The sequence below is a fragment of the Paenibacillus sp. J31R122 genome, assembly GCF_056269185.1.
In genome coordinates this window covers 1-57,671 of the sequence record NZ_JBWDNM010000012.1, presented here as the reverse complement: position 1 = coordinate 57,671, position 57,671 = coordinate 1, and the positions used below count along the sequence as shown (strand labels likewise).

Annotated in this window: 44 protein-coding genes (1 of these 44 running past the window's edge); 7 read left to right on the top strand and 37 right to left on the bottom strand. The window is 41.9% G+C overall.

What is annotated here, in order from left to right; genetic code table 11:
• The 5 genes from AC0YN7_RS19600 to AC0YN7_RS19580 all read right to left on the bottom strand — a co-directional run.
• Positions 1 to 685, bottom strand: partial view of an ABC transporter substrate-binding protein gene (locus AC0YN7_RS19600; RefSeq protein WP_475811719.1) — the 5' portion only. 857 nt of this gene lie to the left of the window's left edge; 685 of the gene's 1,542 nt are visible here — the first part of the coding sequence; its start codon is at positions 683 to 685; its stop codon lies beyond the left edge, outside the window.
• Between the two features lie 65 nt (positions 686 to 750).
• Complete coding sequence (locus tag AC0YN7_RS19595) at positions 751 to 1,626, bottom strand: carbohydrate ABC transporter permease (protein WP_475811718.1); 876 nt, start codon at positions 1,624 to 1,626, stop codon at positions 751 to 753.
• A 14-nt stretch (positions 1,627 to 1,640) separates the two neighbouring features.
• On the bottom strand, positions 1,641 to 2,549 hold the full coding sequence (locus AC0YN7_RS19590; protein WP_475811717.1) for an ABC transporter permease: 909 nt from the start codon (positions 2,547 to 2,549) through the stop codon (positions 1,641 to 1,643).
• Positions 2,550 to 2,761: 212 nt separating this feature from the next.
• Positions 2,762 to 5,104 carry a helix-turn-helix domain-containing protein gene (locus AC0YN7_RS19585; protein WP_475811716.1) on the bottom strand — a complete coding sequence of 781 codons (2,343 nt, stop codon included), beginning with the start codon at positions 5,102 to 5,104 and terminating at the stop codon, positions 2,762 to 2,764.
• A 377-nt stretch (positions 5,105 to 5,481) separates the two neighbouring features.
• Entirely contained in the window at positions 5,482 to 6,237 is a 756-nt protein-coding gene (locus AC0YN7_RS19580) for a class I SAM-dependent methyltransferase (protein WP_475811715.1), read from the bottom strand.
• Between the two features lie 317 nt (positions 6,238 to 6,554).
• On the opposite strand from AC0YN7_RS19580, the gene AC0YN7_RS19575 reads away from it, so the two are divergent.
• The 3 genes from AC0YN7_RS19575 (at position 6,555) to AC0YN7_RS19565 (ending at position 10,221) form a co-directional block, all read left to right on the top strand.
• A complete protein-coding gene (locus AC0YN7_RS19575; RefSeq protein ID WP_475811714.1) occupies positions 6,555 to 7,142 on the top strand; it encodes a TetR/AcrR family transcriptional regulator in 588 nt (195 codons plus the stop codon).
• A complete protein-coding gene (locus AC0YN7_RS19570; RefSeq protein WP_475811713.1) occupies positions 7,139 to 8,218 on the top strand; it encodes a DUF418 domain-containing protein in 1,080 nt (359 codons plus the stop codon). The genes AC0YN7_RS19575 and AC0YN7_RS19570 overlap by 4 nt, the downstream gene beginning before the upstream one ends.
• A gap of 233 nt (positions 8,219 to 8,451) precedes the next feature.
• Entirely contained in the window at positions 8,452 to 10,221 is a 1,770-nt protein-coding gene (locus tag AC0YN7_RS19565; RefSeq protein ID WP_475811712.1) for a glycoside hydrolase family 2 protein, read from the top strand.
• Between the two features lie 74 nt (positions 10,222 to 10,295).
• On the opposite strand, the gene AC0YN7_RS19560 is transcribed toward AC0YN7_RS19565, so the two are convergent.
• The 23 genes from AC0YN7_RS19560 to AC0YN7_RS19450 all read right to left on the bottom strand — a co-directional run bounded on the left by AC0YN7_RS19560 (position 10,296) and on the right by AC0YN7_RS19450 (position 40,063).
• Positions 10,296 to 10,922 carry a glycerol-3-phosphate acyltransferase gene (locus tag AC0YN7_RS19560; RefSeq protein WP_475811711.1) on the bottom strand — a complete coding sequence of 209 codons (627 nt, stop codon included), beginning with the start codon at positions 10,920 to 10,922 and terminating at the stop codon, positions 10,296 to 10,298.
• Positions 10,923 to 11,177: 255 nt separating this feature from the next.
• Positions 11,178 to 12,272 (bottom strand): glycosyltransferase family 2 protein, encoded by a 1,095-nt coding sequence (locus AC0YN7_RS19555; protein ID WP_475811710.1) that lies wholly within the window; start codon positions 12,270 to 12,272, stop codon positions 11,178 to 11,180.
• A gap of 474 nt (positions 12,273 to 12,746) precedes the next feature.
• Positions 12,747 to 13,613: a malonyl-ACP O-methyltransferase BioC gene (gene bioC, locus AC0YN7_RS19550; RefSeq protein ID WP_475811709.1), complete on the bottom strand. Its 867-nt coding sequence runs from the start codon at positions 13,611 to 13,613 to the stop codon at positions 12,747 to 12,749.
• Positions 13,594 to 14,394: an alpha/beta hydrolase gene (locus AC0YN7_RS19545; RefSeq protein WP_475811708.1), complete on the bottom strand. Its 801-nt coding sequence runs from the start codon at positions 14,392 to 14,394 to the stop codon at positions 13,594 to 13,596. The genes bioC and AC0YN7_RS19545 overlap by 20 nt, the downstream gene beginning before the upstream one ends.
• The gene (gene bioF, locus AC0YN7_RS19540) at positions 14,391 to 15,569 is read right to left on the bottom strand and encodes an 8-amino-7-oxononanoate synthase (protein WP_475811707.1); all 1,179 of its coding nucleotides are present in this window, start codon (positions 15,567 to 15,569) and stop codon (positions 14,391 to 14,393) included. The genes AC0YN7_RS19545 and bioF overlap by 4 nt, the downstream gene beginning before the upstream one ends.
• A 34-nt stretch (positions 15,570 to 15,603) precedes the next feature.
• Positions 15,604 to 16,602: a biotin synthase BioB gene (gene bioB / locus AC0YN7_RS19535; RefSeq protein ID WP_475811706.1), complete on the bottom strand. Its 999-nt coding sequence runs from the start codon at positions 16,600 to 16,602 to the stop codon at positions 15,604 to 15,606.
• A gap of 11 nt (positions 16,603 to 16,613) precedes the next feature.
• The gene (gene bioD, locus AC0YN7_RS19530; protein ID WP_475811705.1) at positions 16,614 to 17,339 is read right to left on the bottom strand and encodes a dethiobiotin synthase; all 726 of its coding nucleotides are present in this window, start codon (positions 17,337 to 17,339) and stop codon (positions 16,614 to 16,616) included.
• Positions 17,336 to 18,697 (bottom strand): adenosylmethionine--8-amino-7-oxononanoate transaminase, encoded by a 1,362-nt coding sequence (gene bioA, locus AC0YN7_RS19525; protein ID WP_475811704.1) that lies wholly within the window; start codon positions 18,695 to 18,697, stop codon positions 17,336 to 17,338. The genes bioD and bioA overlap by 4 nt, the downstream gene beginning before the upstream one ends.
• Positions 18,698 to 18,907: 210 nt before the next feature.
• A complete protein-coding gene (locus tag AC0YN7_RS19520) occupies positions 18,908 to 19,657 on the bottom strand; it encodes an ATP-binding cassette domain-containing protein (RefSeq protein WP_475811703.1) in 750 nt (249 codons plus the stop codon).
• Between the two features lie 2 nt (positions 19,658 to 19,659).
• Positions 19,660 to 20,466 (bottom strand): hypothetical protein, encoded by an 807-nt coding sequence (locus AC0YN7_RS19515; protein WP_475811702.1) that lies wholly within the window; start codon positions 20,464 to 20,466, stop codon positions 19,660 to 19,662.
• Complete coding sequence (locus AC0YN7_RS19510; protein ID WP_475811701.1) at positions 20,459 to 21,010, bottom strand: RNA polymerase sigma factor; 552 nt, start codon at positions 21,008 to 21,010, stop codon at positions 20,459 to 20,461. The genes AC0YN7_RS19515 and AC0YN7_RS19510 overlap by 8 nt, the downstream gene beginning before the upstream one ends.
• A gap of 24 nt (positions 21,011 to 21,034) precedes the next feature.
• Positions 21,035 to 21,646 (bottom strand): hypothetical protein, encoded by a 612-nt coding sequence (locus tag AC0YN7_RS19505; RefSeq protein WP_475811700.1) that lies wholly within the window; start codon positions 21,644 to 21,646, stop codon positions 21,035 to 21,037.
• Positions 21,643 to 23,775 carry a hypothetical protein gene (locus AC0YN7_RS19500; RefSeq protein ID WP_475811699.1) on the bottom strand — a complete coding sequence of 711 codons (2,133 nt, stop codon included), beginning with the start codon at positions 23,773 to 23,775 and terminating at the stop codon, positions 21,643 to 21,645. Before AC0YN7_RS19500 ends, AC0YN7_RS19505 begins: the two co-directional genes overlap by 4 nt.
• On the bottom strand, positions 23,772 to 24,647 hold the full coding sequence (locus AC0YN7_RS19495) for an ABC transporter ATP-binding protein (RefSeq protein ID WP_475811698.1): 876 nt from the start codon (positions 24,645 to 24,647) through the stop codon (positions 23,772 to 23,774). The genes AC0YN7_RS19500 and AC0YN7_RS19495 overlap by 4 nt, the downstream gene beginning before the upstream one ends.
• Positions 24,648 to 25,448: 801 nt before the next feature.
• On the bottom strand, positions 25,449 to 26,219 hold the full coding sequence (locus tag AC0YN7_RS19490) for a GNAT family N-acetyltransferase (protein WP_475811697.1): 771 nt from the start codon (positions 26,217 to 26,219) through the stop codon (positions 25,449 to 25,451).
• 17 nt (positions 26,220 to 26,236) lie between these two features.
• The gene (locus AC0YN7_RS19485) at positions 26,237 to 26,887 is read right to left on the bottom strand and encodes a Vat family streptogramin A O-acetyltransferase (RefSeq protein ID WP_475811856.1); all 651 of its coding nucleotides are present in this window, start codon (positions 26,885 to 26,887) and stop codon (positions 26,237 to 26,239) included.
• 126 nt (positions 26,888 to 27,013) lie between these two features.
• Positions 27,014 to 28,030: a hypothetical protein gene (locus AC0YN7_RS19480; RefSeq protein ID WP_475811696.1), complete on the bottom strand. Its 1,017-nt coding sequence runs from the start codon at positions 28,028 to 28,030 to the stop codon at positions 27,014 to 27,016.
• Positions 28,031 to 28,294: 264 nt separating this feature from the next.
• Positions 28,295 to 30,355, bottom strand: a complete 2,061-nt coding sequence (locus tag AC0YN7_RS19475) for a hypothetical protein (RefSeq protein WP_475811695.1) — start codon at positions 30,353 to 30,355, stop codon at positions 28,295 to 28,297.
• A 333-nt stretch (positions 30,356 to 30,688) separates the two neighbouring features.
• Positions 30,689 to 34,537, bottom strand: coding sequence for a right-handed parallel beta-helix repeat-containing protein (locus tag AC0YN7_RS19470; protein ID WP_475811694.1), 3,849 nt, complete (start codon positions 34,535 to 34,537; stop codon positions 30,689 to 30,691).
• A gap of 184 nt (positions 34,538 to 34,721) precedes the next feature.
• Entirely contained in the window at positions 34,722 to 36,569 is a 1,848-nt protein-coding gene (locus tag AC0YN7_RS19465) for a heparinase II/III family protein (protein ID WP_475811693.1), read from the bottom strand.
• A 73-nt stretch (positions 36,570 to 36,642) separates the two neighbouring features.
• Positions 36,643 to 38,142, bottom strand: coding sequence for an ABC transporter substrate-binding protein (locus AC0YN7_RS19460; RefSeq protein ID WP_475811692.1), 1,500 nt, complete (start codon positions 38,140 to 38,142; stop codon positions 36,643 to 36,645).
• A 73-nt stretch (positions 38,143 to 38,215) separates the two neighbouring features.
• Positions 38,216 to 39,109 carry a carbohydrate ABC transporter permease gene (locus AC0YN7_RS19455; RefSeq protein WP_475811691.1) on the bottom strand — a complete coding sequence of 298 codons (894 nt, stop codon included), beginning with the start codon at positions 39,107 to 39,109 and terminating at the stop codon, positions 38,216 to 38,218.
• Between the two features lie 21 nt (positions 39,110 to 39,130).
• Entirely contained in the window at positions 39,131 to 40,063 is a 933-nt protein-coding gene (locus AC0YN7_RS19450) for an ABC transporter permease (protein ID WP_475811690.1), read from the bottom strand.
• A 209-nt stretch (positions 40,064 to 40,272) separates the two neighbouring features.
• On the opposite strand from AC0YN7_RS19450, the gene AC0YN7_RS19445 reads away from it, so the two are divergent.
• Positions 40,273 to 42,651 carry an AraC family transcriptional regulator gene (locus AC0YN7_RS19445; protein WP_475811689.1) on the top strand — a complete coding sequence of 793 codons (2,379 nt, stop codon included), beginning with the start codon at positions 40,273 to 40,275 and terminating at the stop codon, positions 42,649 to 42,651.
• A 65-nt stretch (positions 42,652 to 42,716) separates the two neighbouring features.
• On the opposite strand, the gene AC0YN7_RS19440 is transcribed toward AC0YN7_RS19445, so the two are convergent.
• The 8 genes from AC0YN7_RS19440 to AC0YN7_RS19405 are packed head-to-tail and all read right to left on the bottom strand — an operon-like array spanning position 42,717 to position 51,017.
• The gene (locus tag AC0YN7_RS19440) at positions 42,717 to 43,388 is read right to left on the bottom strand and encodes a hypothetical protein (protein ID WP_475811688.1); all 672 of its coding nucleotides are present in this window, start codon (positions 43,386 to 43,388) and stop codon (positions 42,717 to 42,719) included.
• Positions 43,385 to 44,260 carry an amidohydrolase family protein gene (locus tag AC0YN7_RS19435; protein WP_475811687.1) on the bottom strand — a complete coding sequence of 292 codons (876 nt, stop codon included), beginning with the start codon at positions 44,258 to 44,260 and terminating at the stop codon, positions 43,385 to 43,387. The genes AC0YN7_RS19440 and AC0YN7_RS19435 overlap by 4 nt, the downstream gene beginning before the upstream one ends.
• A gap of 27 nt (positions 44,261 to 44,287) precedes the next feature.
• Entirely contained in the window at positions 44,288 to 46,222 is a 1,935-nt protein-coding gene (locus AC0YN7_RS19430) for a DUF8034 domain-containing protein (RefSeq protein WP_475811686.1), read from the bottom strand.
• 12 nt (positions 46,223 to 46,234) lie between these two features.
• The gene (locus AC0YN7_RS19425; protein WP_475811685.1) at positions 46,235 to 47,380 is read right to left on the bottom strand and encodes a glycoside hydrolase family 88 protein; all 1,146 of its coding nucleotides are present in this window, start codon (positions 47,378 to 47,380) and stop codon (positions 46,235 to 46,237) included.
• Positions 47,381 to 47,395: 15 nt separating this feature from the next.
• Positions 47,396 to 47,527, bottom strand: a complete 132-nt coding sequence (locus AC0YN7_RS19420; RefSeq protein ID WP_475811684.1) for a hypothetical protein — start codon at positions 47,525 to 47,527, stop codon at positions 47,396 to 47,398.
• Entirely contained in the window at positions 47,524 to 49,956 is a 2,433-nt protein-coding gene (locus AC0YN7_RS19415; protein WP_475811683.1) for a right-handed parallel beta-helix repeat-containing protein, read from the bottom strand. The genes AC0YN7_RS19420 and AC0YN7_RS19415 overlap by 4 nt, the downstream gene beginning before the upstream one ends.
• Entirely contained in the window at positions 49,932 to 50,096 is a 165-nt protein-coding gene (locus tag AC0YN7_RS19410) for a hypothetical protein (RefSeq protein WP_475811682.1), read from the bottom strand. The genes AC0YN7_RS19415 and AC0YN7_RS19410 overlap by 25 nt, the downstream gene beginning before the upstream one ends.
• Positions 50,097 to 50,111: 15 nt before the next feature.
• Positions 50,112 to 51,017 (bottom strand): aldo/keto reductase, encoded by a 906-nt coding sequence (locus AC0YN7_RS19405; RefSeq protein WP_475811681.1) that lies wholly within the window; start codon positions 51,015 to 51,017, stop codon positions 50,112 to 50,114.
• Positions 51,018 to 51,332: 315 nt separating this feature from the next.
• On the opposite strand from AC0YN7_RS19405, the gene AC0YN7_RS19400 reads away from it, so the two are divergent.
• On the top strand, positions 51,333 to 52,208 hold the full coding sequence (locus AC0YN7_RS19400) for a helix-turn-helix domain-containing protein (protein WP_475811680.1): 876 nt from the start codon (positions 51,333 to 51,335) through the stop codon (positions 52,206 to 52,208).
• Between the two features lie 86 nt (positions 52,209 to 52,294).
• Complete coding sequence (locus tag AC0YN7_RS19395; RefSeq protein ID WP_475811679.1) at positions 52,295 to 52,558, top strand: hypothetical protein; 264 nt, start codon at positions 52,295 to 52,297, stop codon at positions 52,556 to 52,558.
• Between the two features lie 205 nt (positions 52,559 to 52,763).
• Here AC0YN7_RS19395 and AC0YN7_RS19390 read toward each other — a convergent pair whose 3' ends face one another.
• Positions 52,764 to 56,435 carry an InlB B-repeat-containing protein gene (locus AC0YN7_RS19390; protein ID WP_475811678.1) on the bottom strand — a complete coding sequence of 1,224 codons (3,672 nt, stop codon included), beginning with the start codon at positions 56,433 to 56,435 and terminating at the stop codon, positions 52,764 to 52,766.
• Between the two features lie 605 nt (positions 56,436 to 57,040).
• Between AC0YN7_RS19390 and AC0YN7_RS19385 the strand changes: the two genes are divergently transcribed.
• Positions 57,041 to 57,346 (top strand): cyclic-phosphate processing receiver domain-containing protein, encoded by a 306-nt coding sequence (locus AC0YN7_RS19385; RefSeq protein ID WP_475811677.1) that lies wholly within the window; start codon positions 57,041 to 57,043, stop codon positions 57,344 to 57,346.
• Positions 57,347 to 57,671: the final 325 nt, after the last annotated feature.

Below are 57,671 nucleotides of genomic sequence, written 5' to 3'. Positions count from 1 at the left end.
GGAAGCTTGTCATTGCAGGCAGGTACCCTGTCATACCAGGTTCGCCGCTTTTTACTTTCTCAAAGAATGGAGTCAGATCGCTTGGTTTTTTTACGCTAGTCACATCAAAACCATACTTATCAACAAGTTCTTTGTTAAAAGCAAGACCTCTAGCGATAAAATACGTTTGATAATTCAATGAGCCATAGATTTTACCATCTACTTTGGTAGCGTCCCAATACTTTGCTGGAACCTGCTCTAAAATATTTTTACCGTATTGCTGCAGCAAATCATCCAGCGGCACATAGGCACCACCCAAAACATTAGACGCATAGTTATTCGCCCATGAGGATGTAAACGCCAGATCGTAATTTTCGTTCGTCGAAGTGATTACTTTCATTTTTTCATCGAAAGCACCCCAATCGATGACGTTTAACTTCAGTGTCGCGTTGATCTTTGCTTTCAAAATTTTGTTCACTTCATCCATTACAGCCTGGTGATCTGGTTGCACCGTACCTACTGTGTACCATGTTAATTCAACCGGCTCCAGCTCCGGCGTTTCCTTTGATCCCGTGTCCGTTCCCGTTGCATTTGATGATGGGCTTACAGTTTCTTTCGGTGTAGTCGTCTTTGATCCACATGCGCTGATGAGCATAGATACGGCAAGGATCATGGTCATGCAGATTAATAACTGTTTTCTTAACATTTGTGTACCCCCTGTAGTTAATATCTATTGAAACTGCATTCGCAGTAACAATCAAGATCCGATGACTACCCTTTTACTGAGCCGACTGTAATCCCTTTTTCGAAATACTTCTGAAAGAATGGAAAGACAAACATCATAGGGCCTGCAGCCAGTACGGCAAGCGCCATTCTCACCGATAAATCAGGCAACGATACTTGGTTAACCATCCAAGGCGGAACAAAAGCACTCTTAAGGAAGTCCATATTCGATTGGATTTTGAACAGCATATATTGCAAGGAAATAATCTCGGTATTGTTCTGAATAAACATTAAGCTTAGGTAGTAATCGTTCCAATAGGTGAGCAAGTAGAACAAACCTACAGTAGCAAGACCAGGTTTGGCGATTGGAAGCACGATTTTGGCATAAACCACAAGCTCGCTTGCCCCATCGATTTTCGCAGATTCAATAATCGCCGGTGAAATATTTGCAAAAAATCCTTTCATCAGCATGACAAACCACGCACTTACCAGATAGGGAACGATTAAAGCGAATATCGTATCCTTCAGATGCAGTTGGTTAACTACCAATATGTACCATGGGATTAATCCACCGCTAATGAGCATCGAGAAAAACACAAAGAAAGTCGTTTTTGTCGCATAAGCATAGTCTTTTCTAGATATGGCATACGCTAGCATAGATGTAATCAATAATCCGACGACCGTACCTACAATCGAAACGATGATCGTTACTAAGTAAGAGGTGAAGAGCTGCGTCGGATTATTGAATATAAACCGATACGCTGCCAGGTCAAAGTGTTCTGGTATAAATGAATAACCATTTTTGAGGATATCCGCGTCGCTAGTTACAGAAACAGACAATACAAGCAACATCGGAACCACGCACAATAACGAAACGATGATCATCACGCTATGAATGGTTATGTTGAATAGCTTCTGCCGCATTTTATCTCACATCCTTAAAATAGTGCATTTTCTCTGTCATATCTTCTTATGATCCAATTAGTAACAATGACAAGGATAAAACCGACAACAGATTGGTAAGCGCCTGCAGCGGAAGACATCCCTAAATCTCCTACGCCTTTAAGTGATCGATAGACATAGGTATCAATAACGTCTGTCGTAGAGTACAACAGCGATGAATCCCGCGTCAAATTGTAAAAAAGATCAAAATTTCCATAAAATATTTTCCCGATTTGGAGCAACAGCAATAACGTGATTAACGGCTTTAACATCGGAAGGGAGATATTTTTGATCTTATGCCATTTATTGGCGCCATCAATATCAGCCGCATCGAACAATTCACTATCTATTCCCAATAAGCCAGTATAGTAAATGATCGTATAGTAACCGACGTTTTTCCACGTATTTGCACTAACAAGAAGCGACGGCCAATAGGAGGCTTCGTTATACCATAGAATCGGTTCCATATGAAGCTTCTGAAGCAGCATGTTTACTAATCCATGATCCATATCCAGTAAGGCTAGAAACACATAACTGACGACAACCCAGGATAGGAAGAAAGGAAAAAACATGACCGTCTGGTACAGCTTCACAAATTTACGTGACATCTCGTACAGGATCAATGCAAAAAAAATGGAGAATAGAAGTAATACTACGATGAAAAGCGCATTCAGTACAATCGTATTTCTGGTTATCCGTAATGCATCATCACTTGTGAAAAGGAATTTGAAATTTTCAAATCCCACCCACGGGCTTTTCCAAAAACCCAGATCGAATTGATAATCCTTAAAGGGCAGTACCAGTCCATAGAGTGGGATGTAATTGAAAATAAAAATAAATAACACGCCTGGAATCGTCAAAAGAAACAATTCCTTATTTTTGCGGAAAGTACGCAAAGCCTTCAATCTCTTCACCTGCCTATAATTTTTGTGTGATCACCTACCTGGCTACTGAACTAAATATATCGGATCACCTATAGCTTAGAAACTGACAAAAGTGCAGTTTACCCCGCTGTTATGCGAATTATAGGACTATCAATTTATCGAAAAACTGCCAAAACACAAAAAAAGCGAACAACCTGCGCTCATCGCACTCGGTTATCCACTTTTTTACACCCTTATTTTTCTTGAATGGATTTGATAAAAGCATATTCTTTAGGAGAGCAACCGAATTTCTTCTTGAACAATCGGTAGAAGCTAGTTTCGTTTGCAATACCGACCTTATCCATAATTTGAACAACACTTAAATTAGAAGTTTCCAGCCACTCTTGGGCACGAAGAATTCGCACTTCGTTAATATAGGACGCGACTGACATTCCCATCTGCCCTTTGAAAATTTGCCCAAGATACGTCGGTGACATCTTAAACAGTGTACCTAGCTTCTGTAGCGATAGATCAAGATCCGAGTAATTTTTCTGAATGCTATCCTTTATCGTCTCCACAATGACGTTATGTTTTTCATGAACTTGATATTTCTCCGCGCTAATCATCCGTCGCAGCAGACTCTTCATCTCGTCATAGATTTCGTCTATCGTTTCCAAATCGATAAATTTGCTATACACCGTGTTGAAGTCGATTATGGATTGATTGTATTTGAAATCATTCATTTCGTATACGGTCGTCATAATGGTTCTGATCAATAGCATGACCGAAAATGTTATGTGACTGCCCGCTTGTCCGGAAATTTCCTGCAGAATGGTAAACATCGTATTCTCGGCAGCATCAAGATGGTGTGATTTCATTTCTTCGATAAGCTTCTTCTCCAAATGAACGGAATAGTTCAGTTCATGGCTTTTGTTTTGCAAATCTACCAAATCCGGAGTAATAATCGTTTTCTTGCCCAGAACATAACGATAATTCGAATTATTCAGCGCGATATGATAGCTCTGGGAGAGCTCGTGTATTTCTTCAACAACTGACCCTATTGACACGGTTACGGAGAGACCCAGAAAGCTGGTAATATTATTTTGTAATTCTGCAATGGATAAATGAAGATCCCGATATAGGGTATCCTTGTCCTTAAGTTCGGAATACGCAATAATCGCAAAATGATCTCTTTTCATATCCAATGATTCATTCATGAACAGATTTGCTACAGTTTCGGCAGAAATATTGACGATGGCATATTTGTACAATTCAATATCTCTACTGCTATTACTGTCTTTAAACGTTTGATAATTGTCGATTTTCACTACACAAACAACGAAATTGCCGTCCAAATCTAACGAAAGCTGACTGTGATCATATAAGATACTTAACTCTCTTTCACTAGCAGCCTCACTATCAATAAGCAAATTCCTCAAATAATAGTTTTTCAATGTAAGCAGGTTATCCTGCTCATTACTTTGAGCCGTATTCACCAACTCAACGAACTTACTATACGACTTATGCAGGAAACCAATCTCATCCTGATTGGAGTCCTCACTCCCGTCTGCAATCAACTTCTCGGAGCTCATTCTCTGAACAAGACTGCCAATCGGTCTATAGATTCGTTTGGATAACGTAAATGAAACGAGAATGCTCAATGCCAGAAAAATAATCGTCATCAGCACAATACTCAGTTGTATTTTGTTCATATATTTTAATACATCCGAGAGATGTTGCGTTTTAACTAAGACCCAGTCCGCACCTTCAATATACATGTAAGTAATGAAGTATTCGCGACCCTCGATTTGATCGATTAAATAGCCGTATTGCTCACCTTGCTCGATCGACTTCTTAATTTTACTGTTGAACAGTTGTAGGACTGGCTCTTGCATACTTTGGTCAATGCTGTCCCGATTAATGATTTGACGTTTATCGCTAAGCAAGAAAAACTCACCTTTTGCATCATTTGTGTTAATGGTCTTCAGGTTATTGATAATCAAATCTGCATTTACATTTACAAAAATTGCCCCATCGAGAACACCTTTAGGACTGGTTGACTTATACATGACATAAGTAAATATCTCATCATTGCGTTTGGAATCTTGCCCTCTCCTCGCAATCGGTTCCAGCATTGGAATAGTGTTGTAGGTTTTAAGCGCGTTAATCAATTCCTCATCTTTGTAAAACATTTCCTGGTACGTAGAGAAGAAGCGATCTTCCTGTGGGTTATAGACATAGATAGATTGCACAAGCGGATTATTGTTAATGACTGATGTCGTCATTTTATTTAAGGTTTGATTGATTTCGAAAATTTTGTTGTCCGCATCGCTTACATGCAGCAAATAGTCCGCTTCCGCGCTAAAGTATATCGATGAAATGAGATGTTTAACGGTTTCATTCATATACGTTATGTTATATTTCATCTGATACAACGTTTGTTTATTTAATGAATAGTTGTTCTCCACCACATTCTTCTTCACATTGTAATAGATCGTTGCGGAGAAAATGGTCACCAGAAGACAGATCACTGCAGCGATCCATAAATACATTCCTTTAAAAAATTTTCTGTTTTTGAAAGAAGCTTTGCTCAGCAATTGTACTCCACCTTTCTTGCTCATCCGAAGTTCTAAGAAGTTTTTTTTGTAAAAAGCAAACTGGATAAAATCAAAAAAGAAGAAAACTGTGTCGTTTAAATCAGATCCACGTTTTCATAGCTACTAGAACAATAGTGGGTGAAACCCAGAAAGTCAAACATTTCTTATTTTCTTTAGCTTCTAATTTAAGTACGCGTAAACCGTTATCGCCGTTCTTGACGGCTTAAGATCGTTTCGTGGAGATAAATAAGCCTATTTATAAGCCAAAATTTATAAATTGTTATACATCTAATAAAGGCAGCTGCGCCTCTCATTTTCTTGAGACGCTTAGCTGCCTTTTTTATTTAATAAACATTAAATGAATTGGTAATTACAATTTACCATATACTCTTTTTCGCAATGATCATAAATCGTTTAGAATTTGTCTCCATTCCTTTTTCTGTTTTATTACCATCTATAAACTTTTCGAGTATTTCAAAATCATCTTCATATTTCCCGAAATCAGGAATAATCGGCGTGTGCTTCAGCAAGAATACTAAATCCTCGTACGTTTCGTAATATTCTGTTGCATCATAATCATAAGCCTGAATATCAGAAAAACCAGCTTCATTTAATTGTTCCATATATCTATTTTTTAATGTTCCATCCAAGTTGGCGTTTTGCCCTCTTCCAAACGCTTGTGTAATATTAAGCTTATCATTTTCGCTTACTTGCTGAGTAAGGAATATTCCGTCTTTCGCTAACACTCTCGACACTTCCTTAGCATCAAACGGCGAGTGCCTACAAGATACTACATTAAATATGTTCTGAGGAAAACCAAGGTTTTCAGCGTTCATATGCATGAATTGTACATTAGTTTTTTTGGAAATTTGTAAATTATGATTTGCAGTTTGGACCATTCCCGATGATTGATCAATTCCTATTAAAAGTGAACAAGCATGAGCTATGGATAATAAAGCTTCCCCTCCACCTGTACCGATATCGAGCAGTCTATCAGGCTGTTTGAGTCTTTGGGTTACTTCATTATAAAATTGCCACTTTACTCCTTCTGATATAGCCTTTACTTTACTAAAATCCCAACCGTTTAATTGTCCGACTTCCTCGTAGAACTTCATATAATCAAATTTGTTCATATTTAATATCCACCCTTCAATGGCGCTTTATTTAAAGTAATAGTCCTCATTGGTCAAAAGAGCAAACTCCCCCCTTAACAGCTGGTACGCGTTTTACCCAGCCCGTGAACTAGTTACTTCGAACAAAGTGGAGATACATCCATTTCACCTCAATTGAAAGTTTCATTTACTATAATTGATGAATAAGTGGAAACGCAAGAACAACTTCAAGCATTGCCAATATCGTATTTAATCTCCCTATTGCAAAAAACAGCAGTGTCATGTAAAGTAAGCTTACCGAACGGTAAGTAAGTTGGCTATTAGAGGGTGTTAATGGAATGAATATGACTTCGACGTATACTAATATTTTGGAAACTGGGTATCGCTTATTCGCTGAGCACGGCTTTGAAAAAACAAGTATGACCATGATCGCCAAACAATTGAAAATATCAAAGCCTGCTTTGTATTATCATTTTGTATCAAAAGAATCGATTATTGATGTGCTATTTGATGAGATATGCAAAAATATTGGCTTTGACAACTTTTTTAATATCGAAGACTATACAAAAGACAATTTTGAAGAAAAGCTTATTTCAGATGGACTCCACATTATTACCAAGCAGAATGAAGACATCTATTACTCACGTATTATGAATCAGTACCAAGCGCTTGGATATCGAAATCCAAAATATACTCAAAAATTGGTTGAGAGCTTGGATGGATTTACAATCGGATTTGCTCAGCTGCTCAGTCACGGGGTTTCAATTGGGGCTATCAATGATAGAGATGAGCTTATTAACGCACAAATGCTAACTATGATCATTGACAGTATGGATAACTTTATTAGCTATGGCTTAGAGTATCGCTATGAAGAGATATGGACAAAAGCGGTCGTCTCCATTCTAAAGGGGGACTCCGTGAAATGAGTCAAACGACGCAGCGTATAACTGCTCTTGATTATGCGAGGGCCTGGGCTATCTTCGGGATGATTATCGTTAACTATAAACTTGCGATGCAGGCAGAAGACGATGGAGCATCATGGTTGAGAGCAATTGCGGGACTATTTGAAGGTAGGGCATCTGCATTGTTTGTCGTACTGGCAGGCATCGGAATATCCTTAATGACTGCAAAAGCAAGAAGTTCGATGGACAAAAATATCATTCGTCAAAACCGTTATAGCTTTTACCGACGCTCCGTATTTTTACTTGTAGCTGGTATGCTCTTACTGCTTACGGGCTGGAGTGCTGACATCCTACACTATTACGCAGTGTTCATGCTTGTAGCTTCGGCTTTGATTACCGTATCCGATAACAAACTACTTGGTCTGTCTGCGATTATTCTGTTCCTATCACAGTTCTGTTTGATCATCTTTGACTACAGCAAAGGCTGGGATACTAGCTTTCACGAATATACGGACTTTTGGACGATAAATGGTTTTATTCGAAATCTTGTTTTTAATGGATTCCATCCGATTTTTCCCTGGGTATGTTTTTTTCTGTTCGGTATGTGGATTGGTAGAAAACGTTGGCTGGATAAAGAAAACCAACCTAAGATTCTGCTCTATTCGTTATCAGGGACTGTAGCCTTCGAGGCAATATCCTATTTCCTGATCAAGTGGACCTCACCTGTACTAGACATAGAATCAGCAACCTATCTTTTTACCACGAAACCAATGCCGCCCACGGCACTTTATGTGCTCTCTGGAACATGTTCGGCAGTAGCCTTCATCACGGTCAGTGTATATGTGGTCAATAAATTAGAGAATTCCCTTATCACACGGGCGGTTATCAACACCGGACAGCTATCGTTATCCCATTATATCGGGCATGTAGTCATCGGCTTAGGTTTTCTAGAGGCAATCGATTATTTGGAAAATGGAAGGCTGTCTTTTGCAATCGCATATGGATGCGCTTATTTCGTAATCGCCATAATCTTTTCGCATTTGTGGAGAAAGTGGTGGAACAGAGGTCCTGTTGAGCTGCTCATGAGAAAAATTTGCTAAATTCCACAATCTAAGCTTAGTCTCACTGAAACGGGGACACGGTTGGTCGTTTCATGCAGTGAATTTCTACAATACAAATTAACATAAAAGTTACTTATTTGATAAAAATTCAACTGAACAGTGTTTATTGACAACCGTATAATCGTTTCATATACTATTTTCAAGTAGAATACTCTTAAAAACTTAATGTTTAATTAACTTTTTAATTAACTAATATTTCGAGGAGGATTATTGTGACAGCATCCAAACAATCTATCCCGCGTCCAGAATATCCGCGTCCGCAGATGGTACGTAACGAGTGGATTAATCTAAACGGCGAGTGGGAATTTGAAATCGATCATGGCAAAAGTGGAAAGCAGCGCAATTTGTTCGAGGCTTCTGGCTTAAAGGACAAAATATTGGTTCCTTTCTGTCCGGAGAGCAAGCTGTCCGGCATTGCGAACAAAGATTTCATGCCCGCTGTCTGGTATCGTAAGGAGATAGAAATCCCTTCCGAATGGAATAACAGCCGTATCCTCGTTCATTTTGGTGCGGTTGACTACGAATCCGAAATATGGGTAAACGGTATTTCTGCAGGCACTCATCGCGGTGGCTACGCTTCATTTTCGTTGGAAATCACTCACTTGCTCCAACCTGGCAGCAACGTATTAACCGTGTGTGCAGAAGATGATGTCCGCTCTGGTCTGCAGCCTCGCGGCAAACAGTCCGGTATGTATCATTCGCATGGATGCGATTATACGAGAACAACGGGAATTTGGCAGACCGTATGGCTAGAATCCGTGCCCCAGCAATATATTCAATCCTTCAAGCTGACTCCGGATTCCGAGAATCAATCCCTACATGTAGAGGGTGAGTTCATCGGGGCTGACGGTTTAACTTTTGCTGTTGAAGCGCAGTTTGGTGGTAAAACAGTAGGCTTACAGTCTGCTGTAGTGAATGGTAAGCAAGGACGCTTGACAGTGAAGCTCACAGAAAGCCATTTGTGGGAAATCGGTTCACCTAATCTCTACGACCTTACTCTGTCACTCCAACATAACGGGAAAATAATCGATGCTGTAGAAAGCTACTTTGGCCTTCGCTCCGTGAAATGGGATAACAATGCGATACTCATTAATGGTAAACCCGTTTTCCAACGATTGGTGCTGGATCAGGGCTTTTATCCAGAAGGCATTTACACCGCTCCGACGGATGAACAATTAAAGAGGGACATTGAATTGTCCATGAGTCTCGGCTTCAACGGCGCCCGCTTGCATGAGAAAGTGTTTGAAGCCCGCTTCTTGTACTGGGCTGACCAATTGGGCTACATCGTATGGGGCGAACACGCGAACTGGGGACTCGATATTTCGACAGCACAGGGACTTCAACAATTTTTGCCTGAGTGGATTGAAATTGTAAACCGTGACTATAATAGTCCTGCCTTAGTCGGTTGGTGCCCATTCAATGAGACATGGGACGGACCACAGGGAACCCGCCAAAATGATGAAGTGCTGCGCATCACTTATCAAGTGACCAAATTACTGGATGCTACCCGCCCAGTTATTGATACAAGCGGTAATTTCCATGTCATTACAGATATTTTCGATGTACATGATTATGAGCAGAATCCGGAGAAGTTTGCCAAAAACTACGAGGCGATGCGTAGTGGCGGAGAACGATTCGTCACCTTCCCAGACCGTCAAAAATACGACGGCCAGCCTTACTTCGTTAGTGAATACGGCGGCATTTGGTGGAATCCCGGTCAAGCCGATCAGAAGAGCTGGGGATATGGCGACCGACCGAAATCGGAGGAGGAATTCCTCTCCCGTTATGAAGGCTTGACGTTGGCATTGCTGGAAAACCCATATATCTGCGCATTTTGCTACACGCAGCTCTACGATATCGAGCAGGAAGTGAACGGTCTCCTTACTTACGAACGTCATCATAAATTCGACCCTGATGTCATCCGCCGGATCAATTCAACGATCGCGGCTATTGAGAAGCAGACCGTAGATACTGCTAAATAAAATCGATATGTACAAATAAAACAAGCTAATCCTTAAGGATTGGCTTGTTTTTTGCAAAGAATATTTGCTTATAATTATGCGCCATTGTTAAACACTCTTTTCCACCACGCAGCCATTTCAATTCTGTGGGTATAAACTAAGATCACGAAATTTCCAAACCAAACCCATAGAATAGCAGCAGAGAACATCCTCAAATACAAGTACACAAAAAGAAGCAGCATACCACTTACAACCTGCAAGCCATCATGTAAGCTATTCGCCTCTTCGGATTTGGGTCTTCCTTTGTACCTCAAACGGGTCACAGCCTTCATCAACGCTAAAAGTACAGCATATGCCAAAGAAACCTCGAACACCGTCAATGCACTCCATACCCCAAAGGTGACGGCAATGGCCTTGCCTCCTTTCCCTTTAAGAAATGGAGTAAAGGCATGACCCGCAATTGGAGCTATAGCCAGCGGAACGATGAGATAACCTTGATCATAACCGCTTCCGATAACCAATATAAGAGGAACATATCCTTTTAAAAAATCCAACAAAATACCGGCAATACCGAGTTTATAACCAGCTGCCTTCCACAGATTCAAGGCACCGGGGTTTCCGTCACCAACGACTTTTAGATTCTTTTTGCCCACTAGACCCAGCCAATATGAAAACATGAGAGAACCCGACAGAAATGAGCCTGCAGTCAACAAAATGATCATAAGTCACGCCTGATTATTACCCTAATACCGGATAAAATGAACGAGCTAAAAGGGAAGAAAAGTGGCTTGTACATAACCATCCTCCTCGAATAATGAGTCGTATAGACTGTCTACCGATTTATCGGCTAAGCACAGCAAACGAAACTCAGCTATATGGACTCTAGTTCCGCTATTCGTGAATGACTCTCAGTAGTTTCACAACCTGCAACTAATTTATCATTACGACCAGACAGGCCACCAGAAGAATATATACATTCACGGCGGTCCCTTGCCTCCTACTCGGACGTTCCTTCCTTTCCATTTTACATGCCCTAAGACAACCACCTGGTACAACGAATAAAGCATAACAACAATGAAGAATGAGGAAGCCAGTATGTGCAGAACAGGGATCATGATCCCAAACACACCTACATATTTAATAAAATAAAATAATTGAACCATATACATGAGATAGCCGATAAATAAAGGCACTGCCCATGAAGTATTCGCAAAAATAAGCACGGTTTCCGACACAATTAGTCCCACCACCCAAATGGCTATGGGGACGATCGTCCATGGACTAAGCGTTGAAGTGCTTAAGACTGCTCCTTTACTAAAACCTTCTATTTCACTTCGGAGTCCTTGCGGGTACATACGGAACGACACCAAGCCATATCCGATAAAATTGGTAACTGGGACGCCAGCTGCAACAAATTTCGATCCTAGAAACAAATCATCCAGCACTTCAGATTTGACGCTTTCATGACCATTGATTTTTTCGTAATCCTCCCTTAAGGCAAGGATGCAGGAGCCATAAAGACCTTTCTTGGAGTTTTTTCGTTCAAAAACGGATGTAAACGCGAATATGCCCAGCATATTCAAGATCAGGGCGAGCTTTTCATACAGCCTTTCTGTTTGGTGAAAAGGAACAACCGAAATGACACCCTTTGATCGTTCCCTTGCTTTCAACAAGGTTTCCAGCGCGTTAGGTGTGAGTCTTATATCAGCATCCAGAAAAGCAAATACATCGCCTGATGCGTGTAAATATCCATTCCAAACAGCCCAGCTCTTTCCCGTCCATCCCTTAGGCAGGCTGCTGTTAGCAATAACTGTTACCCCATAGGATTCAGCTAATTCTTTAGTCCGATCATCAGAGAAATCATCCACAACAATAATTTCGAAGGGTTTAATGGTTTGCGACTTAAGGGAATCGAGCAGATGAGGCAGATTACATTCTTCATTTCTTGCGGGAATGATAATGGACAGTTTCCTTAAACCCTGATAGGGCTCTTGAGTATCGGCCAATGTGTTTTTTTTGAATAGAAAAAAACCAGAGAGACATCCGACTAGCATTAGAATGATAATCCACATGTTCTGATCCCCCTTCATGTAGCTATATATATGAGGGATTGTTGTGTATTATTTTTGTTTCAACTGATCAAATAAACCATGTACGATTTTGTAATACTCCGAAACAAGCCTAAGTGCTATGCCCGCGTAGTTTCATTTTTTGCAATTAAATGAGATCGAAAAAGGGTCAACTGCCATTTAGTTTCAGGAGATGAACTTAATTGCTGGGTTAACTCGATCCGCGCCCTCTTTCCGGTGATTTAGCTGCATATTGTAAAACTAATTCGTCTCCAATTCCATAATGCTGCTCATTGGTTTCACAATGTGTAACTAATTTTTCATTGCCTCCAAGGAGCCACAGGATTATCACAAAATCAGTCGAATTACTCAAATTTCAAGCGAAACACTCGTCGGAAACGACAAAATAGGGGCTGTCTCAAATACAATTTATGGGCGAGTGAAAGCCATCCAACCTCCAGCTCCTTTATTGCATAATTAACAAGAGGCTTCTGCTTGAATGATTAGGAGATCGAAAGTGGCAGCAACTCCTCCCTCTAAACTGAATTTTTCCTCGTATTCCTTATACATGTCGGTAAACAAGCGACGATAGCTATGCCCAGATGTAGTAACTGCTTCTGAAGCGCTAGCCCCCATCGCTTTTACCGAATGGAGAAAATCACTTACAGAAGCATACTTTTCAATATGAATTGAACGTTTACAATTAATAGTTGAGTATCCTGATTCCTCAAGCATGAACTGCCATTGGAGCGGCGAATGAAACGATAATCCATGACGTTGCGGCTCCATTCCGTGAGATCGATAAACTTCATTAAATGACCTATGCATCTCGCAGAATGTATCCGGCCCGAAAGTGGTAAATAGCAGCAAGCCTCCGGGCCGCAGCATTCGCTGAAGGTGTCCAAGCGTTTCTTTGGGATAGTTTAGCCATTGAAAACAGGCATTAGATACGATGATATCGTACGAGGACGCTGGAGGATCAACCGCCCACTTTTCGATATCTGCATGAATAAAACGTATACGATCCGATATACTATTTTGAATGCCTAGATGATTATCAGCTGATTGGATACGTTTCACAGCTACTTTAATCATCCCAGGTGAAACATCTAGTGCAGTAATATTCGAGATAGGCCATTCGTCCATTACCTTTTGGGTTAGAGCGCCTGTGCCACAACCGATCTCAAGAATGTTAGGTTCACCTTTGAATCCTTTGTTTTTCCATCCTATGATAGATTTTACAAGCTGATCAGCCATTGTACGCTGAACATGGGCATGAGTATCATATGAGATAGAACTACGATTAAATTTACGTTGAATCGTACTATTTCTGCTGCTGATCATGCCACCATCTCCTCATTTCTTCAGCTATTTGTACTTCCCTTCCCAAAAAAGGCACATGCCCACAGGCGGGTAATGTAACTAACTTTGCGTGAGGCAGCTGATTCTTAAGCTCCAAAACAGCATGGTAAGAACAAATTTCGTCTTCTGTCCCGTGGAAAAGAAGAACCGGACAAGCTATATTGGGCAATTGAGAAAAGCATTCCTCGCTCCGTAAAATCTGAAGGCCTGAAATTAGCGCTGAGGCTGACCAGCTGCCCTGTGGAGGAAGACTTGTACTAAGACCGTCCTCCCATTCAGCTTTCGTAAACATGAGCTTTCTGAAATTCGTTTCAACAGCTAAAGGATCCTTAGAGATCCCTCTGATCATCTGCCTAACATAGGCATCTGCTACGCCGAGGACACTTTCTTCTTTGGAACGAGTAAACCGAGCCGTTGCACCGAACAGTACAAGGCCATCACCGTAACCTTTTGCCGCTAGTTTTAGAGCTAGTAAACTTCCGAGCGACCAGCCTGCGATTAGTATCGGACCGCGGAACTGCCTAGTGCTACAATCTGTTTCACCCACAAACAGGATCTTCCTCGCTGCTGTTTCCGTCATATCCAGCATATTCTCTGGAGAATCCCCTTTATAGTATTCAACCGAAACATGAGTGTATTTTGGCAGCAGCTCGCGAAGCCGATCAAAAACAGTATCCGGCAGGCTCCATCCAGTTAGCCACAAAACTATCCCACTCAATGACGCATTCTCTATGTGCATTGGAATGTTGTCCGCTGCATTCATGAACGAATCACCCCTAATTGATATCCGATTGTACAGATTATCGCGGCCGCGTCGACCAATTCCTTTTCCGTATGAGCAGCTGATAAAGAGAAGCGAATTCGCGCTGTACCATCAGGAACCGTAGGTGGCCGGATGGCCACCGCTTCTACCCCTTTCAATTCAAGTGCTTTGCTAAAACGAAGGGCCACTTCATTATCACCAACAATTACCGGTACAATAGGAGAATCTCCCCTACCGACATTAAAACCAGCGTGAAGAAGCGAGGATCGAAACAACTTGCTTAGCGAGAAGAGTCGTTCGCGGCGCCAATGATCAGTTTGGACTAAGGCGAGCGATGTTGAAATACCCGCCACCATAGAAGGTGGTAATGCCGTCGAATACATGAGCGGTCTAGCCTTGTTAATTAGCCAGCGAATTAATGTACGACTACCGCAGATATATGCACCATACACACCAAACGATTTACTGAATGTTCCCATATGTACATCCACATCATGCTGCAGACCGAGCTCAAAGCATAACCCCTGACCTTGTTCCCCGTAAATCCCCCCGCTGTGCGCTTCATCTACCATCAACATCGTTCCATACTTGCGTTTGAGCGCAGCCAGCTTACATAAGGGAGCTGCATCGCCATCCATTGAGAAGACGGCATCCGTAACAATCAGCTTGCGCTTTTTATCACGATGTTTATTGAGCAAAGCTTCCAAATGCTCCATATCGTTATGTCGGTACCGAGCATGCTCCGCGCGGCTCAATACAATACCGTCGACAATACTCGCATGATTTAACTGGTCGCTGAAAACCACATCGTTACGACCCACAAGTGCACTAATAACACCGGAATTAGCCATATATCCATTTGCAAAAACAAGTGCCGCTTCACTCCTCTGCCAATGGGACAGCTCTTCTTCAAGACCTCTATAAGGCAATCGATTGCCTGTCACAAGACGTGACGCTCCTGAGCCGCTTCCTTCGGTAAGAAGCGTTTGGCGCATTGTTTCAATAATTGCAGGATGTTGGGCTAGTCCAAGATAGTCATTAGAGGCTAGATTGAGCAGCAATTGTCCTCCTCTAGTCGTATAACCAGGACATTGCGGAGCTGGAACGCTGTCACGTAAATACCGCTCTAGTGAAGCATCATGTAATAGCTCAAGTTCTTTTTCCATCCAGTTCATAATCCGTACCACCTTAAAGGGCATTCATTAAAATTTAAAGAGCATTTAACTCAATCTCAAAACCCAAATCTTCAATGATTTGATGATCAGCCGATATATCTTGACCTGCAGTTGTTAAATAATCACCTACAAAGAGTGAGTTGGCAGCGTATAGCGACAATGGTTGCAACGTACGAAGGCTAACTTCGCGACCGCCCGCAACACGAATCTCTTTAGACGGACAGATAAACCGAAACAATGCCAGCACCTTAAGCCCTTTCATAGCCGGGGTGCGCTCTGCTTCTTCCAAAGGCGTTCCAGGAATAGCATTCAAGAAATTAATCGGAATCGAGTCGGCATCGAGCTCACGGAGCGCATAAGCCATCTCAACAATTTCCTGATTACTTTCACCCATACCGATAATTACACCAGAGCAGGGGGACATGCCATGTGCCTTTACCTTCTCCACGGTTTCAACACGCTGTTCGTAGGTATGTGTAGTCGTAATAGACGAGTAATTATTCTTACTTGTGTTCAAGTTATGGTTGTAACGGTGTACACCTGCTTCTGCTAAACGTTCGGCTTGACCGTCCTTCAAAATCCCGAGACATGCGCATATTTTCAACGGCATCGTTGCACGTATTTCTTCAACCGCATTTACGACTTGGTCCAGTTCCTTCTCCGTTGGGCCTTTCCCCGAAGCTACAATGCAGTAGGTTCCTGCTTTTCGTGCCATAGCCTCACGTGCTCCTGCAAGAAGCGTATCTTTGTCGAGCAGGGTGTATTTTTGTACAGGCGCCGTCGATATGATGGACTGTGAGCAGTAACCACAATCTTCGGGGCAATGTCCACTTTTAGCGTTAATGATCATGTTCAGCTTCACTTTTTTGCCGTAAAAGTGTTGTCTGACCTGAAAAGCAGCTTGCATCAAGGACAGTATGTCATCGTTATCTGATTCAAGAACAGCAAGTCCTTCTTCAATCGTTAAACATTCACCCATAAGCGCTTTCTCGGCAAGTAACGACCACTCTATTTTCGATTTCATTATTGTCATTTCACTCATCCTCAATTTGTTTGAATGGTTAGTGCCTGTGCGATCGTTTCCAATTCAATCTTTTCTCGAACCACATGGATCAGTGATACCTTATTTATTTCGTCCTTCAAGTAGGGGAAGTGTCCGAGAAACTTGATGCCGCTATAACGTTCAATCAACGCTGCATTGGTTGCCACACTCGGGTCGTCATACCTGTCAATTGATTCTTCATCGTTGCAAATAAAGCCTATAATCGGCACCCCATGTTGTCGTAGATAAGATACCGTAAGGAGCGTGTGATTAATCGTTCCAATAACCGAACGAGCTACGATCAGAGCTGGAATCCGAAGCTCAGAAATCAAATCGACCATGAGTGAATCATCGGTCAGTGGAACAGCTACGCCCCCGGCCCCTTCGATGAGTAACGTTTCGTAACGATGCAATAGATCTTCACCTGCAGCAACTAGCCCCTGTAATGACAAGGTCACCCCCGCGTGTTTGGCTGCCAGTAGCGGCGTAAGCGGGGCTTGGAAAGTGAATGTCGCTACCTCCTCCGGCTGCTCATTTAGTCCGGTATATAGTAGTAGACGCTCAGCGTCAGTAGCTCCGCTACCAAGTAACTCACCGGACTGCACAGGCTTCCAAATACCGACATTCATATTTTCGGCGCGAAGAGCAGCGGTAAGCGCCGCAGTTACAATGGTTTTGCCGACGCCAGTGTCCGTACCGACCACAAATAATCCACGCATCAACTTCATAGAATGGATTCTCCTTCAGTGACGCTGAGAATGGCCTCCACCAAAATATCCGTCATAGCATCAAGCTCAGCCTCTGTACTAACTAGTGGAGGGATGAATACGATAACATTGCCAAGCGGTCTCGTTAGCATGCCAAGCTCTCTAGCCTTTTGGGTTACGCGAACACCGATTCGTTCGGCCCAATCGTACGGTTCACGAGTAACCTTATTGCGTACGAGCTCAATTCCAATCATCAGTCCCTTCTGCCTAATGTCACCGACATGCAAAAAATTATGTAAAACTGCGAGCTTACGCTCTACGAATGATGCCTTTGATCGTACTCCTTCAATGATGTTGCGCTCTTCAAACAACTTCAGGCTAGCCAAAGCAACGGCACAACCGAGTGGATTACCTGTGAAGGAATGACCATGGAAAAATGTTTTTTGCTCTTCGTAATCCGCATAAAATGCGTTGTATACCTCGTCTGTCGCAAGCGTCGCTGCCACAGGCAAATAGCCACCTGTAAGGCCTTTTCCGATTACCATCAAATCAGGTGATACATCTTCAAGATCACAAGCAAACATAGCGCCTGTCCGCCCAAAACCTGTCGCCACCTCATCCGCAATGAATAGTACACCATACTTATGGCAAAGTGCTGCCATCTCAAATAAACAGCCTTCTGGCATAATAATGATGCCACTAGCACCCTGTACAATCGGCTCCACAATGAGAGCTGCGATTTCATCCGCGCTGGTCTCAAGTAAATGATGCAATGCCGTTAGCGTAGCTTCCTCTGCTTCCCGTTCACCGCCATTATGGCGGTAAGCATTTGGATATGGAATGACATACGAAGGAAACAGCATAGGGCGAAACACTTCATGATAAAGCGGAATAGCACCTACGCTAACCGCTCCAATTGTATCTCCGTGATAGGCTTGATTCATCGTAATAAACTTCGTTTTATCCTCATACCCTTGGTTTTTCCAATATTGAAACGCCATTTTGACCGCAATTTCAACACCCGTTGCTCCAGAATCAGAGTAAAACACTTTATTTAATCCTTTAGGGGAGATCCCTACCAATTTCTCTGCAAGTTCAATTGCAGGCACATTAGCCATACCAAGAAGGGTAGAATGCGCAACACGTCCTAACTGATCCGTGATCGCTTGATTTAGTTCAGGTACGTTGTGCCCATGGACATTAAGCCATACCGAGGAGAAGCCATCATAATAAGCACGCCCACTGACGTCATATAATTTGATGCCTTCGCCGCGTTCGATAATTAGAGGATCGACGTTATTGTAGTCTTTCATTTGAGTAAATGGGTTCCATAAATGTTCCTTATTGATCGCAGAAAGTCGTTCATAATGCGTTGTCAAAAGATATTACCACCTTTAGCTTGCTACATTCTATTGTTAACCTGAAATATTTTATTTTGGTTAACAATAGAATGTAGCAATTCTATCAGACATAAATTTTCCTGTAAAGAGTATTATTTGATTTAGAGTCAAGCGAGTTCCATATACTCATCGGAAACGACAAAAAAGCTCAGGCATTTAAACAGCCCGAGCTTCTACTTTTTCTATTGGTCATGAATGGATGCTATCTGCTTCGACATTGAACCCTTTAAACATCTCCAACACCCTGTCAACCTCATCCGCCCCACCATAAAAACGCACTTTCCCATCTTCTATATACATTAAGCTATCCTCTTCTGACTGCTCAATTTCCTCAAGTAAATGTGTGCTAATGATCATGACGCTATGAAAAGAAAGTCTGCGTATTGTCCGCCTAAAAAATAACTTCTCTTGATTATCCAACCCTTCAAACGGCTCATCCAAAATACAAATCCGAGGCTGATTAATGAGCGTTTGAATCAATCCTACTTTTTGCAATTGCCCCCCAGAGAGCGTACGCAGCTTTCTTCGTTTAAGCTCATACAAACCGCTCTCCTTCAACCACTTCTCTATTGTAGATTTTACAAGTGCGCGAGGAATACCTTTATGAAAGGCCATATACGTTAAATATCTTTCGATTGTCATATCCGAATGACCACTAAAGTGCTGTGGCATGAAGCCAATCATCGTTCTAACTTCCTCGGTACTAAGCGGTTTTCGATATCTTCCTACACCCTCTTCATTTATTAACTTTGTATAAATCAGATTCCCTTTATCTGAGTTAACTGCAGTTGCAACGAGTTTTAAAAGTGTGCTTTTCCCAGCGCCGTTTCTTCCAACCACATACGTAATTCCTGTCGTAAAGGTACAAGTCATATCATCGATAATTTTCTCTTTATCTTTCATGTAATCCACGTTATTTAACGTAATCCTCAAGCTCATATTTAGTCCCTCGCTAAATAATTCCGTAGTAATATACTGCTTAGCATAAGGCCAGAGAGTCCAAGAATAACAACATTTGTGAATACGAAATGTTCATTCAAAGGCAGCTGAAAAATAGAAAACGATTGGAGCTTCTGATCAAACAATACCTGACTAAGCCAAATAAATAATGTGATGATTATGCCCGCCTTATGTCCAAACCACATTGCACTTATAAATCCAACTACTCCAAAGAAGAAGATAGGTGTAAAGGAACCGTATAAATACAAGAGTGAGCTTGCTTTCCCCATAATGATAAAGCTTAATGGCAGCGTCATCGCTAATTGCAATCCCATGACGATAATGAATCGAGCAAACATTTGGTGAACCAAGGAATAATAACTTAACTTTTCGATGATGTCATTCCCATCATTTTTCGAGCGAAATGCGTAGCCCATTACAGCAATAATGATGAGTGTAATCCACTTCATCCAAGCCATAAAACCAGTCATTTCATTTTGAGTGCTCACGTTGATCATAATGGACATTGCGAGCATCACGATTCCTGTTAACCACCAGCTCGTCGACCCATAAAAATTCCATTGGGATAAAAATAAACTCGCCACTTTAGAAGACATAGATTGAGAAGCTTGCCTCACTTCCAGCTCAGCCCGTAAATCGACTGGCTTTGTCTCATCCATCTGTTTTATTTTTTCTATTAAACGAACGGTTTGCTCTCTTGTTGGTTCTGGGGCGGTGAAACGGTCTAAACGGTTTTTCCATTCTTTTTCTAAACGTGACAGCTCTTGGTCTTCACGATCTTCACTCATTTACACCCACCCCTTTTCTCTCATCCTCTTTTATTATTCCTTCCAGATGCTTTAATCCTCGTGAAATTCGGGTTTTTACCGTATTAAGCGTAATATCTAATGCTAAAGCAATTTCTGCATATTTCAAATCCTGAAAAAATCGCAAATATAGCACCGAGCGATATTCAAGTGACAACTGGTTCAAGGATTCCACCATCCATTTTCGTTCAAGCTGTCGATCGATGATGTGATGGATTTGCCCGTTCTCTTCTAAGTCTCTATCCGTAAAAAACTCACGTTTTATATAAGCCTTCTTCCAATAATCTTTACAGCTATTTGTTGCTATTTTGTACATCCAAGGTTTGAACTGCTCAGGGATGAAGCCCTTTTTTCCTTGCTGGTAAATTTTAAGAAAGGTCTCCTGAACAATGTCTTCTGCTAATTTCTCATCCTGCAACAATCGGTATACATACCCATATAGGGGTTTATGATACCGGAAAACAAGTGTATCTAGAGCCGAGTCATTACCTAATGACAGCTGGCTCATATATTCCTCATCTTGCACTCCTGTACCTCCCTATCTTCAGACTTACTTTCGGTTGAAATGCAAAATAGCTAACCATGATAAAACTACCCCAAGACTAAAATATAAAAATCGATTATATAACATCAACTGATGATCCTTTAAAAATAGCGATAATTGTCCCCCGTTTAAAGCCAGCATCCAGAAGAACAAACCAGCAAACAGCCCTCCAAGAGAATGACTCCCTATTGTCGTAGCAAGGACTACAATTCCACCAAGCCCTATATAAACGGGTATAGAAAACAGAAGCCCTTTCCAAACCATACTGCCGCCAAGCGGCGTTAATACGATCGTCACGATACACAACAATCCAAAAAAAATAAGTGATGACAATAGCAGCCTTTCAACAATGATCTTCCATCTTGAGATCGGATAAGTAATCAACTGTCCATAAAACTTAGAATCGAAATCAATGGAAAAGCACCACTGTATAATAAACACATACAAAAGAGTTGCTGCCTTCTCATACACTACACTTGTAAAAAAAGCGATCCTATAAGACTCAAACAGATAAATGAAATATACAGCAATTGGAATGAGCAGCATGACAACAATGGCATGTAACGATGTAAACCAAAGTTTCAACCAAAGCTTTAGTCTGATCGATAGTCCACTCATTGGCTTTTTACTCCTACATAGCTTTCTAATTCAGTTGCTAAATCAAAATTAGCTTTTTCTTCGAGTGCATGGTATTGTGTGAACAGGTATTTCACTACTTGTTGAAACTCCTCTTCCCCTTGCTCATCATAACGATTCATGATGTCTAATAGATTAGCTGCTTCTGAAGGCATTTCAAATTGAAACCCTTGAATATTTTGATTATACCAATCATCAAATCCATTAGATCCAGTCTCGATCTGAAAATGATTGAATAATGTCCATACGATCGCCATTTGCAACAAATGCTCATTCTCACCCAATGATGGGTTTCCATCTATTAGAACACTACCAAACATATAAGGCATAAAAGAAGTATCCACATACTTGATATCATCGACATTCCATGCAATAAATTCCTCACCAAAAGCAACTTGTGTCAGGTTTCTATGATCACGATTCAATATATAAATGACTTCAGGCACTATTGGAATCTCAAGCCACTTTTCTATATAATTCCACCATTCCATATATACTTCCGTCGTTTTCCGGGCACCAGCCAGCACTTCCGGATGTCCTACAACTCTAGTTTGTTCGACCATTACTTCCTCAAGATTTCCGCCGATCAGAGACAATCCATATTGAGATACTCCTTTATAGGAGCCATCTTCTAGACGTGGTATGGTAAGGGAAATGGGAATACTATCTCCCTTATTCCTAATCGTAACGGTAAACTCTGTTGGGTAATCCTCTACAAGCTCACCATTCCTTAGTTCAAATCCCACATAACGCTTATTAGGTAAATTATTACTGCTTTTCGCTAACTGACGTTCACCGATTAATGGATACCAGCCCGCCTCCTTAGGAAGGTAGATCCGATCAGATGCAATAAAGGAATGCTCCAATAACCCATCGTAACGATATTGCTGCATATTCCCCTTATAATTTAAGTTCAGATCGAACTGTTCTCCAGGCTCAATCTTGTCAGCAAAATGAACAGTTAGCAGATCATCTTTCCGAGAGCAGGTAAGCTCCCTATCACTCGAACAATCCGTTATCTTTAACTGGTTATGCAAGGTAAGAGATACCTCGTTAACAGAGACATCCCCATTATACTTAATCGATAACTGACTATTGACTTCAATCTGGTTTTCGGATGGGAACTGTACATTTAGATTCGTACGCTCCATTGAAAAATTGGATTTTTTATTATCTGATTTTTTATCGTAAAATGAAGAAATCCCCTCAAATCCTGCTGTTAAGTATTGTTTCCCTGTATGAACAAATTGCTCAAGTGCGCTATTGTATTGTGTATAGCGAATTCCACCCACTACGACAGCAGGGATAAATAGAATAACCATCAACGTGAGTCCCATGTTTTTTTCTATTTTCAATCTACGAAAGGGGCGAAAGAACAGGCACGCTGCAGCTATTAAGATAATACCGAGCAATATTGCAGCAATTTGGTGTAAAATGACTCCTTCAAATACGCGATTGATTCCCCATATGCCTTCAAATGGTGAGGCGATAAACATAACGTCATATAAGCTTAGTAAGTTTAACCTCGGGTTAACAGGCGCGAATCCGTAACTATTTGATTGAAGCAATAAAGTTATACCCAGCAAGACAGGTATACAGAAATAAGCGAACCTATTATTAAGCCATATACCGAACAAAAATCCTAATGAAACAAGTAAAAAGATTGCACCTTCCAACTGAAAAAATAAAAAAATTAAGTTTTTAATCCCATCAATCGTACTCATACTTCCAGTTGAAAACCATATTCCTTGAATAAGCAACGTTATGATTGTAATACAAAAACCATACGTTTGAGCGACCAGCCATTTTCCAAATACCCACTCCATATTTTTAACCTTATAGGTGACAACTAAAAATTCAAATTCACTTTCTTGATCTTTGCCAGCCATATAGACAGATAGTAGACCTACCATTAATAGGTTCAACATCACTATCCACTGAAAGCTATTATAGAAAACAGCAGCAACTTCCTCATAATGAACAGATTGCTTTTCGTACGAGAAAATAACATAACCCCAACAAATCAAAGTGATAATAAACGGGAGCGCTAAAAATTTATTGCGAAATAATAAACGCATTTCATTGTCATAAATAAGCTTGATCATGTTCATGAAATCACCCCATTAATCGCTGCCATGTAGCCATCTTCAATGGTTGGCTGTACAACCATAGCATCAGCACGTGGAGATTCTTTTGAGATGACTCGGAAAATGACATCGTTTAATTCCCTTCTACTAGAAATAACCAAGTAATTCTTTTCAATATGATCGTACTCTGTGTAAGGCACTTGAAGCTCCCAAATATAATTAACAGCCTTTTGGGCCAGGCCCGTAGTCGTTCCTTGATAGAGCACATTACCGTTATTTAGAACCGCTAATTTTTCACAGCTAGATTCGATATCACTAATAATATGGGTGGATAGTATGATCGAATAATCTTTACTCAGCCTCTCTATTACATTACGGAATCGAATGCGTTCGGATGGATCAAGTCCCGTAGTCGGTTCATCTAAAATGATGAATTTGGGGTTTCCGAGTAATGCTTGTGCAATTCCAAGTCTCTGTTTCATCCCCCCAGAGAAGCTTTTTATTTTTTTATTAGCATGTGGCAGAAGATTTACTTCCTCCAATAATCGCTCCACTTGTTTGGATCGTTCTTGATGATTAACAATCCCTTTCATCGACCCTACATAATGCAAAAACTCTCTGCCAGTAAACTGTAAAGGCGGATGAAAATGCTGCGGCAAATAACCAAGTATCCCTCGAACCTTGTCCCCTTCCTTCGCTAAGTCAAAATCATATATCGTAACTTGACCTTTTTCATAAGGAAGGATCGTGCTAAGTATTTTCATTAAAGTCGTCTTGCCTGCACCATTGGGTCCTAGTAGACCAAATAATCCTGTTTCAATTTGCAGATTAATATCGTTTAAAGCTTGGAAGCTTTTGTAGGTTTTATTTAGTCCTTCTATTTTGATATTGTACATCTGTTTTTCTCTCCCCGGTTCAAATTTCTAATCTTAACACGAATATGGGATCGATTTTGTTTCGCTGAGAAATTATTTTAATAAATTAGGTTAAAACCGAAATCAGTGTTTGATGGATAGCTGAGAGATGCTGCACAAGTTTTGACTGTATTTGATCCAACCAAAACTACCTCCAACACGTTGTATTTGAGCTTGGCTGTATTTCATCCAACCTAATCGTCCATATTCTACTTATATGGTCTCCAGCGGCTCATTAGATTGGATGTTTTACATTCAAATTCATTTGTAGATGGAATAGTAAACTTTTGAATGGACAATATCCAATCTAATTTTTTTGAGACTACGCTATTACTATTAGTCAGATTCAACGATTAATTTACCAAGCAATTAGCACATTCTGTGGACAGTCCAGTCCCTAAATGGTTCCCTTTCATAGAATAAGTATCGAAATAAGAGGAGGTAGAACTAATTTGAACGAAATGTATCATTTAAGCAGGAGGCATATGAATTGTAGAGTTCGTATTCATAATTGCTATGGACAATGCTTTGAAGGTGTTATCTGTGGCGTGGATAGCAACAATGTTTATTTACGGACATCTGGTAGAATGCGTACATCGGGGAAAGCTCAGATCTCGCAGTGGTTCGGAAATGATATTCTAGCATTATCTTTGTTTACCCTTCTTGCAATAGCTTTGATTTAATGTATATAAATAGACAGATAGAAAAGACAGGAGCGAATCAAGCCCCTGTCTTTTAATTTCGATAGCAGCAACTGATGCAGTCCTTTCAATTCAAATAGTTTCAAGCAGATCCCTCTGACTTATGAACATCACCTTTCAGTACAAAACCACATATTTTCATACCGGCATTAATCAAGGTAGCCCTTGATCCAGCATTCGAGACATTACAGCGAGCAGCAGGTACCCTTCCTGCCTGATAGCACTGTTTTTTCAATTCCTGTATGATAAAACTGCCGTATCCTTTAAGCCTGTAATCTTCCTTAACTTCCATGTAAAGATCTGCAAATGGAATATTGTAATGGAGCATGAAGCCTCCTGTAGCAATAATCTCCCCACTCTCCTCTAGTACAAATTCACCTACCGGTTCTCCTTTGTGCTCGAAAATATCATTATCTTCAAGGCGTGATCGAAAAATAGCTTTAGGTTTACTATGTTCGGAAGTCGAATGGTCTTCGAATAGTATGGCGTCTGCATTGATGTTCTGGCCGAATAGATAAAGCTGAGATGTTAATAAAAGGTCATTACTCTGGCATTCGATATACTTTGCTTCTGAGGCTGTAAGTAGCTCTGAAAAAATAAGGTGTGACATTTTTCTATATGGAGGAATTAGGTAGAACTCAAAAATGGCATCCCTGTCGGTCAATTGTTCCCAACCTTTTACGGAACCGTAACCAACGTGGATTTCATTCACAGTAAGCAGGTAGGAGTCCGACCAATTACGTTCATGACAGGCATTGAAGCGGATCTGGAAATTGTTCTCCTGCAAGAATAATAAGCGGAACGATTGAATTTCCTTCAATGTTGTTTTATAAACCTTTATTTCCATAGTCATCTTATCACCCTCCGTTATTACTCCACATTCATTAACTTCTTTAAGGTGACAATATCGTTAACCGAAACTAACTGCTCAAGATTTTCAAATATTTTCATCTCATCCCAGTTCCACCATTGAAGCTCCAATAATAATTGAATCATCTCATCACTGAAACGCTTCTTAATAACATTTGCAGGATTGCCGCCAACAATTGTATATGGTTCAATATTCTTAACAACAGTTGAGTTCGAAGCAACAATTGCACCGTCACCAATTTTTACACCGGGCATAATGGTTACATTTTGTCCCAGCCAAACATCATTACCAATTACGGTATCGCCTTTAAAAGGCAGCTGTTCTTTTGATGGAGTGACCTTTTCCCAACCTCCAGCAAAAATATTGAAGGGATATGTTGTTAAACCATCCATTCGATGATTCGCACCATTCATAATAAAAGTAACCCCTTCAGCCAGGGCGCAGAACTTACCGATAATCAGCTTATCACCTAAAAAGTCATAATGATGCTGAATATTATTATAAAAATTGTCTGGCGAGCTCGTATTGTCGCTGTAATAGGTATAATCGCCAATCTCAACGTTTGATCTACTTGGTAGATTTTTAATGTAACAAACTGTTTTAATATTTTCATTAGGATATAGATTATTTTTATTCGGAGCTATCGTCATACTAACACTTCCTCTCTTATATAAATAACCCTCAATTATATTATATAGTCTTCTTTTAAAATACTGTACATTTCTATAATAAATCATCGATAATTTCATTTTTTTCAACCCAGTTCACGTTACCTATCATTGAGCATCTCCGACTCGCAGTGAAACTATAAATTCACGCATCTGTTCCAATGCCAGCAAGCCTTTTGCTTCTGCACCTTTGGCTTCTTGGAGAAGTTGGACAGCTTTATCGATATTTTGCGCATCTGTGGGTTCTCCACCACCGGGGAAAGGAAATAGTTCGGCAAGACCTTGCAGCGCAGCAGCCGCCGTTTCATAATGAAGAACGGCATCACTGACGCATGGCCTATCATAATCCTTAAATTCTTCCTTTAGTCCTCGTAGAAATTGTACGGCAAATTGTCGTAATTCTGAATAAACCGCAATGTTATAGGCATTAAAGAACGGAACCACTTGTAGCCCGTGATAGGCTTCGATCCATGCATCATAAGCAGCGAGTCCTTTGGTTAATTCTCCATCACTATGTTTTATAGATTCCGTCGTGTAACCATGCTCCAAAATCATATCCAACATATTAGATAATGCTGTTAGTCGGTCAATTCCGTTAGGCTCATTTATAGCAATAAGACCGATTTCTGAAGTCTTTCCCTTTCCTAATTGATCGTAAGCGAGGGGCGCCTCTTTCAGTTTATCTAATGCATTAAGCTGTTGCTGGTTATCATCGTATCCATACACTAATCCGAACTCAGCATGGAATAAATCCCATATAATAGTTGGAATGCCTTTATCAATAGATCGGTGAATCGTGTTAAGAACGTCGGCTATGATGGCTGGTTCAACGGGAAGAAAACTTAATACTTTAAAGTCAAAACCAAGATTGGACAAAGCTTGCGGAAAATTCTCTTCACCTGCAAATATGAACGGACCACCAATATGAACCGTTTCTTTAATAATGTTTAAACAAAATGCATACCCCGTCAGTGCATTAACTTCCGCAAGTGAAACTTCCTTCTTATCGGTATACTGCAACATACCCCATATGCAGTAGGTTACCGAAGGTCTGGATCCCAAAAAGTGGCTGTCACCTATCCGTTCTGTATAAATAGCTGGTCGTTTTAATGATTTCTCTGTCATACATTTTTCCCCCTTCACAGGATAAGATATTTGATGCCATGACTTCTAAATAGTTCTAGTTATATTTTGGAAATCCTCTTCACTTCGTGTCTTCACCCTCTGTTATTTGGACTCCACATGTGCCGAGTGATTTTTTATCGGCTAAAAGGGAGTCCTCCAAAAGCATGTGATGATTATCATCATATCGCTTTTGAAGGACTCCCTTTTGATAGTTTCATCCTGGCTTTCGTTACTTGCGAGCCAACTTGGTAATACCGCCAAAAATTAAGCCTGTTCTAATGAGAAATGAAGCGTGATTTCCGTCTTTGCATCCTTGCTGATCCATTGCGCGAGTCGATAGTTACCATTTCGATTCGGCATTAGCCCAGGAAGAAGCTCTAGTTCCACCTCGTTAGATTCACCATCAGGCTTAATTGAATAGATTGCATTCGAATAACAGACCAAGAGCTTATTCCCCTCAATGCGGATGACCGTCTCATCGGTTCCGTTAGACACAAGAACCGGAACCGTTACCCCAATTGCGGATAATTCCGCATTCTCTGCTGCGTCCACAGTCCAGGCTGTTGTCACCCCTTCTTGTGCAATCCGATAAGTTTCCGTGATCGCCGCTACGCCTTCGATACCAGGTCTTGGCAACATATCAGAAACGGCTCGCAAATAGGCTGGATGCAGATTATCATCCGGTGTACGCAAATCCATATCATTTAAAAGCTGAAGTCCCGTAGATTCGTAACGTATTTTGAAGGCTAACGCATCGCTACCTTCGCCCTCACTCTCAAGCAAAGCTTTCCAATGTAGTTTTTCAGGATTCGTTGGCTCCCCGTCCGCATTCAAGGAAGCAAATGTTTCGTGCTTTCTTCTACCAAAGTCAGCTAACCTGTGCCAGACACCATGTCCATCTCTCCAGGTCAGACCGATAGCTGCTGGCGTATGTGGGCGTGGAATGATTTGTTTGGCCACAAAATAATTCAAGTGAATATTGCCGTTGAGCCCAGCTATCCCCATTGAGAGAGCCGTTTCCTCTAGATAATTCTCTTTATGGAGCCGTACCCATCCGGTTGCGTCATGACCCATCTGTGCAGCCGTATCCATAACGAGATGATAAGCACCTTGTCGTGGTCCCGTAGTGGCATAGATCCGGTTAAAGGACTCAATTGGCACCACATATCCACCCAAATCAGCCGGTGTTGCCTTTTCAGATATGCTTTCATCAGCAATTTCATAGCACGAAGCTGCAATTTGGGCAGCATATAAGCTGTATGTTGAATAATAGGCATAGAACTCCCACCCGTTTCGAAGCCCACTATCGAACCGATTTTTCAACAAACGAAATTCAATAGGATCCTCTATCCAACGCAAAATGGATTGTAGCGCTTTTCGTGCAGCTCGCTTGAAGACACCTGCCCATTCTTGCTCTCCTTCTTTGGCATAAAGAGAGGCTTCTCGTTCACATAGATTAGCAAAGGTCAGTTCATTCCAAATAATCTGGTTACTCCTGCCTCCGCAGCTCGTTCCCCCGGTGGTAGACTGCATAAACAACATCGTTTGGGCACCTTTTCGAAGTTGTCTTTCTAGAAATGTCTTCCATTCACCGTTATAACCGGCATCTATTAACCCGCTAAGCTGTTGACGTGCAGCCAAATCATAAGCAACAGGGATATTTGGATCGCGGTATAACCCTTCACGCGTAAAACGCGTCATTTGCGGTTTCAAATATTTATCGATGAATGACATTGAATCCGTGAACCCTTCGTTTAGCCTCATCATTTCCCCATGCATGGCATATGTAGCCCAATTACGAATGGTACGAATGTCTGGAAAAGTTCGAAGCGTTTGGCAATACGTTACCTCAGGCTCAACGTTGGACAAACTCGCTTTCCAAGCATCTCTCCGCTCCGTATCTACCATCGGCGCTAGAAGTTGATAGGCCCGAACCAGCATGTGCGTAGTGAAATCGGCATGATCGTCAGGGACTTTATTCTCACCTAAACAAGTGCTGGCCCAGTCCATCGCGAGCAAAATCTGTTCTTTGAGATCCTTGCAACGATCGTTGGCTAGTAGAATAGCTCCGGCTTTAACAAACGAAGCGGATGCATATTCGTGTTCTTTACCATCGCCGGGATCCAATATCCCCCCGTACTCACTCAAAAATGGGGCGAATTGACGAACTCGCGCTTCGGAAAAGTCCAAATAAATGTCACGTGTTAATCCGGTTTCTTCGAGACCATCTAACTTGCTTTTTTCTTTAAACTCATCGATGACGTGTTGAATAGGGTTTAACCCGGATAAACTTTCTAAATAGTCCAGTTCGTTTACTGTAAACATGCTGTACCTCCTATAAAATATGTCCTAGCAATCAACCTATTATTTGGATGGTCAATGAACCATTGATAGCCAAAGCAAGCGTGATCGACTTCATCCGCCCAATCAAAGTCCTGATTCTTACCTTTCATCGAAAGCGTATTCGGTTTACAAACTTGCAGAACTTTTGTATTAGTAATTAATATGTAGAAGTCATTAGAGCCAGTGGGAATTCACTGACTCTAATGGATCTAATGGATCTACTATATTTGCTTTAGCTTTTTATAGATGAATTTTCACTTCTACTACCGACAAATCCTCAAGATCGATTCTAACGTCTGTTAGCATCGCCTCACGTTATTCCAAAATTTTCTTCGCAATGGCCGCAAGGTCCATTATGTCAATTACTTTATTATCGTCGATGTCAGCCGTCTTGATCAGATTCCAATCCGCACTCTTATCGTCTTTGCCGTAATGAGCGGCTGCGAACGCAAGATCACCGATCGTGTACTTATTGTCCCCATTCGAATCACCCGGCAATCCAGGAGGAATCGTTACTTCAATGTTTAAGGAAGCGGATTGCGCTGCAAACTCTTCTCCCTGCCCGTCGCCAAGAAGAGCTTCGGTTACTGTAATCATACCGTTAGTCGTTTGACCAACGCTTTTCGCTTTGAATGAAAGCCGCACAAGCTCAGCACTCCCGGTTACCGCATGATTCGCTCCTTGGCTGGCAAGAATCATCCTGACTTTTCCAGGGCTAGACTTCTCCAACAAGATATCCACACCTGTTTTCATCGCCGTAGACGAGACATACTCGACAAGAGCTGTGTCGTATTCAATCGTGATGTCCTGTCCATAAACGTTCGAAGTAATATTGCTTAGACCAAAATTTACAGTGAAAGGCTGCCCTGCTAGTACTGTGCTTGGTCCGGTTAAAACAGCTGTCGGCTTTTCTTCTTTCATATGGACCTGCAGTGTAACGGTAGCGGTACGGCTGCCATATGTCGCCGTAATAACGCTTTCGCCCTCTTTGAGCGCTGTAATCAAGCCGCCGGCTGTCACTGTTGCGATATCGGTTTGACTACTAATAAATTGTGAGCTGCCCGTCACATCAACCGGCACATCGCTTTCTGGAAGGAAGGCGGATACTTGCACTTGCTTCGTATCACCAATACTTAGTTCTCCAAGCTCCCCCAGTTCGATGCGCTCATAAGGCGTAATGACTCTAACATCATCGAAAAAGACGTTGGATACTGCATCCCCTTGCCACAAATCACCCAAGGAAACTAAGTTGAATGCGGTCACACCCTTCGGGGAGGCAACGAGATTACCGTCGATATACATATCCACATGGGTCCCTGAACTGTAATCCCATTTGAATTCATGCCAACCGGCGGCGCGCGCAACGTTTGTGGCTGTTGTAGCTCCATCAATCCGCTTGACATAATGTGTTGCTGATGCTCGTAATGAAATACCGAGTCCTCTCCAAGCCGAACCACCTAAATCAGTTTTAGCCATTACTTGACTTCCTGAGACTAAATTATCATAAAACCAAAGAGTAAGAATTTTATTGTGATCCTCTTCAAAATTATGTTTAATGGCGACCATGTCCTGGTTCACTTTAAAGCTCTTCTCACCGCTATGTGCCTTTTTCGTACTTGTGGTTGGATTTCCTTTTTCTGTCTCCCAATGGATTAGTCCATCCTCGAATCCGTCAAATCCATCTGTAAAATTATGATTTAATTCATACACTTCAAGTTGGATCACATCGCTTACCGTAATACCATCGACGAGCGCAGTCACAGTAATTTGTGCGTCACCTGGAGCTATCGCACGAACGACACCATTTTGCCCGACTTCGATTATATTAGGATGTTCGCTGCTGAATGTCATATGGCCGTAAGGACTTATATATCGACCGGTCGCCGAACTCCCCATTACCCACAACGTTATACGATCGCCTACTTTGAGTGTGCTCATTGGCGAATACAGAGACACTTGTGCAAGCAAATTGTCATCCTGTGTTCCTTTGTTCAGTCCAATCTTGTCGAACGGTATGGCTTCGAATCCAGGAATTTGGGTGAATACAGGCGCATCTTCGCGAAGATTCCAATTTCCGTTTTCAGAATCAACAAATCCGATATCTTCGCTAGTAATCCAATTGTCTTGAACGAATCCTTTAGCAGCTGCATTCCCCGTAATAGACATTCCACCTGATTTATAAACCACATTTTTTTGTACCGAATTATATTTAGCTTCACAAGGAGCATCAGTCATTACAGTCTCTAAATTCGGAAAATAAGTAAGCCATGGCTCTTCGTTATAAGGTACCTTTTTCAAATTCACTGGCAAAGACCCATCTGCCGCACAGTGATAATAGGCCCAGCCTAATCCACGTTCATCAAGCTGTAGAGAAGCTCTGTTGTTCAGTATGAGATTGTTTTCTACGATATTATTCCGTCCCCCACCAATCAACATGCCGAAGTCGACGTTCGATAAAATATTGCCATAGATCGTGATTCCACTCAACATGTCATCCAGATAAATGCCTATCTCATAGGCACCAGCTGGATTACCAATATTATGAATATAATTGTATCGAATGATAGTCCCCTGTGCAGACCAGTCGCGTCCACCATATATGGCACCTGCATCGCCTGTCTCATTCACGACATTATAAATCTCGTTATATTCAATTATGTGATTGTTACCTGCAAACTGAATAGCTTCATGCGGCGCATTGTAGATCAAATTATTTGCCACACGACTGCCCACACCCTTGATGTTTACAGCTGGAGTATACGTCCGTTGGATCCGACTAAAATCATGAAAGGTATTATTCACTGCATAATGTTCAGCCGATGTTAGCGTCGCACGATCACCAGCGTCTAACAAGATCCCGCCTTTTCCAGTTCCAGAAATTTCACTGTTAGTTACCCCGTTATTATGACCATCGAGGATAGTTACAGCCTTATCTCCGATTTTCAAAAATGTAGAATCTGTAATGACATTGTTCGAGCCGCCATTCATCTCGATCGCTGTTCCCCGCGTTAATCCAAATTTAATCCCTTGGAATGTCGTGTTGGAAACTTCATTCATCGAAACAAGAGGGGCATCCAGTAGTGAAATTTCAATTTCACTATCTTTAAGCTCACTCGGTGGATATAAGTATAATATGCCGCTATTGCGATCCAGGTAATATTCACCCGGCACGTCGAGCTCCTCCAAAATATTAAAATAATAATAACGTTGGCCTTTTTTCACTGAATATACACTAGCCTTCGTTGTGCTTATTTGTTTGGTCACCTTATTAATATCTTTAATTTGCAGCGTTCCATCAGCCCAGTCCCAGAACCAATATCCAAACATCCATATATCGCTGATATCCGCCCACTTGCTTGGTCGATCATCCGTATATCGAAAGGTGGCTCCGTGATCATAGATCGGAGGCAAAGGACGCACGCTGTACTCCTCCCCAGAATTTCGAGGATCTGCCCCCGGGTCATCTAACTGTCCGATTCGGAGAAATCCATCACCAGCGCCTATGTTTGGATAGCGTGCCACCGTTAATACATCTTCATTGAAAAACAGTTCTGGCGGCTCTGGTGCCGCAGGCAACCCGAATCCACTTTGTATAATTTCACCAAAATCAGTAAATCCTTGTGAACGTAAATCGTACTGATAAACTTGATCGACCACTTCTGTCGATAGTCGCTCTCGTATAGACACATCTGTGACAGGTTTGAAATCATTTGTATCCATCGTTGCTCCGCCGAGGATCGATACTTCTTCGCCTGGATATGCTCGATATACGATTGGCGCTTCATCCGTTCCGGAGTCTTCTTCATTCAATTCGAACGAATGAGTGCGTGGATATACCCCTGCGCGCAAATTAACAGTTATACCACCCGTAGGCAATGATCCTTCCGATTTCATCTTACGAATAGCCTCCTGGGCGCCTTCCAAGGAAGCGAATGGCAAATTGATCGTTCCATCTCCAGTCTCGTCGCTACCATTTAGCGATACGTAAAGCTCAGAGCCTGCTGCTCCATTATTGGAATCGCTGCCATTTGCGGCTACGTTAAAAGTCGTTTCTGCAGCTTTCACTTCAGTGTTGGGGGCTGCTACAGACAATGGTACGACAATTAAGGCACTCAACATCAATTTCAATAAAAGATTCTTCCATCTACTCGTCCTACCTTTCATTTACACTCGCTCCTCTTTGATAATCTTTTGTGTTCAAGTTGACCAGAACAATTCAAACATTATAAAGTCGTGAGCCATGCTGCCATACCTTTACTACTTTCCCCCCTTCTTCTAAAACAGAGCTATTTATGCGATAGGAAGCCCACAATCAAGGTCTCATGGGCTAACCTGTACCGCCGCGATATTACATTTCAAAAAGAAACTCGGACATCATCTCCCGTTCCACCTGCATGCGATTCAACACGATTCGATAAAACGGATTTCCTTTTTTATAATGTGAATCTACCAAAATGTGCTCGATCTCCAATTGCCATTGCTCCGGATCGTAGACCAAGGTTACAGTATTCATCTTTATTCGCCCGGCATCAGTCTCCATAGGCAGGACAGAGCTTATGAAAATCTCTTGATAAGATTCAGGTGTTTTATTAAATAAAGCTTTATCCGTAATAACCAACTGCGGCGATTTGTCGACTGGACGAATCCATACAAATTCACGAGTAAGAAGTTCCAATGAAAGACATGCATAAGCTTTCGTTAAATCCATAACAAGGTGAATATGATCAGCCGATATTTGGCTGAATAGAATTTCAGAATGATATGATTTTCCAAAGCCTTGTCTGCAACCATCTACAATCGGAACCGAATGTCCATGAGATCCTGCATTGATCATCTCGTACCGATAGCTGGGCTGGAAATATTGCTTGGTATAGAGTCCAATCCCCAGATCCGCCAATACGTTCTGACCATCGACATGCAGAATAAAATGTCCCAGATCATTATGATTGTGCGGCTCTTCATTATGTCCGCCTTTCACAGCAAAAGCAGTAATTCCACCTCTCGTATCCCTTACTTTAGAAATTACCCATTGATTCCCCGTGAAAATTCGCTCTTGAACTCGCTCTCGGTTATCCGTTGATTCCAACGATTCCGTGTTTGATGATGCCCAAAGCATTCGTCTTGTAGAATCCAACCAATTTCCAGTAACCCGTTCAAATTGATACTCTTTAGAAGGAAGCTGTAGTGATGGTACATACTGTTGTAATCGCTGAATAAGTCCTGTATTGAAGACGACTTCGTCAGGTGAATCGGAGAAATTGACGACCTTGCCCCCCGTTAACATGCAAAATTGCGGGAATTGTGTGATTCGTTCAACCTTCTTATCCGTAAGGAGAGAGATTTGCCCGCATGTACGTTCTTTCAACAATTCTGCGAAATAGACAAAGTAAGAAAATCCAAATTGCCAATAGGCCGGTCCTTCCGGAGTCGCACCTTGTTCGTCAAAGCCTGAGAAGAAATTCCTCAGAACCCCAATCACACGCCATAGCATTCCTGCCAGCCTCTCACTATCTTCGATCATATAGATAGCCGTTGCTCCAATACTTGCTGAGCAAACTGCCGGCCAATTGTTTGTTTTCAATTCCCAGTTTTGCGGAGTGGGGTCATGGAAATAGACTTGAAATATACGCTTATCAATCTCTTCTTTCGCACGATGAACGACCCATGGATGTAATCTATCCTTGAGCAAGTGCACAGTTTCCGCTAAAGTGAAAGCGGTTATACTTGACTCAAGGTCTACTGTTTCACGAGGCGGGACTGATTTATCCCAAATGCCGTTCGGATAATCATTATGGTAGAGTCCAACATGCGCTGGTAAAACCCACGTATATTCGTTACATACATTCCAGATGGCGTTCTCAAGTCCTGTCTTCCATTCTTGCTTATTCTCTGTCATCGCAAGCATGCTGAACGCATGGATTCCCGCATACAACTGATTCCGCTGTGCCTGGAATATTGCTCTATCTCCTGTATCACCAAATAAAGTAAACTCTGAAAAAAGCGGCGATCGGACGGGATTTTCTATCAAGTCTGCTGCTTGCTTCTCCAGAGAACGCCAGAAATCCGAGAAGTTCATATCCTCCCTGATTCGTCTCCAATTATCAGAAGCATTTGCTTCTGCATAAAGTGTACGGGGGAGATGTTGCGTCTCCTCCAACGCGTTCTTAAGCTCCCGAAATGTTAATTGCTGAAGCATTTCATTCATCCTTCCCTTAAAAAAGTAATGGGGAACCATTTCATACTGGATCCCCATTTATCTTATTCAAAGCTTATTTCTGCGTCTGTCTCCATTCGTCAACTTGCTGTTGAAGCTCAGCCAGCACTTTATCGTGACCAGCTGCTTTTCGTTTATCCATCATAGCCTTCAAGATCTTGTCCACATCATCAAGTCCGTTCATAAGAATAGGCGAATACTCGACTGTAATCGCATTCAATTGAGCGATTTCATTTTCAACATTTTTACGATCAAATGTGAAACTAATGGAAGGGTCAATCATAGATGAATCATTCAGATTCTTTGTTTGCTCCCAAACGTCATCCACTTGTCCAGGTACGACAAAGCTATTAAGTTCGTTGCCAAACAACCAGCCAGGCACGGAATACGCATCAGGTTTAATTTCAATACGATTATCTGAAACCTTCGTGTAATCCTGCCCCTCAATACCGAATTTAAGCAAGTTGAACAACTCTTTATTCGTATCAATCAGATTAATTAACATCACCGCACGATCTGGGTTTTTTGATGTGGCGCTAACGGCATTTAACGTACTTGTAACAGCCGATTTACTAATGACGGCTGGACCAGTTGAAAAATTAACAACATCAAATCCATATGATGTTTTAAGTTCGGCATCTATTCCAGGTTTTTGACGGCTATATCTACTAAATACTTTTCCTGCCTTAATTAAAGATAGCTCATCCTTAATCGTAGCAACATCCTGCGGGAAGAAGCCCTTTTCATACCATTCTCTCATCTGCTTAAACTGACTAGTCAACTGCTCAGGTTGGAAATATACTTTCCATGTATTTGTATCCAATGCAAATCCAAATCCGGCTGATCCCTCAAGCAGTGGCGCATACTCCATAAAGGAAGTTGGAATACCTGCTCTAATTGCCGAAACACTTGGCTCGCCATCCTTAATCATCTGGAGGATCGGAGTCAGATCATTCAACGACTTCACTTGGGTAACATCGAGATTATACTTATCGACAAGATCCTTCTTCAACCACATACCGGGTTGGTCACCCATAATTTGATTGTTTGGAATGCCATACGTTTTCCCATCCACCTTAACCGCATCCCAAACTTCTTCCTTAAATAAGCTTTGCAAATCTGGGTATTTCGCCAACATATCATCTAAAGCAACATAAGCACCTTTACTTACATTATTCAAATAGTTATTCGTCCAACTTGCAGTGAAAGAAATATCAAATTCTTCTCCTGAAGACATGACTAACTGCATCTTTTTCTCGTAATCGCCTGGATTGATAAATTTGAATTCTAGCGTTGCATTGATTTTGTCATTGATAATTTCATTCGCCTTCTGCATAACAGAGGCCATATTTTTCGGCTCTGCGCTTCGAATATACCAAACTAACTTCACTGGCTTTAATTCTTCAGCTTCTTGGGTCTCTTCTGGTTGAGCGGTGGCTGTGCTAGTACTGGTACTGCTCGGAGTATCCGTCTTTGACGAACAACCTGCTAATAACATCCCCACAGTCATAATAAAAGTTAAAACCATGCTAATATTGCGTTTTCTTCTTTCCATGTACAACCCTCCATGATTATATGTTTATTTTAAAACTAGAATATAGAATTCTAGTCTTAATTCATACTCAGAGCTAACCTTTTACCGCGCCTACTGTCAATCCTTTGGCAAAGTACTTTTGGAAGAATGGAAAGACAAAAAGCATCGGAGCTATTGCTAATATACACATGGCCATTCTAGTTGATTCTGTCGGCAGATTAGCTAGCATTGTTGCATCCACCTGCCCGCCACTTGTCATATTTCTCAATATCTCTTGGATATTACTCATCATAACCTGCAGTAAGTATTGCAGTGGATACAAGGATTGATTATCGATAAATAGAAGCGCATTGAACCATGAATTCCAGTAGACAAGCAGTTGCATCAGACCAACTGTTGCTAAGACTGGTGTAGATAGTGGAATGATCATTGTAATGTAAATTCTCAGCTCACCTGCACCATCGATTTTGGCCGATTCCACTAGGGAGTCAGGCAGTTGCTTGAAGAAAGTTCGCATCAGAAACATATACCAGATATTCCCGAGCAAAGGAAGAATTAATGCCGCATACGTATTTTGCACATGGAAAAACTTCGTCATTAGTATATAGAAGGGAACAATCCCTCCACTGAATAATGTTGTAAAAAACAAGTAGAAGGTAATAAATTTACTGTATTTAAAACTTGACCTCGACAAGGCGTATGCGCACATGGAGATCATCAATACGGACAAAAGTGTACCTACTGCTGATGTGATCATCGTAACCTTGTATGCATTTACAATGGTTAAGGGATTGTCGAATATATAGCGGTAAGCTTGAAAATCCAGCTTAATCGGTATTAAGCGGTAACCAAAGCTCGAGATATCGTGTTCATTGGACAATGAAATCGCTAAAATGGACCATAGCGGAACAAGAAATAATGCAGATACAGCGATGAAAAACAAATGAATCGGCAGCATGGACAGCCGGTATGACCTAATACGAACCATTCCCTCTCCTCCCCCTTATATTTAAAATAACGAATTGTCGGCATTTATTTTGCGAACTAAGGCATTCGTTCCAAGCACTAGCAGTAATCCTAGAACGGATTTCGTCAGTCCAGCCGCGCTGGACATCCCAATATTTCCAGAATCAATTAATGCTCTGAAAATGTAGGTGTCTACAACGTCCGTTGAACTGAATATGGTCGGCGAATTCATGGGCAGCTGGTAGAACAAGCCGAAGTCGGCTGTAAAGATATGTCCTATCGCCAAGATCGTTAGAATCGTCATAAGTGGATAAAGAAAAGGTACAGAGATTTTGGTAAGAATCTGCCACTTGCTCGCTCCATCGATTTTGGCCGCCTCATAATAGGTAGGATCAATGCCTAGGAGCCCTGCATAATAAATAATTGCGCTGATCCCTATCTCTTTCCACATATTAGCTAGCGGCATTATGTAGATCCAGGGACTCGACTTATTGTACCAATCTACTGTTCCTAATCCGAGATCTGCCAACCATTGATTTAACATCCCGGATCTTGGATTTAAAAAAGCATAGGCCATGTAGGCGACTACTACCCATGATAAGAAATGAGGATAGAACATGACCGACTGATACACTTTGAGCATCTTCTTACTCGTTATTTCATATAGAAGTAAGGCTACAAAGACCGATCCTAGCAAATTAAGAACAATAAACGCTGAATTATATCCTAACGTGTTACGAACGATTCGCCAGAGATCAGGTGACTCAAATAAAAACTTAAAGTTACTTAAGCCAACCCATTCGCTACCTAAGATGCCTTTGTTGAACTGGTACCTTTTGAAAGCGACGATCGCACCAAACATAGGTACATAACTGAAAATAAATACATAAATTACGAGTGGTAAAGTCAAAGCAAGTAAAACTTTGTTTTTGCTGAAATCCTTTCGCCATCCTCTGAGCTGCATAATTCGAATCATCCTCCTTCTGGCATTTATCGTAACTCATGAAGTTTCGATTAAGAAAGATACAAAAAAGAAGAAACGGTTTAAATATGGGGTTTAAATTTTGTGAATGAGTTCAATCTGGGCTAAACCAAGTTCAATCTGGACTAAACCAATTCCAAATTCGTTTCCTTTGAATTATAATAACTATTATTCAACAGGTTATTGCGTGAAGGGAGTGTCTAATGAAAAAGAGGTTTTTTCATACTAGCCAGCTTTATTTCTATAGCATGTTTACTAAGATTACTTTCTTGCTTACTTTAATCATGTTCGCACTCATTTTGTTTCTACATTTCAACTTTACAAGCTACAGTATCGGGCTTATCAATTCGTCGAATCAGAAATTAATGAACCAGATTTATCAAAATGCGCTGCAAATTAATAACTCTGTGAGAACCTACACAACCGCCATTTTTAATAACCCCAATACAGCTAAATTAATGCTAAGTGAAGATATTTCTGTTGTTGATGAGCTTAACAGCATTAAAGCTATCGATATCGCTTTAGGAAGTGCGCCTTTTATTTATTCCGCCTACGTATATAACGGGAAAACGAATACCTACTATGCCATTGGACCGAATACAGTCATTCGGAAAGACCAATTTTACGATACGGAACTCGTTCAAATGTTTAAGGATCCGAAGAGTATTCTGTCACACACAACTTTCCCTAGAAAAATTCCAGTTTCAGATTTAAATCCACAGAAGCTCGAAAATGTATTTTCTTACATACTGCCTGAATATTTTCCTGATAAACAGTTGAAAAACGCGCTTGTCGTTAATGTACGAATGGATTGGATCTTCAATTCACTGGCTTCCTATCAAGATTCTGATTCCTTAAACGGTAATAATATCTTAATCATGGATCATAACGGGAACGTCATTGCGAATTCTGATCAAGAAAAAGACTTGTTCTTAAGCAGCTTGTCGGACGAACCTTCGGTTTCTCAGATATTAAGCTCACCCAATAAATCAGGCGTGTTCAAAGCTGACTTTAGAGGCACTTCATCCATCATTACCTACATTTCTTACGAAACTTCGCCATGGATTCTGGTTAACATTACTCCTTACAAATATATTGCTGGAACCGTAAGCAAAGTGAAAGCGATTACAGTAACAATTGGTTTAGCTATGCTCATTATCTGCCTCATTACGGGCTTCTTACTTTCGAAAAACCTCTATAACCCTGTGCGAAATCTTAGAATGACAATTGGTCGTCTAAATAAAAACCAAACACCGAAACAGGAGCATAACAATGAATTCGAATACATCACGGATTCCATTCAAAGCACCCATTTTCATCTGACCTCTCTAGAAGATTTTCGAAAAACAAATCTTTTCACATTGAAACAGAATTATTTGAAAGATCTCCTCTTGAGTAAAAATATGAAAGAGGTGGACTATGAATCGTTTTTTAAACAGCACAATGTTCACTTTGATCCAAAAAGTAGTATCGCCCTTATTCTGTTCAAAATAGATCATTATGCAGCCTTTCATGCTAATTACAGCTCTAAAGATCAATCCTTATTGAAATACTCGCTTCTGAATATTGCAAACGAAATCGTGCATCCATCCTACCAATGCGAATCCATTGATGCGGGAAGTGATCATGTTGTTACTTTATTAAACATGGAGGTAAATATCGAGGACGAGCGAGATTCCATAACTCATATGGAGCATTTGCAGAGCTTGGTACATGAGATTCAGAGTGTGTATGCCAAATACTGCGCCATAAGCGTTTCAGCCTTTATTAGCGAGCCCGTAGCCTCGATTATGAGCGTTCGCGCCTTATATGAGAGAACACTGGATCTTTCTCATTATCGTATTAAATACGGACATTCGTGCCTTCTAACACAACAATCTATGAATAAGACGAAGTGGTCAGATTTCAATATCAATACCGCCTCTGTACATCATTTCCTAGACTGTATTCAAAAAGCAAAATTAGAAGAGGCTAAAACTGCCTATTGGAATCTGATTCAAGAACTGACAGACTGCAGTTACAATATCATCATGTTTACGTTATCTCATTTGTCCTCAAGCATTTTTAATACGGTGAACCTTATGGAGAAAAATGGAACTGTTTCCTTTGGACTTGATTTCGTTTCTTTTGACGACAAGTTTAAATCCTTTGAAGTGTTCGACCAAATTAATACAGAGTTCATTGCCCTAATAGGGGAGATTGTAGGCAAAATTGAACAAAACCGAAACGAAAAATCGGACATTGTCGTTTCCAACGCAATGCGATTCATTGAAACGAACTATATGGACAATTCCTTATCCTCTAGTATTGTAGCTGATCAATTTAAATTAACTTCTGCTTATTTAGGTAAACTGTTCCGTGAGTATTCTTCTCGATCTATCTCCGAATACATATCTGAAATCCGTTTAGTGAAAGCATCGGAAATGCTCAAACAATCATCGTTGAATGTAGATGAGATTATCGAAAAAATTGGCTGGGAAAACAAAAAACATTTCTTCACCTTGTTTAAAAAGCGTTTTGGAACAACACCTACAGAATATCGACTTAAATCCAAAGTAAGCGATATTCAGAAAACTTCGTAGTCGATCACGGTTTCATTGGCCTTAAAAAATAGCAACAGCCGTCGGAAGACCCCGACGGCTAAAAATTAGATGATTCGATCCATATTACGCCACAGCCGCTGCCCCTCTGGTACGTCTTCCCATGGCTCGAAATGAGGAAGCATCACCTCATGCCAATTGTTCGGAGAATTGCTTGTTGTCAGCAAGCCTTGACGTTTGCTTGTGCTGACCCGAGCAGGTAACTCATGATAGGAGAATAAGAACCTGCCAAGAGAACCGATCACATACGTTTGATTAAAGCTGTCCGGGAATTCTTCTTGCTTCTGATAATGATAATAGATATAGCTCGATGCCATTTCCGGTTTCAATCTAGCAATTGAACCTAAACACTCGGTGATAGGAACGCTTCTGCACCAAGAATCGGTGTCTTTGGGCATCCCGTCATGAAAAACATCGATCATTGGGATCGCAAGCTTGTATATCGCCCCTCTAGAGCCGCCAACCTGATCAGGTTCCAGTGGCCATTTTTCTAAATAACGTTCGAAAGACATCGGCCAATCCCAGGCTGGCATTCTCGAAGCACCTAATACTTCCACATACACACAAACATATAGCTCACAAGAGAACACGGAGACATGCGATAGCCCTAACAATGTCCATTCTTTAAGCAGCGTGTTTGCATTCCCCTTGACGATTTGCTGGAATTCTCTCTCCATCCCTTTGCGAAGTTGAGAGTAATAGAGGAGTCTTTGTATCATGCATCGTTATCCCCAATACCAAAATAAAAGGCCTTGGCATTGTAATTACGTACGCTCGCACGCTCCTTGTCGCTCCACTTCTCAGGAAGCAGCCGCTCGAATAATTGTACAACATCGTTATAGGTGCCAGCCATCAATGCTACCGGCCAGTCACTCCCGAACATAATACGCTTGGGACCAAATCGATCCGCAGTCTGACGAATATAGGGTTCAAGAAGTTTGAGATTCATACCACCTGCGGGTGTGATCATGCCTGACCATTTGCAATACACATTAGGGAAACCGGATAGCTCATCCATGTATGCCGACCAAGGCTCTAATTCACCGTCTCGGATAGGTGGACCACCTAGATGGTTAATAACAGCCTTTAAGTGAGGTAAGCACCTAAGGCATTTAATTACGGTTGGCATATTTTCCGATCCAATCAATAGGTCGATTGTAAAACCATCCTTCTCTAACAGACGAAGATGCTCGATCAAACGATGCGGCACTTCTTCTTTGCACTGCTCGAAGACGGAGCGGTCCAACCTAATCCCAACGAATTTCGGGTTGTTACGGAAATGTCTATATTCGTCAGCGAATGAATCTGCGAACGGATCCAACCACCCTACGACACCTAGGATTCTTTCATCATTTCCTGCCAACTCAAGCAGAAATTCCGTCTCAGCTACTGTCGGTGCCGCTTGTACGGCGATAATTCCACGTACAGTGTCAGCAGTACCCAGCAGATCCGAAGGCAAATAATCTTGATAAAGAACTGGATTACTGGGCGTAAGCCAATGATAATCGCCACGCTCCAGCTTCCAAAAGTGGACATGGCTATCGAAATAGGAAACTTCATCTCCAGTAAATGATTGATCATTAGAAGTCATAGATTGCATTCTCCTCATAATTACTCCCTATACTTGCTTACGGCCTCGAATAATCTTCGCCTTCGCACCTTCCACTTCAATACTCCAAGGTGTATCATAGGTCGGTTGATTCACGTAGCGTTTCATATGCAGCTTTAGTTGAATTCCCGCCCCTTGAGCAAGGGTGACTGGCAGCCATTTTCCATCGAGCTCTCCCTCGCCAACTCTCTGGCCTCTTTGATTATACCTTTCCATATAAGTGAACTGGTGCTCACCGAAGCTGCCAGCTTGTATGATCAATTCGCGTTCCCTGAACGCAGATAGATTCACAAGCGTTAAAGTAACAAACTCATCGCCAAGCATTTCAACCAAAGCACCTACATCCTCTGGAAGACCGCATCGTTTCCGATCTGCATCGAAATAGCGCACTCTAGCATGCTGTAAGCCACCGTGGGAAATATGCATGGGAGCGCCTAACATCATTTGCAATAATCCTTCGAAGTAGACAGGAGAATATTCCTGCCACTGATGAATACTATATGGATGATCCCAATCCCAGCTGTTTGGATCCCCCTCAGGAGATCGAAGCTTCTCCAATTGGATGGAAATTAGCTCTAAATTTTGCTGCAAAATACGCTCTGGATAATCAGGGAATTGCCCACGCATATATAAGTACCAAGGTACTGTATTTGCAATATAATGCTTTGTTTCCTTGCGGGTTACCGCATTTCTTCCAGAAATAGTAGGTATATCAATAGATCGGAAATGATCTTCATAGGGAATCCGGTCAACACGTGCCGCGTCTTCTTCAGCCATCGATACCGTCCATAAATAAATCGGGTAAGTTGGAACTTGGATTCGGTAGTCCGTCCAGCCGGAATCAAAATGCTTATTTGGAACATGCCATTTCCCATTGATTTCTTTACCTAGATCCCAATTACGGTCCAATTGCGAACGTGCCAAATCTAACTTACTCCGATCACCGGTCAGGAGCACAGCGTTCATGCCAGCATTGGTTAGAGGTTCAATGATAGACATGAATCCATGCGGCCAACGGTAGCCATAGTATCCCCCCCACCATTTTCCATCGTTGTACTCACCAATCGTATCGCTCAATCCGACGTTGTCTGGAATCAAACCTCCATTACGCTGTGTACGCTCTTCCCAAGCGGTCAAATAATCCAACACCCACTGCCGATAAGATTCATCTCCCGTGTACATGTAAGCATTAGTGATCAAGCCGGTTGCGTTCAAATTCAGTGGGACATCTCCCTTAGCTTTCCGTTCATTCATTCTACTTATGATTTCTCCGTAAATGGCATCGTCTGACCACTTACATTTGCCGCTAGAGAAGTCAACATCAGGAATATCCTCGAACGGTGCCAAATAATCATCCAACACACCTCGATGTGTTACCCAATCCTCTTCCGTCATTTGAAACCTTGGACCTTTGCTGCCCGTAATTGGCGAGCGCATCAACTTAAGCTTCGCATCGTAATTCGGCACCTCGGGATTATTACCCGTATAAAGCTCAGCAAACTTAACAGCGCGCTGACGATTCTTCAGCAGATGTGGATCGGACAAGCCAAGGAAATAGAAATATAATGACCCTTCGCCATGATGCATCCAGTCATAGTAAGCGTCGAATTCATTATGAATTTGACCGTACTCCGTCCATTGCCAGGTAATGGAATCAAACATGAGGCGAGATAGACGTAAAATTTCTTCATTGCCCCCGAGTACATAAAGCAGGGATAAATTCATAAATGCTTCATACGGATCGTCTGACCCATCCATCCCCGGCCAATCGTCTCGCCAAACGATCGTCCCATCCTCCCGCGTATAGCGGCGTACATATTCAACCGCTGCCTCGTTCAGTGTATCGATTAACTTCCGCTCCTTGAGCGCCCAAGTTGGCGCTGTCCATGAATCTCGCGTATAGATGGTCTCAGTTGTGAGGGTGGGTCTGCTTGTTCGTGTCATTGATGTTACCTCCTACCAAAATGTATCCTGTATGCCACGCAGCTTGCAGACCGCTTCAGCGAAGAAATAGTCTCCATAGATAATCGGCACGTTAACATACGTTTGCTTCGGCCTATTAGCCGTCCCCATCCTTAGAATAGCTTCCTCGCTTGAATCATCCCAAGCCGTATATTTATCATTTAATTTAAAAATCAGCTTCTCGGCTGCACGGCGATATAACTCTGATTCACCCTTAGGCACCAACAAACTCAACTCCAGCATTCCGCTGGCTGCACAGGCTGAAGCGCTGGAGTCCATAGCCATTCCTTCTTCCCATGGAGCTCGGAAATCCCAAGGCGGTAAACCGTCATCAGGAACATTCGCGAGAAAAAAATGTGCTGCACGTTTGGCTGCATCGAGATATCTTTCCTCTCCAGTATAGCGTGCGCTAAGCGCCATGCCATATAACGCCCATGCGGTTCCGCGTGACCATGCCGAGTCCGGCGAGTAGCCTTGCCCACCCAGCGCTTCTTGCCTCTCTCCGGTCTCCGGATCAAAGCACACAATATGGTGTGACGACCCATCCGGACGAAGAAATTCACGCAAAGTCGTATCCGCATGAAGGGCAGCCACATGCCGAAACCGAGGATCGCCTGACTCCTGACTTGCCCAATAAAGCAGCGGAAGATTCATCATGCAGTCAATAATCGCCCAGCCAACCCGCTCCGGTTGGTTCCAAGCACGAATAAACCGGCCTCTCGCATTGTAGCGCCCCACCAGATGACTCGCTGCCGTCATGGCCCGCCGCTTCGAGCTTTCGCACCCAAGCAGCTTGTACTGTGCCACGGAAGATAAGCTCCACATAAACCCTACGTCATGATGAAGCAGGTAAAAGTCGGTAAGCACGGTATCCATCTTCGCTTCTATTTGAGCAGCTGTATCTTTGAGCTGTTCATTCTTGGACTCTCGATAAACCAGCCAGATCAGACCAGGCCAGAACCCATTGGTCCACCAATCCGCTTCTTCTCTATTATATTTTCCATTAGCTGATATATAAGGAAAACAAGAACCGATTGATTCATTCATTCGTTCCACTTTCCCTATAATTTTTTGCCAAATTTCATCAACCCACTGTGTACTCGATGCATCCGCTCCAACATTTTCATCTACCTTAGACATTCTTCAACATCCCCTCTACCATGTTAATGGCTGACCTGGAAATAAAGAAAGCAGCCGATCCTTTTCATCTTGAGGCAAGCCAACACCATCGCAATAGCTGGCATTAAGAGCGAGCGAGCGTAACGAAGTCGTTCCCGTTAATGTCACCGTAATGTCTTTCCCAATGGATCATCTGTAAAATTGAGATTCGGTTCATACACTTTAAGTGGTATCATATCACTTACCGTAATACCATCGACCAACGCAGTCACAGTAATTTGTGTATCACCTGGAGCTATCGTACGAACGACACCATTTCGTCCGACTTCGGCAATATCAGGATGTTCGATGCTTAATGTCATACTGCCGTAAGGGTCTATATATCGACCGGTCGCCGAACTCCCCATTACCCACAACGTTGTACGATCGCCCACTTTGAGAGTGCTCATTGGTGAATACAGAGACACTTGTGCAAGCACGTTGTCATGCTGTATTCCTTTGTTCAGTCCAATCCTGTCAAAGGGTATGGCTTCGAATCCAGGAATTTGGGTGAATACAGGCGCATCTTCGCGAAGATTCCAATTTCCGTTTTCTGAATCAATAAAACCGATATCTTCGCTAGTCCTCCAATTGTATTGAAAGAATCCTGAAGCAGATACATTACTAGCAATAGATATTCCAGCTGATTTGTAGATCACATTTTTTTGTGCCGAATTATATTTAGCTTCACAAGGAGAATCAGTCAATATATCCTCTAAATTCGGGAAATAGGTAAGCCATGGCTCCTCCTTATAAGGTACATCTGCCAAATTCACTGGCAAAGATCCACCTGCCGCGCAGTGATAAGCTGCCCACCCTAATCCACGCTCATCAAGCGATATAGAAACTCTGTTGTTCAATATCACATTGTTTTCTACGATATTGTTCCGTCCCCCGCCAACCATGATGCCGTAGTCAACGTTCGATAAAATATTGCCGTAGATAGTAATTCCACTCAACATATCATCCAGATAAACGCCTACCTGATCGGTCCCACCCTTATTGCCAATGTCATGAATATAATTGTATCGAATGATTGTCCCCTGTGCAGACCAGTCACGTCCACCATATATGGCGCCCGCATCGCCTGTCTCATTAACGACGTTATAAATCTCGTTATATTCAATAATATGGTTGTTACCCACAAACTGAATAGCTTCGTGCGGTGCATTATAAATCAAATTATTAGCAACGCGATTACCCACACCCATAATGTTCACAGCTGGAGTATATGTCCGTTGGATCCGACTAAAATCATGGAAGGTATTATTCACCGCATAATTTTCACCGGGTGTTAGCGTTGCACGATTACCGCCGTCTAACAGGATCCCGCCTTTTCCGGTTCCAGAAATTTCACTGTTAGTTACCCCATTATAATGACCATTGAGGATAGTTACAGCCTTATCTCCGATTTTCAAGAATGTAGAATCTGTTATGACATTGTTCGAGCCACCATTCATCTCGATCGCTGTTCCACGCGTTAATCCAAATTTAATCCCTTGGAATGTGGTGTGGGAAACCTCGTTCATGGAAATAAGAGGGTCACCTAGGAGTGAAATTTCAATCTCACTATCGTCGAGCTCGCTCGGAGGATATAGGTATAATATGCCGCTATTACGATCCAGATAATATTCGCCCGGCGCGTCAAGCTCCTCCAAAATATTAAAATAATAATAACGCTGGTTTGTTCTCACTGAATATACGCTTGCCTTAGTTGTGCTTATTTGTTTGGTCACTTCATTAATATCTTTAATTTGCAGCGTTCCATCAGCCCAGTCCCAGTACCAATACCCAAACATCCATATATCGCTGGTATCCGCCCATTTACTTGGTCGATCATCAAGGTATCGAAAGGTGGCTCCGTGATCATAAATCGGAGGTAAAGGGCGAACATTGTACTCGTCGCCGGAATTCCGGGGATCTGCACCTGGATCGTCGATCTGCCCGATTCGAAGAAATCCATCTCCTTCGCCTTTGTTTGGATAGCGCGCCAACATTAATACATCCTCATTGAAAAATAGTTCCGGCGGCTCTGAAGCCGTAGGTAACCCAAATCCGCTTTGAATGATTTGGTCGAAATTAGTAAATCCTTGTGCACGCAAATCAAACTGATAGACTTGATCGACCACTGATGTTGAAAGTCGCTCTCGCACAGACACGTCTGTAACAGGTTTGAAATCAATTGTATCCATCGTTGCTCCGCCGACGATCGATACATCTTCGCCTGGATATGCTCGATACACGATTGGTGCTTCATCCGTTCCGGAGTCCTGTTCATTCAATTCAAACGAATCGGTCCGCGGATATACCCCTGCGCGCAAATATACGGTCACACCTCCCGTAGGCAATTGTCCTTCCGATTTCAGCTCACGGATAGCCTCACGGGCGCCTTCCAAAGTAGCAAATGGCAAGTCGATCGTTCCATCTCCAGTCTCGGCGCTACCAGTTAGTGATACGTAAAACTCAGCGCCTGCTGTTCCATTATTGGAATTGCTGCCATTTGTAGCTACGTAAAAAGTCGTTCCTGCGTCTTTCATTTTAATACACGACCCTTCCATCCATTTGTGTCCCCATACATAAAACAAGAGCCGATTGATTCATTCACTCGTTCCACTTTCCCTACAATTTTATGCCAAGTTTCATCAATCCACTGTGCACTCGATGCATCCACTTCAACACTTTCGTCTACCTTAGACATTCTTCAACATCCCCTCTACCATGTTAATGGTTGACCTGGAAATAAAGAGAGCAGTCGATCCTGTTCATCTTGAGGCAAGCCAACACCATCGCAATAGCTGGCATTAAGAGCGAGCGAGCGTAACGAAGTCGTTCCCGTTAATGTCACCGTAATGTCTGGGCTAGAAAGGCTAAACCGCATCGCAGGCTCAATCAATCCTTTGGGTTCCGTTTTCCGAAGGAAAGCTAACTCCTTAATTCGACGCTCTGCTTCTTTAACTAGAAGCGAATCTTTCTTTATAAATGGCGCTGGAGCCTCTGCAAGAAGACCCATACCCAGTACGCTTCCGTTAATGACCGATACGCCATGTTCCCTTGCAGTCGGCAGAAGCTCATCCATGGCAGAATAATCGATGAGCATATAACGACTGAACGTCTGTACCGAGTCGATATGTCCTGACCGAATAAAGGGCAGTAGCAGAGCTGGATTAAAGGCATTGACTCCAATGGATCGAACCTTTCCCTGCTCCTTCAATTTAAGAAAGGCAGGGATGGTTTCGTTCATTCCCATTTCCATGTTCGTCTCAACAAGTTCATGCATTTGAATGAGATCCAAATAATCGGTACCTAGGCGCTTAAGACTGTCCTCCACAGAGCGAATCGTATTATCAAACGTATAGGGTACACCGCGCATAACGGCTTTGCTCGCAAGGACTACTTTCTCCCTTTGACCCTTCAGCGCCTTGCCAATTCGCCGTTCGCTTTCTCCTTTTCCATATAACGGTGCTGTATCAATAAAGTTGATCCCGAGTTCCAAGGCCCGATCGATCACCTCGATTACTTGCTCATCTGTGACCGGACCATAATCCCCGCCAAGCGGAGCGCCCCCAAGACCTAGTTTCGAAACCTGAATTCCCGTTTTGCCAAAAGTGGTATATTCCACTACATTCACATCCTCATTGTCTCTAGTAACGGACACTATTATTGTATTTCATTTAGCCTGTTATTAGTTTTGCTTTATGAAACAGAAATGTTGTTACTTTGCACAAACCAGATTTGTTAAAATTTCAAACGACCAACATTATAAATGAGCATTGCTAACCCACATGTTATGCAAAGGCTCTCTTGCTATTATATGAAATCTATCGGTTTCAAAGTTATACTGTGTTGTATGGAATTGTTGTTTTCTTGTCATGATTCATTAGGCCATGTTACACTATTCTGAACTGATAACTGATCATCAGGAGGCATGCGCACGATGAAATTCTTTGAAGATGTAGAATTACATGAAATTCCCTATCGCTTCAGCTATCGCAAGATAACGACTGACAATTACAATGGATTTTACCATTGCCATCAGGGTATGGAATTTTTATATGTGCATCAAGGCACCGGACAGATTGTTGTAAATCGCAAAGTATATGCCATTCAATCTGGCACCTTCTTCTACCTGCAGCCTTATCAACTACATCACATTCAAGTTGAAGTTCATCCAGATGCCCCGTTTGAACGAACAATCATCTCCTTTGAGCCCTCTATATTTGAAACCTATTTCACTTCATTCCCACACTTGAATGCTTATTTTCAGTATTTGTGGAAAAATGAACTCGAGGAACAAGTACTCTATCAAACTGATAGCAATAGCTATATCAGCCAATTATTTCAGCATCATTATGTTGGGTTTTCTAAGTACCAGCTCGATGCCAAACAGCAAAATTTCGCTTTGCTCCTGCTGCAGCTTTTTCAATTTCTCTTTGTAACAGGTTTTGGAAATCCAATTGAAAATGGATTAAATCCGCAACGTCAACTTCGTTATTCTGAAAAAATCATGAATTGGCTTGAAGGACATTATTCAGAAGAAATTTCACTCGATACGTTAGCGGATCTTCTACATATATCTAAATCTTATGTATCCCGTATCTTTAAACAAGAAACAGGCGCTACGTTGATGGATTATATTCTCGCTAGACGAATCCGACAAGCCTGTGTGTTTTTAATAACTAGCAACAAAGGGATCGAGCAAATAAGCATTGAGGTGGGGATGAATAATTTCCCTTATTTCTGCCAGGCTTTCAAAAAGCTTGTAGGCACGACACCCATGAAATATAGAAAAAAGCTACAACTTCAAGATTAATTGATAAACAACCTTGAAGAAATAATTCCGCTTCTCGTTCCACAGTATTCAAATACTTTGTCATTACTAGAGGGAGGAGGGGGATCGTGTCAAACTTGGACAAGGAGAAAAAGGCTCTGAAAAAAGCGATAACGGAGTTTGAAACAACCGAGGTCATAACGACAAATGTGTACAAGGTCAGCCCGGAGCAGAAAGAGAAGCTCGATCGTCTGGCAGAGGAGAGACTCGAAAAGGCACGCGAGGAGGCAATACCGAAGATCCGCGAGCGCTACGAGCAGCTCCAGAGCAGCCGAAGACAGACGGCATCGGAAAGCCTTCTGCGAAGAAATGACGAATCAACCACTGAATAAGAGGCTTCCCGTTAAAAGAGTTGGCGGAGAGGCCTCTTTTTTTGTGTGATAAAGCCCAGTACCAGCGTAGCTGACACCCAGGGCATTTACTAGGGCTAGAATCGATGATAGCGCATTCGCTACCCAACTTATAAAAAAGAGGTTATCCCCTTAGCCATCTATTCAATCGCTCAGAGGATAACCCTATTGAAGGTGTTAATATGACTTAAATCAATTCAGACTTCTTTAGAAGTCTTTGAATAATAGTCGCAACTTCTGCTCTTGTAATGAATGATTTCGGAGCAAGTTGCGTATCATCTCTACCGGAGACGATTCCTGCTTGTAGGCAATCGGCAATGCTATTCTTTGCCCACTCAGAGGCGCTATTCGCATCAGCAAATGAACTAAATAATTCTTCTACTTCTTTGGTTGATAGCTTCACTTGTAGACCAGTAATTTTCATAGCTTTCGCTATGATCGCCATCGCCTGTTCCCTCGTAATTTTATCCATTGGACGGAAGGTGCCGTCTTCAAATCCGTTAATCAGATCATACGAGTATGCGGTTTGAATAGCGCTGCCATACCAATCCGAATTATTCACATCTGTGAATAGCGTCGTGACGTTCTCCAGTTTAAGTCCCAAGCCCCGAACAATAATCGCCGCAAACTCCGCACGCGTAATATCCTGGTCGGGATTAAACATGTCATTGCCAACTCCACTTATAACCATACGTGATCCCATATCGTTGATAGAATCCTTTGCCCAATGCTTAGCTGCATCCTTAAATACAACCGGGTGCCAAACAATGGCGTACGTACTGTTCGTCAAGCTGTTCACTTTAGCGAAATACTTGCCATCGATGATCACAATTTTCGTCGGAACATGGCGAACAGTTCCATCCGGATCAACAACAATACCGGTAGTAATTTTGTTAGGAGTGACACTATCCGGAATAGCTATCGTACGTTCCACATAAGCATGGAAATTAGATACAACAATCGTTTTATCTCCGTACTTTGCCCTCACTGTAAAGTTAGTAGGTGGAGCAACGAGGGTGAATTCCCCTTTAGCAGCTGCGTTCTCAACAATCTTAACTGTGTCCGCCGTTGGTGCTGCTATTTCAATTTGAATAGTAATGTCTTGGAGTGCTACTGTCTTACCTAGTTGCTCCGATATGGCATTGATATCGATCTGTTGTGATGGAATTGTATAGGTCGCATTTTCGGTTTTGATTTGGATGGTTGCCTGCTTCTGCTCCAGGTTCTTAATCATTTCACCATTTAATTGCCCAACAATAACATCCGATTTCAAATGAACTGGAATCGTGATTACCGCATTCTGACCTGCAGCCGAAAGCCTATCTTCGAGCTTCTTAGGATCAAGCGTAACTGTTGTGACCTGTTGATCATTCACTTTAGCTGTCGTTGCCGTGCCCGCATTTTCTGCCTTACCGTTGATGATAATATCAACTCCGGATGTCGGAGGTGTAGAAGGTATATAATTAATGAATGACCACTTAGCGTGTAATGTCGTATCGCCAAGAACCTTGTCTGTAGCAAAGTTCCATACATTCGATAGACTCGATTCCTTATACCAGCCACCAAAGGTGTAATTGTCTTTCGTTGGCGCGGGTGGCACAGCAATCACAGTATTGTAGTCCGCGTTCACATTCGCTACTTCACTGCCTCCGTTTTCTTCGAAATTTACTGCGTAGCTTATAGGTTTCCACTTCGCATATATTGTTGTGCTGCCTGTGATTGGAGTTGTTGCAAAATCATACGTTGTATTAAAACTATCATCCGTATACCAGTTTTCAAAGGTATATCCTTCCTTTGTTGGATCTGCTGGTTTTGCCGCCTTGCTCCCATGGTCAATTTTTTGTAAAGCTACTATACTGCCTCCATCTACATCAAAGCTAACCGTATAGTTATTAATGTTCCACTTCGCATGTAGTGTGGTATTACCAAGAACCTTATCTGCAGCAAAGTCCCACGCATTCGTTAAACCTGATTCCTTATACCAGCCACCAAAGGTGTATTTGGCTTTCGTTGGCTTGAGTGGCGCTGCAATCGCAGTATTGTAGTCCGCGTTCATATTCGCTACTTCACTGCCACCGTATTCTTCGAAACTAACTTCGTAGCTTACTGGTGTCCATTTCGCATACAATGTTATATTACCAGACACCTTATCTACGGTAAAACTCCATGCATTAGTTAGGCTCGATTCCTTGTACCAGCCTCCAAAAACATAATTCGCTTTCGTTGGTGCGGTAGGTGCAGTGATTGCAGTGTTATAGTCAGCCTTCACATTCGCAACTGCGCTGCCTCCATTTACTTCAAAGCTGACCTCATAGTTAATTGGTGTCCACTTTGCATATAGCACCGTATCATCAAGTATCTTGTTAGCTGTAAAATCCCATTCGTTGGATAATCCCATTTCCTTATACCAGCCACCAAAGGTGTAATTGGGTTTCGTTGGCTCGGGTGGCGCTGCAATCGTAGTATTGTAGTCCGCATTCACATTCGCTACTACACTTCCTCCGTCTACTTCGAAACTAACTACGTAGCTTATAGGTCTCCACTTCGCATATATTGTTGTGCTGCCTATGATTGAGTTTGTTGCAAAATCATACGGTGTATTAAAACTGTTATCCGTGTACCAGTTATCAAAGGAATATCCTTCCTTTGTTGGGTCTGCTGGTTTTACCGCCTTGCTCCCATGGTCAATTTTTTGTAAAGCTACTATACTGCCTCCATCTACATCAAAGCTGACCGTATAGTTATTAATGTTCCACTTTGCATGTAATGTCGTATTATCCAGAATCTTATCTGATGCAAAGTCCCACGCATTCGTTAGACTTGATTCCTTGTACCAGCCACCAAAGGTGTAATTGGCTTTCGTTGGCTCGGGTGGTGCAGCAATCGCAGTATTGTAGTCCGCATTCACATTCGTTACTTCACTGCCACCGTATTCTTCGAAATTTACTGCGTAGCTTATAGGTTTCCACATCGCGTAGAGAGTCGTATTTGTTTTTCCCATATTGAATGTTGCATTCGGAGCATAGGTTTCACTTCCATTCGGTGCGATGGTCCACCCAACAAATGTGTGACCCGTCTTCACTAAATTTCCCGTATTGCCAAGTACGGTGACTTGTGTCCCTTCAATATAAGGGCTGCTGTTGTCTATTGGAGCAGTTCCACCTGAGTTTCCATTGCCGGAGTAGGTTAAAGTGTATTTGGGGATAATAGGAGCTTCAAAAACGATGTTATCAAAAATACCATATATGTATTCATGTTCTACAGGATCAGCGTCTGTAAATCTGATTTGATCTACATTGCTCCAAGCACTACCCGTAAAGGTCAATATTCCGCCAGTATACTTTCCTGCTGCACTGTTATGCCTTGTCCAGGATAATAACGAATTACCAGATCCATACGGTGTTGTTACTCCTTTCGTCGATTCAAAGTTAACCTCAGCTGTTGCAACTAGCTTGCCATCATCATAGCCTGTTACTTCATAAATTTCAGAGAATCCACTGGAATGATCATAGACTTCCATCTCTAAAGAGCTAATTTTAAAATTATTGGCTAAATTTGCCGATTCAAACTGAAAGTAGGTTCCAGTTGTATTCCCAATATATTTAGTAAAGAGAACATTGCCAGAGCCTATTGTGTTGCCATTTGTCCATGAGTCGACACTTAATTGATCGTCCACAGAATCCGTAGAATATACAACACCATCCAAAGTTAATACGCCATTTTCATCACTGGATGTTCCTACTGCGACGCTGTCAAAATTTTGGCTCACCGGCGCAATTGCATGACTTACTGTAGTTGATACTAGAATCAAAAACATGATGGCCGAAAATACTACTAACGTCTTTAATCTTTTACCCATCCTACTTCCCCCTAATTATAATAGATCGTACTTACTGGAGAATTCCCAACAAAATACTACTAGCTTAGGCATATTTCGATAAGTAACGCCATTTTACCTGCTGTTCAATGAGCAATTCTACAAAAATATACAAAAAAAGTTATCTTTCGAAGCACGGCTCTGTGTTTTTCTTTTAAAGACGTTTCATCGGTAATGCTCCAGATCATAGACAATAGCGGTGACAAGCTTACTTTCCCCTATATATGCTAGGACATAGGAAGGAGGTTTTTGTGATAGTCTACAAGAGTAGCACCACCGGAAGCAAATGGACAAAAACCAATTGGCTCGTAATACAGGCGGTACTGGCGGATTTAATATTACTCGGATCAAAAGAAAAGAGAAGGGCTTCCAAACAGCTAGAGGGATCCTGATTAAAATAAGGGATACCCTCTCTTTTGTCTATTCTACTATTTCAATTTAACAATTGAGCCTTAGGCACTTCAAGTGGCATTTTCACTCCCAAATTGTATATCTATATATAAGTTAATAAGTGAAAACGGTAAGACAATTTTATTAAAATCATTTATCGGAAGGCCACTTAATGACAGGCTGGAGGTATTGCGCACATGAACGTCTTCCTTGATGATAAAAGGCCTTGCCCTCCGGGATTTGTCTTGGTGAGGACTGCCAAGGAGTGTATTGCCTTAATCAAAAACAATAAGCTATCTACACTCTCGCTGGATTATAACTTAGGCCGCGGGAACCCAACTGGATACGAAGTAGCTAAATATATGTCTGCGAATAACATATATGCAAATACAATCATTATTCATAGTGCAGATGCCGTAGGAAGAAAACGAATGGCAAGGTTACTCCGAAAACATAAGCCCCAGCATGTGTTGCTCATTATCCGTCCCACTTCGTTGGCCTAGTCGTTGCTCAACCAACAAGAAGATTTGTCCACAAAAATACCTTTACGCTCGAAAATCATGCTTACAGCTCGTAAACATACAAAATAATGAGCTATAAGCTCCAAAATCATGCTTAAAAACCCCATTCTTGTGTTTTACCTAGCGAATATTGAGCTGTAAACTCGAAAATCGAGCTTATAGCTTTCTAACAAACCAACAAATGCACTGTAAGCTCGAAAATGGACCTCTGTCAAGAAAGTAGACACTCCTTAAGGGTATCAAACTAGTGCTTTATAGTATTGTAATTCGAATTGCACTGGCGATAAGTAATCCAAAGAACCATGGA

Excerpts from the sequence above, each read along its gene's own strand:
- AC0YN7_RS19500 (WP_475811699.1), bottom strand. The coding sequence starts at position 23,775 with ATGAACATGATCAAGCTTATTTATGACAATGAAATGCGTTTATTATTT.
- AC0YN7_RS19450 (WP_475811690.1), bottom strand. The coding sequence starts at position 40,063 with ATGATTCGAATTATGCAGCTCAGAGGATGGCGAAAGGATTTCAGCAAA.
- AC0YN7_RS19545 (WP_475811708.1), bottom strand. The coding sequence starts at position 14,394 with ATGAATGCAGCGGACAACATTCCAATGCACATAGAGAATGCGTCATTG.
- AC0YN7_RS19460 (WP_475811692.1), bottom strand. The coding sequence starts at position 38,142 with ATGGAAAGAAGAAAACGCAATATTAGCATGGTTTTAACTTTTATTATG.
- AC0YN7_RS19475 (WP_475811695.1), bottom strand. The coding sequence starts at position 30,355 with ATGTTTACAGTAAACGAACTGGACTATTTAGAAAGTTTATCCGGGTTA.
- AC0YN7_RS19400 (WP_475811680.1), top strand. The coding sequence starts at position 51,333 with ATGAAATTCTTTGAAGATGTAGAATTACATGAAATTCCCTATCGCTTC.
- AC0YN7_RS19580 (WP_475811715.1), bottom strand. The coding sequence starts at position 6,237 with ATGAACAAATTTGATTATATGAAGTTCTACGAGGAAGTCGGACAATTA.
- AC0YN7_RS19490 (WP_475811697.1), bottom strand. The coding sequence starts at position 26,219 with ATGACTATGGAAATAAAGGTTTATAAAACAACATTGAAGGAAATTCAA.
- AC0YN7_RS19445 (WP_475811689.1), top strand. The coding sequence starts at position 40,273 with ATGAAAAAGAGGTTTTTTCATACTAGCCAGCTTTATTTCTATAGCATG.
- bioB (WP_475811706.1), bottom strand. The coding sequence starts at position 16,602 with ATGACAATAATGAAATCGAAAATAGAGTGGTCGTTACTTGCCGAGAAA.
- AC0YN7_RS19410 (WP_475811682.1), bottom strand. The coding sequence starts at position 50,096 with ATGTCTAAGGTAGACGAAAGTGTTGAAGTGGATGCATCGAGTGCACAG.
- AC0YN7_RS19485 (WP_475811856.1), bottom strand. The coding sequence starts at position 26,887 with ATGACGATAGCTCCGAATAAAAATAATCTATATCCTAATGAAAATATT.
- AC0YN7_RS19520 (WP_475811703.1), bottom strand. The coding sequence starts at position 19,657 with ATGAGCTTGAGGATTACGTTAAATAACGTGGATTACATGAAAGATAAA.
- AC0YN7_RS19560 (WP_475811711.1), bottom strand. The coding sequence starts at position 10,922 with ATGATCATTTTGTTGACTGCAGGCTCATTTCTGTCGGGTTCTCTCATG.
- AC0YN7_RS19575 (WP_475811714.1), top strand. The coding sequence starts at position 6,555 with ATGAATATGACTTCGACGTATACTAATATTTTGGAAACTGGGTATCGC.
- AC0YN7_RS19435 (WP_475811687.1), bottom strand. The coding sequence starts at position 44,260 with ATGACTTCTAATGATCAATCATTTACTGGAGATGAAGTTTCCTATTTC.
- AC0YN7_RS19455 (WP_475811691.1), bottom strand. The coding sequence starts at position 39,109 with ATGGTTCGTATTAGGTCATACCGGCTGTCCATGCTGCCGATTCATTTG.
- AC0YN7_RS19570 (WP_475811713.1), top strand. The coding sequence starts at position 7,139 with ATGAGTCAAACGACGCAGCGTATAACTGCTCTTGATTATGCGAGGGCC.
- bioD (WP_475811705.1), bottom strand. The coding sequence starts at position 17,339 with ATGAAGTTGATGCGTGGATTATTTGTGGTCGGTACGGACACTGGCGTC.
- AC0YN7_RS19555 (WP_475811710.1), bottom strand. The coding sequence starts at position 12,272 with ATGTGGATTATCATTCTAATGCTAGTCGGATGTCTCTCTGGTTTTTTT.
- AC0YN7_RS19505 (WP_475811700.1), bottom strand. The coding sequence starts at position 21,646 with ATGAGTGGACTATCGATCAGACTAAAGCTTTGGTTGAAACTTTGGTTT.
- AC0YN7_RS19465 (WP_475811693.1), bottom strand. The coding sequence starts at position 36,569 with ATGCTTCAGCAATTAACATTTCGGGAGCTTAAGAACGCGTTGGAGGAG.
- AC0YN7_RS19470 (WP_475811694.1), bottom strand. The coding sequence starts at position 34,537 with ATGAAAGGTAGGACGAGTAGATGGAAGAATCTTTTATTGAAATTGATG.
- bioF (WP_475811707.1), bottom strand. The coding sequence starts at position 15,569 with ATGAACTGGATGGAAAAAGAACTTGAGCTATTACATGATGCTTCACTA.
- AC0YN7_RS19425 (WP_475811685.1), bottom strand. The coding sequence starts at position 47,380 with ATGTCTAAGGTAGATGAAAATGTTGGAGCGGATGCATCGAGTACACAG.
- AC0YN7_RS19385 (WP_475811677.1), top strand. The coding sequence starts at position 57,041 with ATGAACGTCTTCCTTGATGATAAAAGGCCTTGCCCTCCGGGATTTGTC.
- AC0YN7_RS19415 (WP_475811683.1), bottom strand. The coding sequence starts at position 49,956 with ATGGAAGGGTCGTGTATTAAAATGAAAGACGCAGGAACGACTTTTTAC.
- AC0YN7_RS19515 (WP_475811702.1), bottom strand. The coding sequence starts at position 20,466 with ATGAGTGAAGATCGTGAAGACCAAGAGCTGTCACGTTTAGAAAAAGAA.
- AC0YN7_RS19480 (WP_475811696.1), bottom strand. The coding sequence starts at position 28,030 with ATGACAGAGAAATCATTAAAACGACCAGCTATTTATACAGAACGGATA.
- AC0YN7_RS19390 (WP_475811678.1), bottom strand. The coding sequence starts at position 56,435 with ATGGGTAAAAGATTAAAGACGTTAGTAGTATTTTCGGCCATCATGTTT.
- AC0YN7_RS19495 (WP_475811698.1), bottom strand. The coding sequence starts at position 24,647 with ATGTACAATATCAAAATAGAAGGACTAAATAAAACCTACAAAAGCTTC.
- bioC (WP_475811709.1), bottom strand. The coding sequence starts at position 13,613 with ATGATCAGCAGCAGAAATAGTACGATTCAACGTAAATTTAATCGTAGT.
- AC0YN7_RS19595 (WP_475811718.1), bottom strand. The coding sequence starts at position 1,626 with ATGCGGCAGAAGCTATTCAACATAACCATTCATAGCGTGATGATCATC.
- AC0YN7_RS19430 (WP_475811686.1), bottom strand. The coding sequence starts at position 46,222 with ATGACACGAACAAGCAGACCCACCCTCACAACTGAGACCATCTATACG.
- AC0YN7_RS19440 (WP_475811688.1), bottom strand. The coding sequence starts at position 43,388 with ATGATACAAAGACTCCTCTATTACTCTCAACTTCGCAAAGGGATGGAG.